General features: G+C 69.4%; 59 protein-coding genes (2 of these 59 only partly in view). 24 read left to right on the forward strand and 35 right to left on the reverse strand.

Annotated elements, in window-relative coordinates; all coding sequences use genetic code 11:
• Positions 1–135: the 3' portion of an L-threonylcarbamoyladenylate synthase gene (locus tag IEY88_RS23515; RefSeq protein ID WP_189156965.1), read on the forward strand. 486 nt of this gene lie to the left of the window's left edge; 135 of the gene's 621 nt are visible here — the last part of the coding sequence; its start codon lies beyond the left edge, outside the window; the stop codon is at positions 133–135.
• A gap of 3 nt (positions 136–138) precedes the next feature.
• Here IEY88_RS23515 and IEY88_RS23520 read toward each other — a convergent pair whose 3' ends face one another.
• Complete coding sequence (locus tag IEY88_RS23520) at positions 139–606, reverse strand: RICIN domain-containing protein (protein ID WP_189156966.1); 468 nt, start codon at positions 604–606, stop codon at positions 139–141.
• Between the two features lie 145 nt (positions 607–751).
• The gene (locus IEY88_RS23525; protein WP_229693667.1) at positions 752–2,575 is read right to left on the reverse strand and encodes a S8 family serine peptidase; all 1,824 of its coding nucleotides are present in this window, start codon (positions 2,573–2,575) and stop codon (positions 752–754) included.
• Positions 2,576–2,816: 241 nt separating this feature from the next.
• Here IEY88_RS23525 and IEY88_RS23530 point away from each other — a divergent pair, with 241 nt between their 5' ends.
• Complete coding sequence (locus tag IEY88_RS23530) at positions 2,817–3,770, forward strand: hypothetical protein (RefSeq protein ID WP_189156967.1); 954 nt, start codon at positions 2,817–2,819, stop codon at positions 3,768–3,770.
• A 331-nt stretch (positions 3,771–4,101) separates the two neighbouring features.
• On the opposite strand, the gene IEY88_RS23535 is transcribed toward IEY88_RS23530, so the two are convergent.
• Positions 4,102–4,680, reverse strand: a complete 579-nt coding sequence (locus tag IEY88_RS23535; RefSeq protein WP_229693668.1) for an NUDIX domain-containing protein — start codon at positions 4,678–4,680, stop codon at positions 4,102–4,104.
• A 127-nt stretch (positions 4,681–4,807) separates the two neighbouring features.
• Here IEY88_RS23535 and IEY88_RS23540 point away from each other — a divergent pair, with 127 nt between their 5' ends.
• The gene (locus tag IEY88_RS23540) at positions 4,808–5,902 is read left to right on the forward strand and encodes a helix-turn-helix domain-containing protein (RefSeq protein ID WP_189156968.1); all 1,095 of its coding nucleotides are present in this window, start codon (positions 4,808–4,810) and stop codon (positions 5,900–5,902) included.
• Positions 5,903–5,905: 3 nt separating this feature from the next.
• Here the strand turns inward: IEY88_RS23540 and IEY88_RS23545 are convergent, their stop codons facing one another.
• Positions 5,906–6,802 (reverse strand): ParB/RepB/Spo0J family partition protein, encoded by an 897-nt coding sequence (locus tag IEY88_RS23545; RefSeq protein ID WP_189156969.1) that lies wholly within the window; start codon positions 6,800–6,802, stop codon positions 5,906–5,908.
• Positions 6,803–6,881: 79 nt separating this feature from the next.
• The gene (locus IEY88_RS23550; RefSeq protein ID WP_189156970.1) at positions 6,882–7,274 is read right to left on the reverse strand and encodes a CoA-binding protein; all 393 of its coding nucleotides are present in this window, start codon (positions 7,272–7,274) and stop codon (positions 6,882–6,884) included.
• Positions 7,275–7,389: 115 nt separating this feature from the next.
• Between IEY88_RS23550 and IEY88_RS23555 the strand changes: the two genes are divergently transcribed.
• The gene (locus IEY88_RS23555; RefSeq protein ID WP_189156971.1) at positions 7,390–7,812 is read left to right on the forward strand and encodes a YciI family protein; all 423 of its coding nucleotides are present in this window, start codon (positions 7,390–7,392) and stop codon (positions 7,810–7,812) included.
• 17 nt (positions 7,813–7,829) lie between these two features.
• On the opposite strand, the gene IEY88_RS23560 is transcribed toward IEY88_RS23555, so the two are convergent.
• Positions 7,830–8,540: a LysR substrate-binding domain-containing protein gene (locus IEY88_RS23560; protein WP_189156972.1), complete on the reverse strand. Its 711-nt coding sequence runs from the start codon at positions 8,538–8,540 to the stop codon at positions 7,830–7,832.
• A gap of 57 nt (positions 8,541–8,597) precedes the next feature.
• Between IEY88_RS23560 and IEY88_RS23565 the strand changes: the two genes are divergently transcribed.
• Positions 8,598–8,963, forward strand: coding sequence for a DUF5997 family protein (locus IEY88_RS23565; protein WP_229693723.1), 366 nt, complete (start codon positions 8,598–8,600; stop codon positions 8,961–8,963).
• A 19-nt stretch (positions 8,964–8,982) separates the two neighbouring features.
• Here IEY88_RS23565 and IEY88_RS23570 read toward each other — a convergent pair whose 3' ends face one another.
• The gene (locus IEY88_RS23570) at positions 8,983–9,624 is read right to left on the reverse strand and encodes a maleylpyruvate isomerase N-terminal domain-containing protein (RefSeq protein ID WP_189156974.1); all 642 of its coding nucleotides are present in this window, start codon (positions 9,622–9,624) and stop codon (positions 8,983–8,985) included.
• Positions 9,625–9,674: 50 nt separating this feature from the next.
• Here IEY88_RS23570 and ligD point away from each other — a divergent pair, with 50 nt between their 5' ends.
• Positions 9,675–10,619 carry a non-homologous end-joining DNA ligase gene (gene ligD / locus IEY88_RS23575; protein ID WP_189156975.1) on the forward strand — a complete coding sequence of 315 codons (945 nt, stop codon included), beginning with the start codon at positions 9,675–9,677 and terminating at the stop codon, positions 10,617–10,619.
• On the forward strand, positions 10,609–11,541 hold the full coding sequence (locus tag IEY88_RS23580) for a DNA polymerase domain-containing protein (protein ID WP_189156976.1): 933 nt from the start codon (positions 10,609–10,611) through the stop codon (positions 11,539–11,541). Before ligD ends, IEY88_RS23580 begins: the two co-directional genes overlap by 11 nt.
• On the opposite strand, the gene IEY88_RS45140 is transcribed toward IEY88_RS23580, so the two are convergent.
• From IEY88_RS45140 to IEY88_RS23615, 7 genes are all read right to left on the reverse strand, one after another.
• Positions 11,520–13,775: an effector-associated constant component EACC1 gene (locus IEY88_RS45140; protein WP_189156977.1), complete on the reverse strand. Its 2,256-nt coding sequence runs from the start codon at positions 13,773–13,775 to the stop codon at positions 11,520–11,522. The genes IEY88_RS23580 and IEY88_RS45140 overlap by 22 nt on opposite strands.
• Positions 13,776–13,819: 44 nt before the next feature.
• Positions 13,820–14,698, reverse strand: coding sequence for a hypothetical protein (locus IEY88_RS23590; protein ID WP_189156978.1), 879 nt, complete (start codon positions 14,696–14,698; stop codon positions 13,820–13,822).
• Between the two features lie 71 nt (positions 14,699–14,769).
• Positions 14,770–16,437: an ABC transporter family substrate-binding protein gene (locus IEY88_RS23595; protein WP_229693669.1), complete on the reverse strand. Its 1,668-nt coding sequence runs from the start codon at positions 16,435–16,437 to the stop codon at positions 14,770–14,772.
• Positions 16,438–16,550: 113 nt separating this feature from the next.
• Positions 16,551–18,680: a dipeptide ABC transporter ATP-binding protein gene (locus IEY88_RS23600; protein WP_189156980.1), complete on the reverse strand. Its 2,130-nt coding sequence runs from the start codon at positions 18,678–18,680 to the stop codon at positions 16,551–16,553.
• The gene (locus IEY88_RS23605) at positions 18,680–19,657 is read right to left on the reverse strand and encodes an ABC transporter permease (protein WP_229693670.1); all 978 of its coding nucleotides are present in this window, start codon (positions 19,655–19,657) and stop codon (positions 18,680–18,682) included. Before IEY88_RS23605 ends, IEY88_RS23600 begins: the two co-directional genes overlap by 1 nt.
• A 16-nt stretch (positions 19,658–19,673) precedes the next feature.
• Positions 19,674–20,651 carry an ABC transporter permease gene (locus IEY88_RS23610; protein ID WP_189156981.1) on the reverse strand — a complete coding sequence of 326 codons (978 nt, stop codon included), beginning with the start codon at positions 20,649–20,651 and terminating at the stop codon, positions 19,674–19,676.
• A gap of 486 nt (positions 20,652–21,137) precedes the next feature.
• On the reverse strand, positions 21,138–22,166 hold the full coding sequence (locus IEY88_RS23615) for a hypothetical protein (RefSeq protein ID WP_189156982.1): 1,029 nt from the start codon (positions 22,164–22,166) through the stop codon (positions 21,138–21,140).
• 18 nt (positions 22,167–22,184) lie between these two features.
• Between IEY88_RS23615 and IEY88_RS23620 the strand changes: the two genes are divergently transcribed.
• The 3 genes from IEY88_RS23620 to IEY88_RS23630 are packed head-to-tail and all read left to right on the forward strand — an operon-like array spanning position 22,185 to position 24,616.
• Positions 22,185–22,688: a DUF6886 family protein gene (locus IEY88_RS23620; protein ID WP_189156983.1), complete on the forward strand. Its 504-nt coding sequence runs from the start codon at positions 22,185–22,187 to the stop codon at positions 22,686–22,688.
• Positions 22,689–22,697: 9 nt separating this feature from the next.
• A complete protein-coding gene (locus IEY88_RS23625) occupies positions 22,698–23,351 on the forward strand; it encodes a response regulator transcription factor (protein ID WP_189156984.1) in 654 nt (217 codons plus the stop codon).
• Complete coding sequence (locus tag IEY88_RS23630; protein WP_189156985.1) at positions 23,348–24,616, forward strand: sensor histidine kinase; 1,269 nt, start codon at positions 23,348–23,350, stop codon at positions 24,614–24,616. Before IEY88_RS23625 ends, IEY88_RS23630 begins: the two co-directional genes overlap by 4 nt.
• Here IEY88_RS23630 and IEY88_RS23635 read toward each other — a convergent pair.
• The gene (locus IEY88_RS23635; RefSeq protein ID WP_229693671.1) at positions 24,573–25,100 is read right to left on the reverse strand and encodes an SgcJ/EcaC family oxidoreductase; all 528 of its coding nucleotides are present in this window, start codon (positions 25,098–25,100) and stop codon (positions 24,573–24,575) included. The two genes, IEY88_RS23630 and IEY88_RS23635, sit on opposite strands and share 44 nt — an antisense overlap.
• Before the next feature lie 83 nt (positions 25,101–25,183).
• Here IEY88_RS23635 and IEY88_RS23640 point away from each other — a divergent pair, with 83 nt between their 5' ends.
• On the forward strand, positions 25,184–25,558 hold the full coding sequence (locus IEY88_RS23640) for a PH domain-containing protein (RefSeq protein ID WP_189156986.1): 375 nt from the start codon (positions 25,184–25,186) through the stop codon (positions 25,556–25,558).
• An 11-nt stretch (positions 25,559–25,569) separates the two neighbouring features.
• Here IEY88_RS23640 and IEY88_RS23645 read toward each other — a convergent pair whose 3' ends face one another.
• Together IEY88_RS23645 and IEY88_RS23650 are read right to left on the reverse strand one after the other, a co-directional pair.
• Positions 25,570–26,004: a DoxX family membrane protein gene (locus IEY88_RS23645; protein ID WP_229693672.1), complete on the reverse strand. Its 435-nt coding sequence runs from the start codon at positions 26,002–26,004 to the stop codon at positions 25,570–25,572.
• 104 nt (positions 26,005–26,108) lie between these two features.
• Positions 26,109–26,768 (reverse strand): winged helix-turn-helix transcriptional regulator, encoded by a 660-nt coding sequence (locus tag IEY88_RS23650; RefSeq protein WP_189156987.1) that lies wholly within the window; start codon positions 26,766–26,768, stop codon positions 26,109–26,111.
• 139 nt (positions 26,769–26,907) lie between these two features.
• Between IEY88_RS23650 and IEY88_RS23655 the strand changes: the two genes are divergently transcribed.
• The 3 genes from IEY88_RS23655 to IEY88_RS23665 all read left to right on the forward strand — a co-directional run bounded on the left by IEY88_RS23655 (position 26,908) and on the right by IEY88_RS23665 (position 28,926).
• Positions 26,908–28,008, forward strand: a complete 1,101-nt coding sequence (locus tag IEY88_RS23655; RefSeq protein WP_189156988.1) for an acyl-CoA dehydrogenase family protein — start codon at positions 26,908–26,910, stop codon at positions 28,006–28,008.
• Between the two features lie 68 nt (positions 28,009–28,076).
• Positions 28,077–28,484 carry a VOC family protein gene (locus tag IEY88_RS23660; protein WP_189156989.1) on the forward strand — a complete coding sequence of 136 codons (408 nt, stop codon included), beginning with the start codon at positions 28,077–28,079 and terminating at the stop codon, positions 28,482–28,484.
• Positions 28,485–28,545: 61 nt separating this feature from the next.
• Positions 28,546–28,926 (forward strand): class I SAM-dependent methyltransferase, encoded by a 381-nt coding sequence (locus IEY88_RS23665; protein WP_189156990.1) that lies wholly within the window; start codon positions 28,546–28,548, stop codon positions 28,924–28,926.
• Positions 28,927–28,932: 6 nt separating this feature from the next.
• Here the strand turns inward: IEY88_RS23665 and IEY88_RS23670 are convergent, their stop codons facing one another.
• Genes IEY88_RS23670 through IEY88_RS23680 form a run of 3 tightly spaced genes read right to left on the reverse strand, consistent with a single transcriptional unit; the run spans position 28,933 to position 32,472 of the window.
• Entirely contained in the window at positions 28,933–29,415 is a 483-nt protein-coding gene (locus tag IEY88_RS23670) for a hypothetical protein (RefSeq protein ID WP_189156991.1), read from the reverse strand.
• 40 nt (positions 29,416–29,455) lie between these two features.
• Positions 29,456–30,385 (reverse strand): glycoside hydrolase family 6 protein, encoded by a 930-nt coding sequence (locus IEY88_RS23675; protein ID WP_229693673.1) that lies wholly within the window; start codon positions 30,383–30,385, stop codon positions 29,456–29,458.
• Positions 30,386–30,402: 17 nt separating this feature from the next.
• The gene (locus IEY88_RS23680; RefSeq protein WP_189156993.1) at positions 30,403–32,472 is read right to left on the reverse strand and encodes a glycoside hydrolase family 9 protein; all 2,070 of its coding nucleotides are present in this window, start codon (positions 32,470–32,472) and stop codon (positions 30,403–30,405) included.
• 140 nt (positions 32,473–32,612) lie between these two features.
• Here IEY88_RS23680 and IEY88_RS23685 point away from each other — a divergent pair, with 140 nt between their 5' ends.
• From IEY88_RS23685 to IEY88_RS23700, 4 genes are read left to right on the forward strand one after another with little or no spacing between them, the layout of a single operon-like run.
• Entirely contained in the window at positions 32,613–33,848 is a 1,236-nt protein-coding gene (locus IEY88_RS23685; RefSeq protein WP_229693674.1) for an ABC transporter substrate-binding protein, read from the forward strand.
• Positions 33,845–34,726 carry a carbohydrate ABC transporter permease gene (locus IEY88_RS23690; RefSeq protein ID WP_229693675.1) on the forward strand — a complete coding sequence of 294 codons (882 nt, stop codon included), beginning with the start codon at positions 33,845–33,847 and terminating at the stop codon, positions 34,724–34,726. Before IEY88_RS23685 ends, IEY88_RS23690 begins: the two co-directional genes overlap by 4 nt.
• Positions 34,723–35,529 (forward strand): carbohydrate ABC transporter permease, encoded by an 807-nt coding sequence (locus tag IEY88_RS23695; protein WP_189156995.1) that lies wholly within the window; start codon positions 34,723–34,725, stop codon positions 35,527–35,529. The genes IEY88_RS23690 and IEY88_RS23695 overlap by 4 nt, the downstream gene beginning before the upstream one ends.
• 14 nt (positions 35,530–35,543) lie before the next feature.
• Positions 35,544–36,545: a LacI family DNA-binding transcriptional regulator gene (locus IEY88_RS23700; RefSeq protein ID WP_189156996.1), complete on the forward strand. Its 1,002-nt coding sequence runs from the start codon at positions 35,544–35,546 to the stop codon at positions 36,543–36,545.
• Here the strand turns inward: IEY88_RS23700 and IEY88_RS23705 are convergent.
• The 6 genes from IEY88_RS23705 to IEY88_RS23730 all read right to left on the reverse strand — a co-directional run bounded on the left by IEY88_RS23705 (position 36,537) and on the right by IEY88_RS23730 (position 43,510).
• The gene (locus IEY88_RS23705; RefSeq protein ID WP_189156997.1) at positions 36,537–38,264 is read right to left on the reverse strand and encodes a DUF2264 domain-containing protein; all 1,728 of its coding nucleotides are present in this window, start codon (positions 38,262–38,264) and stop codon (positions 36,537–36,539) included. The two genes, IEY88_RS23700 and IEY88_RS23705, sit on opposite strands and share 9 nt — an antisense overlap.
• A 239-nt stretch (positions 38,265–38,503) precedes the next feature.
• Positions 38,504–39,454 (reverse strand): hydroxyacid dehydrogenase, encoded by a 951-nt coding sequence (locus IEY88_RS23710; RefSeq protein WP_229693676.1) that lies wholly within the window; start codon positions 39,452–39,454, stop codon positions 38,504–38,506.
• Positions 39,451–40,278, reverse strand: coding sequence for a carbohydrate ABC transporter permease (locus IEY88_RS23715; protein ID WP_189156998.1), 828 nt, complete (start codon positions 40,276–40,278; stop codon positions 39,451–39,453). The genes IEY88_RS23710 and IEY88_RS23715 overlap by 4 nt, the downstream gene beginning before the upstream one ends.
• Positions 40,278–41,153, reverse strand: a complete 876-nt coding sequence (locus IEY88_RS23720) for a carbohydrate ABC transporter permease (protein WP_229693677.1) — start codon at positions 41,151–41,153, stop codon at positions 40,278–40,280. The genes IEY88_RS23715 and IEY88_RS23720 overlap by 1 nt, the downstream gene beginning before the upstream one ends.
• Positions 41,150–42,448, reverse strand: a complete 1,299-nt coding sequence (locus IEY88_RS23725) for an ABC transporter substrate-binding protein (protein ID WP_189156999.1) — start codon at positions 42,446–42,448, stop codon at positions 41,150–41,152. The genes IEY88_RS23720 and IEY88_RS23725 overlap by 4 nt, the downstream gene beginning before the upstream one ends.
• Positions 42,449–42,481: 33 nt before the next feature.
• A complete protein-coding gene (locus IEY88_RS23730; RefSeq protein ID WP_189157000.1) occupies positions 42,482–43,510 on the reverse strand; it encodes a substrate-binding domain-containing protein in 1,029 nt (342 codons plus the stop codon).
• Between the two features lie 97 nt (positions 43,511–43,607).
• Here IEY88_RS23730 and IEY88_RS23735 point away from each other — a divergent pair, with 97 nt between their 5' ends.
• Genes IEY88_RS23735 through IEY88_RS23745 form a run of 4 tightly spaced genes read left to right on the forward strand, consistent with a single transcriptional unit; the run spans position 43,608 to position 45,623 of the window.
• Entirely contained in the window at positions 43,608–44,528 is a 921-nt protein-coding gene (locus IEY88_RS23735) for a TIGR01777 family oxidoreductase (protein ID WP_189157001.1), read from the forward strand.
• A 1-nt stretch (position 44,529) separates the two neighbouring features.
• Positions 44,530–44,781 carry an SH3-like domain-containing protein gene (locus IEY88_RS45540; RefSeq protein WP_268241260.1) on the forward strand — a complete coding sequence of 84 codons (252 nt, stop codon included), beginning with the start codon at positions 44,530–44,532 and terminating at the stop codon, positions 44,779–44,781.
• Entirely contained in the window at positions 44,774–45,040 is a 267-nt protein-coding gene (locus IEY88_RS45545; RefSeq protein WP_268241261.1) for an SH3-like domain-containing protein, read from the forward strand. The genes IEY88_RS45540 and IEY88_RS45545 overlap by 8 nt, the downstream gene beginning before the upstream one ends.
• Positions 45,033–45,623 (forward strand): nitrile hydratase subunit alpha, encoded by a 591-nt coding sequence (locus IEY88_RS23745; protein ID WP_189157002.1) that lies wholly within the window; start codon positions 45,033–45,035, stop codon positions 45,621–45,623. Before IEY88_RS45545 ends, IEY88_RS23745 begins: the two co-directional genes overlap by 8 nt.
• Before the next feature lie 4 nt (positions 45,624–45,627).
• Here IEY88_RS23745 and IEY88_RS23750 read toward each other — a convergent pair whose 3' ends face one another.
• The 5 genes from IEY88_RS23750 to IEY88_RS23770 all read right to left on the reverse strand — a co-directional run bounded on the left by IEY88_RS23750 (position 45,628) and on the right by IEY88_RS23770 (position 50,801).
• Complete coding sequence (locus IEY88_RS23750) at positions 45,628–46,137, reverse strand: hypothetical protein (RefSeq protein ID WP_189157003.1); 510 nt, start codon at positions 46,135–46,137, stop codon at positions 45,628–45,630.
• A gap of 14 nt (positions 46,138–46,151) precedes the next feature.
• Positions 46,152–47,378: an MFS transporter gene (locus tag IEY88_RS23755; protein WP_189157004.1), complete on the reverse strand. Its 1,227-nt coding sequence runs from the start codon at positions 47,376–47,378 to the stop codon at positions 46,152–46,154.
• A 59-nt stretch (positions 47,379–47,437) separates the two neighbouring features.
• On the reverse strand, positions 47,438–47,899 hold the full coding sequence (locus tag IEY88_RS23760; RefSeq protein WP_189157005.1) for a DoxX family protein: 462 nt from the start codon (positions 47,897–47,899) through the stop codon (positions 47,438–47,440).
• Between the two features lie 58 nt (positions 47,900–47,957).
• A complete protein-coding gene (locus IEY88_RS23765; RefSeq protein ID WP_229693678.1) occupies positions 47,958–49,616 on the reverse strand; it encodes a peroxidase family protein in 1,659 nt (552 codons plus the stop codon).
• Between the two features lie 132 nt (positions 49,617–49,748).
• Positions 49,749–50,801, reverse strand: coding sequence for a glycosyltransferase (locus IEY88_RS23770; RefSeq protein WP_189157007.1), 1,053 nt, complete (start codon positions 50,799–50,801; stop codon positions 49,749–49,751).
• 43 nt (positions 50,802–50,844) lie between these two features.
• On the opposite strand from IEY88_RS23770, the gene IEY88_RS23775 reads away from it, so the two are divergent.
• Together IEY88_RS23775 and IEY88_RS23780 are read left to right on the forward strand one after the other, a co-directional pair.
• Entirely contained in the window at positions 50,845–51,168 is a 324-nt protein-coding gene (locus IEY88_RS23775) for an STAS domain-containing protein (RefSeq protein WP_189157008.1), read from the forward strand.
• Positions 51,169–51,209: 41 nt separating this feature from the next.
• Positions 51,210–51,566: an RNA-binding S4 domain-containing protein gene (locus tag IEY88_RS23780; protein ID WP_189157009.1), complete on the forward strand. Its 357-nt coding sequence runs from the start codon at positions 51,210–51,212 to the stop codon at positions 51,564–51,566.
• On the opposite strand, the gene IEY88_RS23785 is transcribed toward IEY88_RS23780, so the two are convergent.
• From IEY88_RS23785 to IEY88_RS23800, 4 genes are all read right to left on the reverse strand, one after another.
• Positions 51,555–52,421 carry an NAD-dependent protein deacetylase gene (locus IEY88_RS23785; RefSeq protein ID WP_189157010.1) on the reverse strand — a complete coding sequence of 289 codons (867 nt, stop codon included), beginning with the start codon at positions 52,419–52,421 and terminating at the stop codon, positions 51,555–51,557. The genes IEY88_RS23780 and IEY88_RS23785 overlap by 12 nt on opposite strands.
• Before the next feature lies 1 nt (position 52,422).
• Complete coding sequence (locus IEY88_RS23790) at positions 52,423–54,117, reverse strand: cellulase family glycosylhydrolase (protein WP_189157011.1); 1,695 nt, start codon at positions 54,115–54,117, stop codon at positions 52,423–52,425.
• A gap of 149 nt (positions 54,118–54,266) precedes the next feature.
• Positions 54,267–55,148: a class A beta-lactamase gene (bla, locus tag IEY88_RS23795; protein ID WP_189157012.1), complete on the reverse strand. Its 882-nt coding sequence runs from the start codon at positions 55,146–55,148 to the stop codon at positions 54,267–54,269.
• A gap of 63 nt (positions 55,149–55,211) precedes the next feature.
• Positions 55,212–55,776, reverse strand: the 3' portion of a protein-coding gene (locus tag IEY88_RS23800) for a phosphatase PAP2 family protein (protein ID WP_229693679.1). 266 nt of this gene lie beyond the right edge of the window; 565 of the gene's 831 nt are visible here — the last part of the coding sequence; its start codon lies off the right edge, out of view — the gene reads right to left on this strand; it ends in the stop codon at positions 55,212–55,214.

Here is a 55,776-nt window from a genome sequence, read left to right on the forward strand (position 1 = left end):
CGCCTCGACCACGTGGTGGACGCGGTGATCGACTCCGGGGAGTGCGGCACCACGCCCACCACGGTGGTGGACTTCTCGAGCGGCGAGGCCGAGATCATCCGCTACGGCGCGGGCGACCCGGAACGCTTCGAGTGACCGCTAGCGCCGGAACCAGGCCTGGTAGTTGGTGCCGTCGCAGGGTTCCAGCCGGACGTTGGTCTCGCCGAGCCGTTGGAGGCACCGGCCGGAGCTGAGGTGGCGGACGGTGAGGCGCGAGGCCGAGCCGCTCACCACCCAGACCTGCGACGAGGAACCGTTGCAGGTCGCGAGGCTCACGGTGTAACCGGCCTGCGCGGCGCACTTGTTGCTCTGGTTGCTCACGAGCTGGGTCTGGCGGCCGAACGAGCCCACCCACCTGAAGTTCTGGAACGCGCCGTCGTTGCACCTCGTGTGGTAGACGTCGCCGTACGGGTGCCCCGCGTAGCCGTCCAGGCAGGACGAGGTGCCGGTGCCCTGGAACTTCCAGGTCACGGCGGCCGAAGCCGGCTGGGCGGCGGCCACGGACAGGCCTGCCGCCGCCACGGCGGCGAGTGCTGCGGGTACGACCCGGCTGATCAGCCTCTTCATGTGCGTTCCCCTCTTCTCGCGCCGAGTTGTCCGGCGCGGTCGGGGGAACGATGGACGGGCGGCCATGCGAACTTCTTGCACGAGTTCTGCAATCCGCAGGTCAGGACGGGTGACGGCGCGGGCCGCCACCCGTCCCGCCCAGGACCTAGGACACGACCAGCGCGTAGTCCGCGTCGGTCGCGGCGGTCTCGACGTGACCGTCCACGTTGACCGAGGTCGCGATCACCTCGACCGTCCAGTTGCCCGCGGCGGGCGTCTGGACGAGGACGTTCTCCACGGTGTCGACGGTGTTCGCGACCCCGCCGGACGTGGACCAGTTGCCGGCCAGCAGGCCGTTGTTGCCCCAGTAGACGGTGCCGTTCGGGGCGGTGACCTTGAGCGTCAGGTCGTTGACGGTCGCCTTGGCCGCGGTCGGCGAACCGGCCGGGTCGGTGTAGGCGAGGGTTGCGCGCAGCGGCGTCTGGCCGTTGGACACCACGGTGTACTTGCGCGACTGGCCGGTGACCAGCAGGTCGGTCTCGTTGACGAGCACCGGCAGCTTCCAGCCGCCCGCCTTCGCGCGGTCGTAGAGGTTGCGCACGGACGCGGTGCCCCAGCCCTGGTGCGTGCGGGTCTGGTCGTGCGTGGTGCCGGAGAACGCGTGCTGGTCGGCCGTGTTGATCAGCAGCGCCTTCGCGGTCGCCGCGTGCGGGCGGGAGGCGAACACGTCGCGCTTCTTGCCGGGCGCTCCGTCGAACACGCCGTCGGACCACATCTGGAACAGCAGACCGGCGTTGCCGCAGGTGATCGGCGTGGCGCCGGACGTGCCGCCGAACGACGCCGTGTACGCGGTGTCGCTGGTGGACGTCGTGGTGTCGATGCGGTCGTAGAAGTTCGAGATCTCGGGCTTGATGCGGCCGTCGGCGGCGGGGCCGATCGACGCTCCGCCGTTCCACTTGTCGTCGGTGCGCGAGGCGGTGTTGTAGTGGTAGTGCCCGCCGACCGACAGCACGTTCTTGGCCCATGCCTGCGGGCGTGAGCTCCTGGTGCCCGCGTTGCTCTGCGACTGGCAGATCAGCAGGTCGTGGTCGAACACGATCCGGTCCATCTGCTGCGAGATCGAGTTGTACGCCGTGGTGAGCGAGTCACCCCAGCTGTTCGACTGGAACACCGCGCGGTACTGGCCCGCCGGGTCGACGAGCCGCTTGGTGTGCGCGTAGCGGTCGCCGGTGTTGTAGACGGCCGTGATGCCCTGGCCCTCCGGCAGCAGGCCGCGGTGCGCGGACGAGACGCCGGACGCGAAGATCTGCCCGTACGTCGCGGTGCCGTGCGAGGTGTTCGTCGAGTTCGCGGTGTGCTGCAGCGGCGGCCGGGCGCGGAACTCCTGGTGCGTGACGCGGAACCCGCCGTCCATCACCTCGCCGCGCACGCCCTGGCCCTTGTAGCCGCCGGCCGACTCGATGTGGTTCGCGCCGGAGGACTCCCGCGAGATCGCCATGTCGGTCTCCGGCGCGGACACCGGGTCGATCGCGATCACGGCGGGCAGCTTCGCGAGCTGGGCGGCTTGCTCGGCGTCCAGGGTGGCCATGATGTGCTCACGGCTCTCGGAGATGACGTTCACCTTGCCGCCCAAGGACTTCACCTTGGCCGCGACGGTCTTCTGGTCGCGCGCGTCCTGCTCGACCAGCGTGATCAGGTAGTCGGACGAGCCGCCCAGCGCCATGATCCGCGGCTGGGCCGCGAACGGCTTCACCTCGCGCACGTAGCTCAGCCGTGCGACGGGCGCGGTGTTCGTCATGCGGGCGAGGTAGGTGCCGTCCTGGACGAACGTGCCGAGACGCACGCCGAGACCCTCGAGCTGGTGGCGCTGGTCATCGGACAGGGTGGTGCGGAACTGCAGCAGGTAGGCGCCCTCGGCCGGGGCAGCGACGGCAGGAACGCCGCTGATCAGCGAGAACGCCGCGGCGATGCTCAACATTGTGCGCAGCACGAATACAACCTCCATCGGCAGGGTTGGCGGCAACCGGAGGAAGTAACCGCCCGTGACCAGGACGTTACCGGGGAAGGCCGGGTCAGGACATCAGTCGTTCGGCGGTGATCATCTCGCGGGACGGTGTAGCAGAATCCGGTCGCCCGCGATGTTCACGTTCACCCGGATGGTGCATCCGGAGTAACGTCCGATCAGGTAAGCCCGACATGCCCGGCACAGCATTTCCGCGCGCGGAGGACGGATGTCTGTCTCACCTGAGCAGCTGATGGAAGAACTGCGCACGTTGTGCCGAGGGCGCGGTGTGCAGACTCCCGGTATCGACTTGCACGTCGGACCGGCGCTGCGCCAGGTCTGCGGCATCGTCGAGACGGACGGCGCGGAAGCCGTGCGAACGAAACTGCGCGACTGGGTCGCGAACGCGGCGCGCGCTTTCCCGGTCGAGGTCCGCAACGCCGTTCTGGCGCCGCTCGGACTGCACGACGACGCGCAGTTCCGGTTCCTCAACGAACGCATCGAGTGGCTCGCGAAGCAACAGGACCGCGGGGCGCGCACGGTGCGCAGGAGGATGGACGCCGGACTGCAGCGCCTGGTGGAGGTGGCGCTGCAGCCGGCCCCTTCGACGACGCACGCGGCGCCGTCGGAACTGTGGCACGTCAAGGAGTTCGACGCGCTGCTGAAGCTGGACGGTCCGACGCCCGCGTGCACGGAGCGCCGGACCGTGGTGGCCGACACCGACGGTGTCAACGAGATCGCGTGGTCGATCACGATCCCCGCCCCCACGCCCGACGGCGCTCCTGGCGACCTGGACGTGGAGGTGTTGCACGGGGTCGAGCTCATCGGCCACGAACGTCCGTCCCCGCGCCGCATCTTGATGAAGCTGCGGTTGCCCCGACCCCTCAACGCAGGGCAAACGCACCAGTTCGCGCTGGAAGTTCGCGTGCCGCGCGGACAGTCGATGCGTCCGACCTACGTGTTCTGGCCGGAGCGGATGTGCGAGTCGTTCCGGTTGCGGGTGCGGTTCGACCGGGACGACCTACCGGAATCGGTGTGGCGCGTCGAGGAAGCCCTGGCGCGCGACACCGATGACCTGACGCCTTGGCCGCAGACGCTGCCCCTGGACGAGATCGGGGAGATCGACGTGCAGTTCCCCCACCCCCGTCAGGGCCGCGGCTACGGCGTGCAGTGGACGCCGTAGCGAGTAGCCGGAGACGTTCAGATCATCTCGATGCAGAAGTGCGGTTCCACGGCTGACACCTCCCTCTGATGGTCAGGGAGAACCGCAGTCCGAATTCGAGTCAGATCACCGTTGCGATGAAGACGCTGCCGGCCATGAATCCCACAAAAAGGCAGATCGCGGCAACCTTCATCACGGTGGCGAGTGAGCAGATCATTCTCATCGAGAAATTCACCTTCTCATCTGACTGGCTTTCGGGCTGTTGTTCTCGCCGATGCACCAAGAGTGGCTTTTCGCCAGTCGGATGAGAACGGGTTTCCTGTTTCCTACGAAATCAGGAAACCCGGAATCGTCATTTCTGCGTGCGGCGCAGCGCCATCACGAGCAATGCGTGGGAACTGCCGGCGTGCGGGAGCATGCCCTGTCTCACGAGGTCCAGCGCGCGGCAGAACGGCATCGTCCGCACGCACAGGTCGGCTTCCGCGGGTTCGAGGGACGGCTCGCCCTGGGTGAGGCCGGTGGCGAGGAAGATGTGGTCGACGTGGTTGCTCAGGCTGTCCGCGCCGTGGATCTGTCCCAGCCGCTCCCAGCGCTGGGCCCGCAGCCCGGTCTCCTCCTCTAGCTCACGGCGTGCCGCGGCGACGGGATCGGCGTCGCCGTCGTCGATCGCGCCGCCGGGTAGTCGCCACTCCGTGCCGCCGTGGGTGTAGATCCACTGCCGGGTCAGGACGACGTGGTCGTCGTCCTGGATGGCCAGCACCGTGACCGAGGCGGGCGCCACGACGTGCGTGTAGGTGCCGTGTCCGCCGTCCGGCCGGACCACGGAGTCGGCGCGCACCTCGAACCACTGGGAACGGTGCACCACGTTGGTAGCCAGGCGCTGCCAGACCATCACGACACCGGCAGCATCGTCGAAGCGCGTCATCACCATGACTCACATGGAACCATCGACGGCTGCTTCAGTTGGCCCCAGTAGATCGTCAATCTCCGGACAATTAGTGGACATTCCGTGTCCGTCTGTTTCAACCCGTCCACACTACCGGGGAGGGGGTGAAACAGTGTCGCCCACGTTCGCACAGCAGGTGCGCCGACTGCGCAGGGAGCGCGGGCTCTCCCTGACGAAAATGGCCGAGCGGGTCCGCTACAGCAAGGGATACCTCAGCAAAATCGAGAACGGCCAGGTCCGCCCGACTCCCGAGATGGCGAAGATCTTCGAGGACGCCCTGAGCGCCGGGGGCCTGCTGCTGACGCTCGCCGACACCCCCGCCCGTCCGATCCCCAGCGACAACCGGGTCCTGCGCACCTACGACTCGATGTTCGACCACCACCGGGTGCTCGGCCACCGGTCCGACCCGGAGTCCGTGCTCCTCGCGCTGCGGCCCCAGGTCGACGTCCTGAGCAGGATGGCTCGTTCCGCCGACGACCCGGGGCTGAGCCACGGTCTCTGGCTGCTCGCCGCGAAGTACGCCGAGTACGCGGGCTGGATGGAACAGGAACGCGGTGACGACGTGGCCGCGGCCGAGATGACCCGGCGAGCGGTCTCGTACGCGGTCAAGGGCGGCGACCAGGAACTGGAGGCCTACGCACAGGTCCGGGCCGCCGAGTTCGCGCTGTACCGGGGTGATGCCCGCTCGACCGTCCTGTGGGCGCGCCGGGCGAGCAAGTCCCGTTCCAGAGCGGTGCAAGCCGTTGCGGCGCAACGGGAAGCGCAAGGTTACGCACTCGCGGGCGCCACCACGTTGTGCGAGGCCGCCCTCGAGCAGGCCAGCGCCCTGCAGGCGGACGTCGGCGACTTCCGCTACGGCAGCACCAGTCTGATCGACCAGGTGGCGATCGCGACCGCCTGGTCGTACCACGAACTGGGGCGCCACACCGAGGCCGCCGCGATCCTCGACACCGAGGTCCCGCTGATCGAGTCGACGGCCCTGCGCGCACGCGCCAGGTTCGGTCTGCGCCGGGCACTCGCCCACGCGGAGGCGGGCAACGTGGACCACGCCTGCGCGCTGATCATCGATCTGCTGGACGACGTCCGCCAGGTGCAGTCGGCGACCGTGAACATCGACCTCAGCGCGTTCGGCAAGCTGCTGTCCCGGATCCGGCCGGTGGCGGGTCGCGAGGTGATCGGCGAGATCAGCAAGATCCTCTTCGCCTAGAGCTCACACCGCGGTCCGCCGGCCTTCCCTCTCCAGCGCCTCCGCCATCTCCACCCAGGCCTCCGCGCAGCCGCGGGCCATGTCCGCCACCAGTTCCCGGCAGTGCGAGGGCACCCCGGACACGACGGTGGCCCACTCGCCGGACGACACCGCGTGCATCTCCAGCCAGCGCAGCACCAGCCGCCCGTGCTCGTTGAACCGCAGCGAGGGGTCCCGCCGCAGGATCGGCAGGGTGACGTCGGGGTCGCGCACCTCGTTGCGGCCTGCGGGAAGCGTCGCGTCGGCCCGTTCGGCGGCCCGCATCCGTTCCGGCACGGGGTCCATCCCGGCGTTGAGCCGGCGGCGGACGTCCCGGACGGTTCCCGGCGACACCCCGGCCGCCCGCGCGATGTCGCGCAGCGAGGCGTCGGGGCGTTCCTCCACCATCCGTCCCGCGAGCCGGCGCCCGGCCGCGGAGTTGACCGGCCGGACCTTGCCGTCCCTCCCTACCCGGATCGGCGCCTGCCCTCCCACGGCGCGCCGCAGCACGCCGACGGACTTGGCGGCGAGGCCGGTGGAGGCGGCGATGGCGCGGTCCGACCACTGCGCGTGCGAGCGCAGCAAACGCCGGGCCGCGGCCTCGCGGTCGGCGGTCGAGAGCGTCGCGAGGTTCAGGGTGACCGACAACCCGAACAGGTCCTCGGCGGGTCCGTCGACGTACTCGACCTCGACGGAACGGCAGCCGCGCAGGACGGCGGCCCTGAGGCGGTGGGTGCCGTCGACGACCTTCATCGTCGGGCGGTGCACCACGATCGGTGACAGGTGGGCGCCGGACGACGCCAGTGAACGGATGAATTCGTCGCTGCAGCCACGGAGTCGTGGCGAGTCCGCGGATCGCAGCGCGGTGATGTCGACGAGCATGCTGAATCGAGCCCCCCAGGCTGAGTCTCCCCGGAACCCCCAGGTGCCCGGAGACGACCAGAGCAGGTTAGCCAGTTGTTCAACGGGAGCGCCACTCAATCGCGGGGCAAACGTCCATCACCATGCGCAGCCCCGCGTTCCGGGCGCGCGCGTACGCGGCGTCGTCGACCACGCCGAGCTGGAACCACACCGCCTTCGCACCGATCGCGACGGCCTCGTCGGCGAACTGGCCCGCGTCCTCCGAGCGGCGGAACACGTCCACGACGTCGACGGGGAACGGGATGTCCGCGAGCGTCGCGTAGCCCTGCTCGCCGTGCACGGTCTCGGCGGACGGGTGCACCGGCACGATCTTCTTGCCGCGTTGCTGCAGGAAGCGGGCCACGCCGTGGGCCGCGCGGGACAGGTTGTCCGAGAGCCCGACGATGGCCCAGACCTGGCAGTTCTCGAGGATCCAGTCGACGTCTTCACGCATGCCGTCCACACTAACCTTGTGACGCCGGTCACAATTGCTGGAAGCCGGTCGAAACCGCGGGGCCCCGATCGACGGCTCGGTAGAAACGACCGGACACCAGCCAGAGGAGATCGAGATGCGGTTCATGGTCATCGTCAAGGCGAACGAGGACACCGAGAACTCCGTCATGCCCACCACCGAGGAACTGGCCGCGATGGGCAACTACAACGAGGAGCTCGTCAAGGCCGGCGTGATGCTCGCGGGCGACGGTCTCTACCCGAGCGCGAAGGGCGCGCGCGTCGCGTTCGACGGCAAGGGCGCGACGACGGTGATCGATGGTCCGTTCACCGAGGCCAAGGAACTGATCGCGGGCTTCTGGATCTGGGAGCTGCCGTCGCTGCAGGACGCCGTGGAGTGGCTGAAGAAGGCGCCGTTCCAGGAGGGCGAGGTCGAGATCCGCCAGGTCCACGGCCCCGAGGCGTTCGGTGACGCGCTGACGCCCGAGATCCAGGCTCAGGAAGACCGGATGCGCGAGCAGATCACGGCGCGGAACCAGTGACTCCGTCCTGACAGGACTCAGCGACCGCGACGGGGTTTCACGCGCTTGGCGGGCTGCTTCTTCTGCTGGGGCGCCGGACCCCGTCGCTGCTGCTGTTGTTTGGGGGCCTGCTTCTTCGCCGGTTCCGGCGCGGGGCCGCGGGTGCTGTTGACCGTGCGGCCGCGGACGATGCCGATGAGGTGCTCGACCAGCTCGGGGTTCTCGTCGCGGATCGGGAACGACAGCGCGACGCGGGACTGCGGCGCGTCGGCGAGCGGCACGTACTTCAGGTCCTTGCGGTGGTGCAGCCGCGCGAGGGACTGCGGCACCACGAGCACCCCGACGCCCGCCGCCACGATCTGGACGGCGTCCGCCGTGGTCTCCGGGCGTTCGACCGGCGCCTGACCGGGCTGCTCGTCCCACTCCAGCGCGTCGTCGAGCGGCTGCCACAGGACGTGCCCGGCCAGGTCCGCGAGGGACAGTTCGTCGGCCGCGGCGAACTCGTGGTCCTTCGGGAACACGACGACGCTCGTCTCGGTGTAGAGCGGGATCGCGTGCAGGTCCTCCCGGTCGCCGGGCAGCCGGAGCAGCGCGGCGTCGGCCTCGCCGGAGCGCACCTTCTCGGCGGCGACGGCCGCGGGCACCTGCACGAGGGTCAGCTCGGCGTCCGGCAGGCGGTCCTGCCAGACCCGCGCCCACTTGCCCGGCGTCACGCCTGGGACGTACGCGAGCGTGAACGATCCGGTCACGTGCTGAGGCTACCGGACGAGCCCGTTACTCTTTTCCGCATGAAGTCGCAGCAGACCATGAAGCCCGCCACCGCCGCCAAGAAGCTCGGCGTGTACCTCGAGGCGACGCCCGAGGAGTTCCAGGCTGGCGTCGTGTCGCGCGACGAGCTGAACGAACTGCAGGCCAACCCGCCGCAGTGGCTGGCGGACCTGCGCAGCAACGGCCCGCACCCGAAGCAGCTCATCGCGCAGAAGCTCGGCATCTCGACGTCGGCCCTGGTGCGCGCCGGCATCACCGAGGCGCTGACCACCGAGCAGATCAACGCGCTCAAGACCGAGAACCCGGACTGGCTGGTGCGCGAGCGCGCCACCTACAAGGAGTTCAAGGCCGAAGAGGCGCGGCTGGCGGAGAAGGCGCGCCTCGAGGGCGAGGAGCAGGACTAGACCCCGGTCCCGGCAGGGATCAGCCCAGCACGTACGGGATCTCCAGAGCTCCCAGTCCGGCGCGCTCCGACTCGGTCGGGGCGCGCCGTCCCGTTCCCACCAGCAGCACGTCCACGTCGGACCACGAGGCTGGGAACGGCCCGGCGATCCGTTCGAGCACCTCGCGGCACCGCGCCACCGCCTGCCCGGGCGGTCCCGCCACGTGCGGCAGGTGCCGGACCAGGTCGAGGTGGTGCAGCGTCCACTCCCAGACGTACGCGCTCAGGTAGCCCGACGTGCTCAGCACCATGTCCTGAGTGGTCACCGCGAGCGTCCGGTCGGCCAGCCCCGCCGCGCGCGCCGCCGCCCGGCCCACGTCGTCCACGTGGTGCTTCAGCATCCAGGGCTCCCCGTACGCGGCGGCGAGCCTCCGCGTCAGCGCGGCCAGCGGGTCGTCAGCGGGCTCGTGCGAGACCTTCCAGTACGTCACCTCGTCGTGGGTGACGGGGTCCGTCGCAGGCGTCACCAGCGTGATCAGCACGTCCTGCGCGTCGATCACGAGGTGGCACACCAGGTCGCGCACCAGCCAGCCGTCGCACCCGGACGGCCGGTCGAAGTCGTCGTCGGTGAGCTCGCCGACCGCCTCCAGCAGCGCCCCCAGCGCGAGCGAAAACAGATCCACCACCGCAAACTACAACGATCGAGGGCGGTCGAACGGTTAGGTTGGTGGGCATGGGCAAGTCCCCGGCTGTGGAGCTCGAGGTGGAGGACCGCGTCGTGCGGATCTCCAACCCCGACCGCGTCTACTTCCCCGCACGCGGCGAGACGAAGCTGGATCTCGCGAACTACTACCTGTCCGTCGGCGACGGGATCGTCCGCGCTCTGCGGGAACGGCCGTGCATGCTGCACCGCTTCCCCGAGGGCGTCACGGGCGAGAAGGTGCACCAGAAGAGGCTTCCGAACGGCGCGCCCCCGTGGGTGAGGACCGTGCGGGTGCATTTTCCCCGATACAACCGCCACGCGGACGAGCTGTGCGTCACGCACATCGCGGACGTGGTCTGGGCGGTGCAGATGTCCACTGTGGAGTTCCACCCGTGGAACTCGCGCGCCGCGGACACGGAGAAGCCCGACGAGTGGCGCATCGACCTCGACCCCGGCCCCACGTGCTCGTTCGACCGGGTGCGGCGGGTGGCGCTGGTGGTGCAGGAGGTGCTGGCCGAACTGGGCGCGACGGGGTTCCCGAAGACGTCCGGGTCGAAGGGCCTGCACATCTACGTGCGGATCAAGCCGGACCACGGGTTCCAGGACGTGCGGAAGGCGGCTCTGGCGTTCGCGCACGAGGTCGAACGCCGCGCGCCCGACGACGTCGAGACGACGTGGTGGCGCAAGGACCGAGACCCGTCGCTGGTTTTCGTGGACTACAACCAGAACACGCGCGACCGCACGATCGCCAGCGCGTACTCGGTGCGCGGCTACCCCGAGGCGACGGTGTCCACGCCGATCCGGTGGGACGAGGTCCCGGACGTCGACCCGCACGAGTTCACCATCGCCACCGTGCCGAAGCGCTATGCCGAACTGGGCGACCTGCACGCCGGGATCGACGACGCGGTCTGGTCGATCGAACCGCTGCTGGAGTGGGCCGCCCGCGACGAACTCGAGGTCCCCGATGAGCAGTAGCCCGCTGAAGTTCTCGTCGCTCGACCAGCCGCTCTTCGGCGGTGCCCTGAAGGGCGACCTGGTGGAGTACCTGGACTTCGTGGCGGACAGGTTCGTGCCGGTGCTCGCCGGGCGGCAGCTGTCGGTGTGGCGGATCCTGCGCGGCCAGGACCCGTTCATGCAGAAGAACGTCCCGAAGTACACGCCCTCGTACGTGCGCACGGTCGAGGTCTGGGCGGAGGCGTCGCACCGCAAGATCAAGTACGCGATCTGCGACGACGAGCAGACGCTCATGTGGTTCGCGAACCAGCGCGCGGTCGAGTACCACGTGCCGCTCTACCTCGGTGACCACTTCGGCGAGGACCACCACCAGACCCACATGGTGCTCGACGTCGACCCGCCGGAGGGCGCTGGTTTCGACGTCGTGGTCGGGTCGGCGCTGCTGATCCGCGCTGCCCTGTCCGACGCCGGCCTGGAGAGCGTCGTGAAGACGAGCGGCGCCAAGGGCGTGCACATCTTCGTGCCGCTGGAGGAGCACTCCCCCGACGACGTGGCCGCGGCGACACGTGCGGTGGCCGTGCGCGCGGAGAAGCTCGACCCGTCGCTGGCGACCACGGCGTACATCAAGACCGAGCGGGGCGGGAAGGTGTTCCTGGACTCGACGCGCGCCTGGGGAGCCACGGTCGTCGCGGCCTACAGCCCCCGGCTGCGCGAGGGCCTGCCGATCTCGTTCCCGGTGCCGTGGGAGTCGCTGAAGGACGTCACACCGGCCGACTTCACGATCAGGACCCGGTTCGACGGCGACCCGTGGACGTCGCTGATGCCCGCGCCGCAACGGTTGCCGGACGACCTGGTGGCGCAGGGCCACACCATCCCGGTCGCCCGCGTCGCCGCGATGCACGAGGGCAAGCGCCGGAAGGCTCAGCGCGAACGCGAGAAGTAGGCGACGACCGCCGCCGCCAGGGGCAGGCCGACGTGGGCGACGCTGACGACCGTCGGCTCGCTGGCGGACACGTAGTCGTTGGCGCGCACCAGGATTCCGGCGGCCACCGCGGTGGTCGCCGCGAACCTGGCGGTGCCGGTGGTCAGCGTGACGATCAGCGGGACGACGACCAGCCCGGCCAGACTCGCGTGGGTGACGTACAGCGGGACCTCGGCGGTCAGGGTCATGACCGAGCCCAGCAGCAGGAGCGCGGGCCCGATCGTGCTGAGCCACTGCTTGTCGCGCCAGGTGCGGTAGGCGGCGAGGCCGATGAGCGCGACCGCGGCGGCGATCACCGTGACGTCCTCGCCGTCGCCGTTGATCGACGTCAGCTCCTGGCCCGCGTAGGCGACCACGTAGACGCCCAGCGCTCCCAGTGCGCCGCCGGCGGCCGCGAGCCACGACGGGGTTGCCGTGACCGCGAGGGCCAGGGCGGTCGCGGCCAGTGCGTACGGGACCCACGCGTAGGTCTCGCCGCCGCTGAGCAGGCCGGTGGTGCCGGCCAGCAGACCCAGTGCGGCTCCCTGCGCCCACGGGTGGTCGCGGCAGGTGATCGTGAACAGGGCCGCTGTCAGGGCCCACGGCCAGACCGCGGCGAACACGAAGCCGTTGGGAGCCGCCACGAACGTGCCCGATTCGGTGAACGCGTGGAGGATGCCGCCGGGGATCGTCATCAGGCTGAGGACGAGGAGGGTGAGGGCGAGGCCCGCGGCGAGGCGGGGCAGTGCGGCGACCAGTTCCGGTGACCGATCGGGAGCGGCTGGTTCCGACGCGACCGCGGGCTTCGCCACCAGCGGTTTCGCTTCGGGAGGCTTCGGCTGGGCGGTCTTCGGTTCCGGACGTTTCGGCTCTGGCTGCTTCGGCTTGACCGACGACGCCGGCGCGGGCTTCTCCCCCAGCGCCTCCCGGGCAGCCGTTGCCACCATCCGGCTGTCGTCCTCCGCCAACCGCCGCAACGCCAGCCGAGCCGCCAGCGCCCGCCCCTCGTGCGCGACCGACAACATCCGCCGCAACTCGGGAACCGCCCCGGCGCGCACCCCCGGCAGCGAGTGGTCGATCGCCTCCTGCAGTTCCGGAGGCAGCGCGGAAGGCACCGACACCGGGCGCGCGCGGCGGGCGATGCGCAGGTCGCCGCGGACGTCGAGCATCCACTTGCCGGGTGTCTGGTGCGGGGTCACGCGGCGGACGCGGTCGTAGACGTACTCGTACAGCTCGTCGAGGCCCACGTGGCCGTCCTGGTCGCGGTCGGCGTCGCCGGACTCCAGGCCCTCGACCAGGGCCGAGGTGAAGACCGACGGTTCGGCCTCGGACGTGTCGGCCACGGCGGCGCCCTCGAAGGCGTACTCCATGGCCGACGAGGCGGTGATGACGGCTCGGCCGCTGCCGCCGAACTGTTCCTCGATGCCCACGGAGCCGCCTGCGCGCGCGACCATGCCCCGGCCGAACGCGCCGGAGTAGCAGCAGTCCAGGAGCAGCACGACTCTGCGGGAGCGGGAGCGGTTCATGCGGCGGGCCACGAAGTCCGCGGACACGGCGGTGCCGGCCAGGCGGGTGAGCTTGGTGCTGGACGTGGCGAAGTGGAGCTCACCGGCCTCGTCCTTCACGCCGTGGCCGGAGAAGTGCAGGACCAGCAGATCGTCGGGGGTGCGGTCGGCGAAGAAGTCCTCGACGGCCTCGTTCACCTCGGCGGCCGGCGAGTTGATCAGGGTGCGCACATGGAAGCCGCCGATGCGCGGGTCCGCCAGCACCTCGCCGAGGCGGGCGGCGTCGTGGGCCGGGGCGCGCAGTGCGGAGAGGCCGGGATCGGTGAACTCGTGGCTCGCGATGATCAGCGCGTAGCGGTGCAGGTGGCGGCCGAGCCACGCGGAACGCTGCGCCAGCTCGGCTTCCGTCGGGGCGCCGGTGAGCTCCAGGGGCTCGCCGTCCGCCTCCACCGTCACGGAACGCTCGCGGCGCTGGCCAAGCCACGCCGACACGGCGTTGATCAGCGCCGCGAGGACCGTGGACGACGAGATCGTGGCCAGCAGGGTGCCGAGCTCGGCCGGGTCGACGGCCTTGGCGCCCGCAGGAGCGGAACCGGAAGCGGAAGAGACGGCGACGAACTCTTCCAGCTCGGTCCCGAGGAACCCGGTGAGCTGCTCGATGCGCTCGTCGTCGGCGCCGTCCTCGTGCACGCGAAGTGTGACGTCGGTCATAGCGGCCTCCTACTCCCAGGAGGTCGCTCACCGGCCGCAAAGCATTACGACGGGTCGGAACCCCGCAAAGCCGCCCACCACAGACCCAGCACCGCCGCGACCAGGGTGGCGATGATCCAGCCGACGAACCCGCTGCCGTCCAGGTAGGCCCAGAACAGGCCGACGATCGGCGCGGGCACCATGAACACCGCGTCCACCCGCAGCTGAGCGACCAGGCCACGCGGCGCGCGCGTGTCCGGATCGGGCTGCACGGGGTTGTCGAGGCGGCGGCCGCGCGGGTGCCTGGTCACCGGGCGCCCGGACGGGTAGACGGTCACGCCGTCGATCACGGCGATCCGTCCGCCGCGCAGCCGCACGGTCGACGGCGACGGCAGCGTCACGAGCACAGGGTCGTAGTAGACGGGCAGCCAGCGCTCGACCGGGCCGTCGATCTCCAGCCACGACCGCACCATCAGCCCGGACTGCAGCCGGATCCGCCGCACGGTCACCTCGGACGCGGCGGAACGCGCGGTCCGCACCGCCAGCAGCATCCGCACGAGACCGGCGAAGAGCACCAGCAGCACCACGGCGGCGGAGAACGTCACGCCGCCCAGCGCCCGGTCGGCCTGCACGAACAGGTCGGAACCGGGGATCACGGCACGCGACGGATCGGCCGGGTCGAACGCCACCTGCGTCTGCTTCCCGACGATCCGCTCACCGTTCTCGTACGCGACGCGCGCGGTCCCGGCCGGCCACCGCACCTCGACCATACCGTCCGAAAAGGACACGACCTCGCCCATGCCACGCGACGTCAGCGACGCCAGCACCGCTCGATCGTCCGAATAGGACAGCCACGAGAACAACGCGACCACGAAGCACACGACCAGCACGGCCGCCGTGGTGAAAAGGCCATAACGCAGCGCACGAACCCGGGAACGCAGCAAGACGAGCTCCAAACAGAAAGAAACGGCCCGGCGGAGAGACCCGCCGGGCCGTCGGAACAGCTAACCGCACATCACTCGGTGAAGCCCATGTTGATGTAGTCGTACGGACGGTTCGCGTACGCGACGGCGCCCATGTTGGCGACGTTGCTCTTGATCGCGACCGCACCGGGCAGCTGGTAGAGCGGCAGCTGGTGGCCCAGCTCCCAGATCTTCTTGTCGGCCTCGTTGGCGATCTCGAGGCGCTTGGTGTCGTCGAGCTCGCCGTTGGCCTGCTCGAGCAGCTTGTTGACCTCTTCGGAGCCGATCCGGCCGTAGTTCTGGTTGGTGCTGGCCGGGTCGAGCGTGTAGATGCCCTTGCTGTCCGAGATCGGCAGGGCCGAGGCCAGCCAGCGGAAGCCGGTCATGTCGAAGTTGCCGACGTTCACGAACTGCTTGAAGAAGTCCGTCGAGGGGACGGCCTGGATGTCGACCTTGGCGCCGATCTCCTTCAGCTGCGACTGCACGAGCTTCGCGATCTGGTCGGAGGTGGGGTTCGGCGTCGGGATGACGTAACGGACGACGAGCTCCTTGCCGTCCTTCTTGCGCGTCTCGCCCTCGAGCTTCCAGCCCAGCTCGTCGAGCTGCTTCTTCGCGGCTTCCTTGTCGAACGACGCCACGGACGAGTTGTCCTTGTAGCCGGCCGAGCCCAGCAGGAAGAAGTGGTTACCGGTGACCTGCGCGTCGCCCTTGATCATCTGGCCGAGCAGCGCCTTGGTGATGGTCTTGGTGTCGATGCCGCGCTGCAGCGCGACGCGGAGCTTCGCGTCCTTGAGGATCGACGTGTCCGCACCGTTGAACGTGATGTGCGAGTAGTCCGGCGTGATCGCCTGGCGGATCGTCACACCCTGCATCGACTTGGCACGCGTGAAGTTGTCGATGCTGGAGCCGATGTCGAAGAAGTCGATCTGGCCGTTGGCGAGCGCGTCCGCGAGCGCGGGGCGGTCGACCTGGCGGAACGTGATCTTCTCGAGCTTGGGCTTCTGGCCCCACCAAGCCGGGTCCTGCACGACCGTCACGAGCTTCGCGGTGCGGTCGATCGTGCCGACCTTGAACGGACCGCCGGTGATCTTCGGGGTGTCGGCCCAGCCCTTGTTGAACTCCTCGGCCGAGGAGGACATGGCCTTCGGGTAGAGGGGCGAGAACAGGCCCTTCCACTCGGCGAACTTCTTCTTGAACGTGACCTTGACGTCCTGGTCGGTCGCGCCCTTCTCGACCTTCTCGATGTCCTCGTAGCCGGTGGTGCCGGCGACCTCGAAGGCCTTGTCGGTCCCGTTCAGGGACTTCCACATGGCCTCGAAGTCCTGCCAGGACACCGCGGTGCCGTCCGACCACTTGGCCTTCGAGTTGATCTTGAACTCGAGGACCTGCGGGTCGGTGGACGCGAGCTTCGCGTCGTCGAGGTAGTCCTTGTTGACCTCGATCGTCGCGTCGGGCTTCTGCTTGTACAGGCTCGGCATCATCGTGTCGATCATGCGGCGGCCGTCGGCGTTGGTGCCGTCGAGCTGGTTGTAGTTCCAGTTGTCCGGCAGCTGGTCGACGGGCCAGCGGAACTCGCCGCCGTCCTTGACCTTGGCCGCGTCCTGCGGGTTGATGTCCGCCTGGCCGATCGTGTTCTCCGCGCCCTTGAGCCCGGAGTTCCCGCTGTTGCTGGGCCCACCACACGCGGTAAGCGTGAGCGCGACCGCAGCAACGGCGATCACTCCCACCTTGGTACGTCGACTCACTGTCGTGAACCTCCCTCGTGCCCGGACACCAGTTGCCGGGGACACTGTTCCTTCGTGCTCGCAGGTCTTGTTCTGAGGCGACGGATGCATCAGAGAACCTGACGGACTTGGGCGAAGTGGCAGGCGGCCTCGTGGTCCGCGGCCTGCGCCTCGCGCAGTGGTTCCACCTCGATGCACTGGCGCTGCTTCTCGGGCGGCAGCGACGCGTGCAGGAAGCAGCGGGTCCGGAAGCGGCAGCCGGACGGCGGGTTCGCCGGGCTCGGCAGGTCGCCGGTGAGGATGATCCTCTCCCGCTGACGCTCCTTGACGGGGTCGGGGATCGGGATCGCCGACAGCAGTGCCTGCGTGTACGGGTGGCGCGGCGCGTCGAACACCGAGTCCACCCCGCCGATCTCGATGATCTTCCCGAGGTACATGACGGCCACCCGGTCCGCGATGTGGCGCACCACCGACAGGTCGTGTGCCACGAACAGGTAGGCCAGGCCCAGCTTGGACTTCAGCTCCTCCAGCAGGTTGATGACACCCGCCTGGATGGAGACGTCCAGCGCCGACACCGGCTCGTCGAGCACGACGAGCTTCGGTTCGAGCGCGAGCGCCCGCGCGATGCCGATGCGCTGGCGCTGACCGCCGGAGAACTCACCGGGGTAGCGCGACAGCTGGTCGGGACGCAGGCCGACGAGACGCATCAGCTCCGGCACGCGCCGGTTGATCTCGTCCTTGGCGTAGCCGTGGACCTGCATCGGCTCGGCGATGCAGTCGTGGATCGTCAGGCGCGGGTCGAGCGACGCCATCGGGTCCTGGAAGACCACCGACATGTCGCGGCGGATCGCGAAGCGGCGCTTGGCGTCCACTTCGGACGACTTCGTGCCGAGCACGGAGATCTCGCCGCCCATGGGCTTCTGGAGGTTGAGGATCTCCATCAGCGTCGTGGTCTTGCCGCAGCCCGACTCGCCGACGAGACCCAGGGTCTCGCCTTCGCGGACGTCGAACGAGATGCCCGCCACCGCGTGCACGGTGCCGACGCGGCGCTTGAACACCACGCCCTTGTTGACCGGGTACTCCTTGACGAGGTTGTCGAGGCCCAGCACGATGTCGCGCTGCTCGCGCGGGATCTTCGCGACCTCGGGCTCGTCGGCCACCTCGGCACCGAAGATCTCGACGGCGGCCTCGGCGCCCTCGGCGTCGGCCGCGGCGATCTCGTTGGTGCGGATGCACGCGGCGGCGTGCTCGATCGAGCCGTCGACGTCCATCAGCGGCGGTTCGGCGGTGTGGCAGGCGTCGACGACCATCGGGCAGCGCGGCGCGAACGGGCACCCCGGGGGGAGGTCCGTGAGCGACGGCGGCTGGCCCTTGATCGGCACCAGCGCCTGCTTCTCGCTGAAGTCGAGGCGCGGGATCGAGCCGAGCAGGCCGAGCGTGTACGGCATGCGCGGCTGCTGGTAGATCTCGTCGACCTTGCCCTTTTCGACAGCGCGGCCCGCGTACATGACCATCAGCCGGTCCGCGAACCCGGCGACGACGCCGAGGTCGTGGGTGATGATCACGATGCCCGCGCCGGTGACCTCCTGCGCGGTCTCGAGCAGCTGCAGCACCTGCGCCTGCACCGTCACGTCGAGCGCGGTGGTCGGCTCGTCGGCGATGATCAGGTCGGGGTCGTTGGCGATCGCCATCGCGATCACCGCGCGCTGCCGCATGCCGCCGGAGAACTCGTGCGGGAACGCCTTGACGCGCTCCGCGGCGTTCGGGATGCCGACGAGGTCGAGCAGTTCGACCGAGCGCTTGGCCGCGGCGGCCTTCGACACCGCGCCCTTCTTGTGGACCAGGATCGCCTCGGCGATCTGGTCGCCGACGGTGTAGACCGGCGTCAGCGCGGACAGCGGGTCCTGGAACACCATCGAGACGCGGCGGCCGCGGATCTTCGACAGCTCGGTGTCGCTGCGGCCGATGAGCTCACGGCCCTGGAACTTGATGGAACCGCTGACGCGCGCCGAGGACGGCAGCAGGCCCATGACCGCGAGCGACGACACGGACTTGCCCGAACCGGACTCGCCGACGATGCCGAGGACCTCGCCGGGCGAGACCTGGTAGCTCAGCCCGCGCACCGCGTGCACGCGGCCGGACTCGCTGGGGAAGGACACTTGAAGGTCCTCGACCTGCAGCACCGGGCCGTCGGCGACCGGGTCCGCCGGTGCGTCGAACTGGATCTCCGAGGTGGTCATCAGGCGGCCTTCTCCTTGGTGTCCTTCTTCTCCTTGCGGCGCACGCGCGTGGAGGTGGGGTCGAGCGCGTCACGAAGCCCGTCGCCGACCCAGTTCACCGCCAGCACGAACACGACGAGGAAGCCCGCCGGGAACAGGAACAGCCACGGGAAGGTCGTCGCGGACTCCGCGTTGAGACCGATGAGGGTGCCGAGCGAGACGTCGGGCGACTGCACGCCGAACCCGAAGAAGCTCAGGCCCGTCTCGGCGAGCACGGCGGAACCGACGTTGATCGTCGCGTCGATGATGAGCAGCGACGCCATGTTCGGCACGATGTGCTTGGCGATGATCTTGCGCGCCGGCTGGCCCATGAACTTGGCCGCCTTCACGAACTCGCGTTCCTTCAGCGTCAGCGTCATGCCGCGCACGATGCGGGCGGTGATCATCCATTGGAACGCCGCGAGCATCACCACCAGCAGGAACCACGACTTGCCGCGGAACCACGGGCTCAGGATCGCGATGATCAGGAACGACGGCAGCACCAGCAGCAGGTCGACGACCCACATGAGCGTCTTGTCGGCGACACCGAGGAAGTAGCCGGCGGCCGCGCCGACGACCGCGGCGATGCTGGTCGAGATCAGCGCCACGAGCAGGCCGATGATCAGCGACTTCTGCAGCCCGCGCATGGTGAGCGCGAACATGTCGGTACCGATCTTGTCGGTGCCGAAGATGTGCTCGGAGTAGGGCGGCTCTAGGAACGCCGAGTAGTCCTGGGTGTCGTAGCTCCACTTCGACAGGAGCGGCCCCACGAACGCCATCAGGTACATCCCGATGATGACCACCAGGCCGACCAGCGCCAGCTTGTTGCGCATGAAGCGGATGAACACGAGCCTGCCGCGCGTCATCGCCTTCTCCGGGTCGGGAGCGGCGTCGACTGGGCTGCCCGAGGCGGCACCGGTGGTTCCGGCGGCGTCGCCCTCGTTGAGGATCACGGTCACGTCGTCGTCACCTTGCCTAGTTCACGCGGATTCGGGGGTCGAGCGCGGCGTACAGCACGTCGGCGAGCCAGCCGGAGAACAGCACGCACACCGCGACGAACAGCGTCACCGTGGCAGTGATGTTCGCGTCCTGCGAGCCGATGCCGACGACCAGCCAGTCGCCCATGCCGTACCAGGTGAAGATCTTCTCCGTGAACGTGCCACCGACGACGAGCAGGCCGAAGCCGAACGCGAACAGCGTCGCCATCGGGATCAGCGCCGTGCGCAGGCCGTGCTTGAACAGCGCCTTGCGGCGGGTGAGGCCCTTGGCCTGCGCGGTGCGCAGGAAGTCGCTGCCGAGCACGTCGAGCATCGACGAGCGCTGGTAGCGGCTGTAGAAGGCGATCTGGCCGAGCGCGATCGCGAGCGTCGGCAGGATCAGGTGCTGGATCCGGTCGCCGAGCTGTTCGAACCAGTTGCCCTGGAAGCCCGGTGTCGTCTCACCGACGAAGATCAGCACGTTGCTGCCGATCGCGTCGTTGATCCCCTGGGCGCCCATCTTCAGCAACGGTCCGAGCACCAGGACCGGCATGGACAGCAATATGAAGCTGAACAGGGTCGCGAAGTAGTCGCTGAACTTGTACTGCCTGATCGCGCTCACCACGCCGAGCAGCACTCCGAACAGGATGCCGAACGTGATCCCGAGCAGGAACAGCCTCAGACTCACGCCGATGCGCCTGCCGAGTTCGTCGGTGATCGGGCGGTCGGCGACGGTACGACCGAAGTCGCCCTGCACCACCCCGCTCATCCACGTGACGAACCGCTGCGGGATCGGCTGGTCGAGGTGCAGGTCTCGTTTCTTCGCCTCGATCGATGCCGCCGGCGGCGGTGGGTTGCGTTGTTGCAACACCCCGATCGGGTCAAAGGTGGCGGAGGCCAACGTGAACGCGAGGAACGTCGCCACGAGGGCGAGCACCACGTAGTTGACCAACCGCCGCAACAGAAATCCGGCCACCCGTGTTCAGTCCTCTCCCCGGTGGTTGCGACGTCGGCTCACTGGATTGCAGTGGACGAGTTGCAAGAGATTAACCGCCGTTCTGGCGGACCGCTGCCCACCCCCACCAATGCGTGGAGGCCCACTGACCGGGCCATAGTCACCCATGCGTGAAGGATTGGCCGGTGGAACAGCCACATCAACAGTTGACTCTCGTCAATTGTGTGTCCAAGCGTGACCATTGTGCGGCCGGATCGCCGTATTCAGCGTGAAGTTCTGTCTCGGCACGGATGGTTGTGACGCATCTGGGTGAATGCATTGACCAGAAGACGTGGGACAAGCAGCGCAATGTGATCGGAAACCGGACATCACGCTGTGAAGCGCTTCAGGCGTGCACGGTTACTGCATCGATGCGGAGCAGGCAGAACGTCCGAGCAGCTCAGGCACGGCTAGCCCGAACGGCGTGAACCGCGTCACAGCGGGCACGGCCAGATGGATTAGGACAGCCTAAGAAAGCCGCCACAAACGGCCGCCGGCGATCACGAAAACCTGATCACCCGCCTTCTCCGCGGCGACGACCTTCCCGGACGGGCCGTCCGCGGGCTTTTCGTCCTTTTCGGACACCAGTTTCACGCCGCCGTGATCCACGAGCAATGTCGGCGTGCCGTTGACGTCGACCGGCGCGGCCAGGGTGTCGTCGTCGCCCACGGGGATCTCGGGGGTGGTGACCTTCTTCCAGTCCGCGCCCTTGCCCGACCACCAGGCGAGCCTGCCCTGAGCGCGGCCCACCACGTGACAGGTGCCGTCCCAGCAGCGGGCGGCCAGCGCCGCGTCACCGTCCGGGAGGGTGGCGGTCGTCCAGGCGGTGCCGTCGAACCGCCAGACCGCGGCGCTCACCACGCCCTTCGCGATCTGCCAGCCGGCCACCAGCGCGCCGTCTCCGTCCGGCGTCACGGCGAGCGGGAAGCGGAGGAGCTCCTGCGAGCTCTCGAGGACGGTGCCGGCGGAAGGCTGCCGGGTCCACGTGTCGGCGGTGTAGGTCCAGGCGGCGATGTCGAGCCCCGCCTTGGCGCTCTGCCAGGTGCCGATGATCAACGGACCCTTCGAGGTGCGCACCGGCCCGATCAGCTCGCCCGCGCCGTACCCGCCGAACGTGCTGAAGGCCTGCGGTTTCTCGTTGATGGCACGGGTGTCGCCGGTCCAGGCGCTCCAGCGGACGTTGCCGTGCGCACCACCGCGTTCGCCGCCGACCCCGGTGATCGTGGTGCCGTCGGAGGTGATGCCGTACCAGTGCGCTTCCTTGCCGTACGGGGTCGCCGGGGTCAGCCGGGAGTTCGCGAGCGTGCCGTCCTTGGTGCGGGTGACGAGTTCGGGGTGGTCGGACGGGCGGGTGCCGATGACCAGCGTCTCGCCGTGCGTGGCCAACGCCTCCGGTGTGGCCGTGAGATCGACGGCGGTGAAACCGACCGTGTTGTCGTCACCGCCCGAGGAGCAGGCGGCGAGGACGAGCAAAACCGCGAGCGTCAGCCTCCGCATGCGCGCCAGTATGACCACATGCGGCCCGAACACGATCAGGTGTTGCACTTCTCCGAGGACCCTTCGATCACCCGGTTCGTCCCGCACGTGGCGGCGACCGCGCGGCAGGCCGAGGAGTACGTGTGGGCGGTGGACGCGCACCGCTCGCCCGACTACTGGTTCCCCCGCCAGTGCCCGAGGGTGCTCACCATTTCCGGGTCGGCCAGGGTGCACGCGGTCGAGTACGGGTGGCTGGAGCGGATGCGGACCGCGGAGCTGTACGCGTACCGCTTCGACGCGGCGCCGTTCCGGCCGTTCGGCGAGAAGGGCGCGGGAGGTGGGCACGCGATGGTGGCGACCGAACCCGTGGTGCCGCTCGGGCCCGCCGAACGCGTCGGCGACCTGTTCGCGCTGCACGAGGAGGCGGGCATCGAACTGCGCGTGCTCGCCAACCTCTGGCCGTTCGTGGACGAGGTCGTGGCCGGCCCGCTCGCGTACAGCGGCATCCGGCTGCGGAACGCCCTCCCCCGTTCAGTGCGATGATCTGCGCCCATGCGGGTGCTGCTGGTGGAGGACGACGAGCCGATCGCGGAATCGCTCACGCGTGGGCTGTCCCGCTACGGGTTCGAGGTGACGTGGGTGCGCACGGGCGCGGAAGCGCTGGTGGCCGGGGACTTCTCGATGGTCCTCGTGGATCTCGGGCTGCCCGACGTGGACGGACTCGACGTCTGCCGCGAGCTGCGGGCGCGCGGGGACGTGCCGATCATCGTGATCAGCGCGCGGTCCGACGAGGTCGACCGGGTGGTGGGGCTGGAGATCGGTGCGGACGACTACGTCACGAAGCCGTTCGGGGTGCGCGAGGTCGTCGCACGGATGCGGGCGGTCCTCAGGCGCGTGCAGCCCGCACGGAAGGAACCGGAGGCAGCGCACGGGCGGGTGCGCATCGATCGGCGTGGGCGGCGGGTGCACCTCGACGGCGGTGAGGTCGAGCTGACGCCGAAGGAGTTCGACCTGCTGGCGTTCCTGGCCGAGGACCCCGGCGCGGTGTTCACCCGCGAGCAGATCATGGAGGCGGTGTGGGACGCGCACTGGTTCGGTCCCACCAAGACGCTCGACGTGCACGTCGGGGTGTTGCGCCGCAAGCTCGGTGACGCGGCCTCGCTGGAGACCGTGCGGGGCGTGGGTTTCCGGCTGGTGCTCACGTGATCCGGCAGCTCGTCTGGAGCTACGTGCTGCTGGTCGCGGTGGCGATCGCCGCGTTCACGGTGCCGGTGGCGTTCACGCTGAACAACCAGATCTACGGCGACGCGGAGAACACCGCGCGCCGCGAGGCCGAGACCGCCGCGCTGCTGCTCGCCTCCGGCGACAGGCGGTCGCTGAGCGCGCTCATCGACGCCTACGAACGGCAGACGCTCGGCCAGATCGACGTCCTCGAACCGCAGGGCGAGTCGATGAACTGGGACGGCGAGGGCCTGAAGCTCACGGTGCCCGCGAAGACGCCCGACGGCACGGTCGTCGGCGCGATCCGGCTGTCCTATCCGGACGGTCCGATCACGCAACGGCTCTGGCAGATCTGGGGTTTCCGCGCCGCGCTCGCCGTGGGAGTGCTGATCGTGGCGGCGTTCCTGGGCCTGTGGCTCGCCCGCCGGGTCACCCGGCCGTTGCGGGAGCTGAACGCGATGGCGGGCAGGCTGCGCGACGGCGACCTGACCGCGCGGGCCGAGGAGACCGGGCCGCCGGAGACCCGCACGCTCGCCCGCACCCTGAACACCGCCACCGAGACCATCGGCACGCTGGTCGGCTCGCAGCGCGCGTTCATCGGCGACGCCTCGCACCAGCTCCGCACGCCGCTGACGGCGTTGCGGCTCAGCCTCGACAACGTGGCCGACGGCGTGGACGATCCGACGGTCCGCGAGGACGTCGAGATGGCGACGGCCGAGGTCGTGCGGATGTCCAGGCTGGTCAACGGTTTGCTGGCGCTGGCCCGCGCCGAGGCCGACGTCGCCCACCCCGAACCGGTGCAGGTGCTCGACGTCGTCGCGGAACGGTTCACCGCCTGGCGCGCCGCCGCCGACGAGCGCTCGATCTCCCTGGTCAGCGAGGGCTTCGACATCCGCGTCCTGGCGACGCCGGGACACCTCGAGCAGGTGCTCGACAACGTGCTGTCCAACGCGCTGGAGGTGTCCCCGGACGGCGCCACGATCCTCGTCCGCACGACGCGGCCCGGTTCGGTGGAAGTCATCGACGCCGGCCCCGGCCTGCCCGAGGCCGACCGGGCGCGGGCGTTCGACAGGTTCTGGCGCGGCCAGGGCCTCACCGGCCGGGGCGGGTCGGGCCTCGGGCTCGCCATCGTGAAGCAGCTCGTCACCGACGACGGCGGCGCGGTGTCGCTGGAGGAGGCGTCGAGCGGCGGGCTGTGCGTGCGGATCAGACTCGCTCCGGCATCGCCGACGAGTGGTGGTTCACGATGAGCCACTTCCCGTCGACCTTCTCGTAGACGAACGTGTAGCGGGCGTCGACGGTCGTCGGCTTGCCCTCCCGGGTGAGCGCGAACCGGTAGGTGCCCGCGTCGATCGCGTCGTCGGTGTCCAGCACGGCGACGTGCGAGTCGAGGATCGTCCCGCTCGGCTTGTTCTTCAGGAAGTGCTCGAAGTAGTCCACGATCTCCGCCCGCGTGGACCGCACCTGGTTCGACACCGTGGGCAGCAGGACCGCGTTCGGAGCGTAGCGATCGGCCACCTTCTGGGCGTCCCCCGTCGCGAGGGACGCGTTCCAGTCGGCGAACAACGCCTTGATCTGCTCGGTCGTCGGCCCCACCTCGGACCCGCTGGAGGATTGCGCTGGGGCACTGGAACATCCGACGAGCAGGGCGGTCGCCCCGACCAGTCCGGCGGCTCCGATGAGGTGCTGGTGCATCGTGTCGTTCTCCCCGATCGAGTGGCTGTTGAGATCCACTTTGGGGTGACGACCGGAAAGGCCGGGACAGGAGCGGGCCAGCACCGGGACAAGGTTTCGGAAAGCCTGGTAAACGTGGACGCATGGGACTTCTCAGCGGAATGATGGGGAACGCGTCGAAGCTCGACCCGCGGGACGCCGCGAAGGAGTTCGGGCGGCTGCTGGCGCACGGTGAGCAGATCCACGCGGCGTACCAGCTGGTGCGCGACTCGTTCCTGTTCACCGACCGGCGGCTGATCCTGGTCGACAAGCAGGGCATGACGGGCAAGAAGGTCGAGTACCACTCGGTGCCGTACAAGGCGATCACGCAGTTCTCGGTCGAGACGGCCGGGCACTTCGACCTCGACGCCGAACTGAAGATCTGGGTCTCCGGCGCGGATGCCCCGATCTCCAAGCAGTTCGGCAAGGGCGTCGACGTCTACGAGGTGCAGGGGATGCTGGCCGCGTTCGTGCGGTAGCGGTAGCGCGCTCAGCGGGCCTGCAGCATCGGGCGGAACTTGTCGCGGTACGCCCACGCCAGACCGATCTCGGCGGCGACGACGAAGAGCGCCATGCCCATGCCCGAGGGCTCCAGGAACAGGTGGATCAGGAAGATGTTCACGACCATCGGGGCCAGGAGTGCGAGGGCCAGCGGCACGAACCGGCCGGCCACCAGCAGGACGCCCGCGACGACCTGCACTCCCGAGGCCAGCTGCAGCATGTAGCCCGTCGCGTACAGCGCCGCGGTGAACGCGACCCCGGCCGGCGCCATCGTGCTCGGGTCCGGTGCGGGCATGAAGTTCAGGAAGCCGTTCAGGCCGGTCACGGTGAACAGCAGACCGGTCAGCACGCGCGTCACGAGCGTGGCGTGGCGGGCGGCGGCCGACCTGCGGGCGGTGGCGGGGGCGGTGGCGAGCGCGGTCATGGTGTCCTCCTGGGCTGTCGTGTCCTTCCACTGATGCGTCGAACGGCACCAGGCTGGATCGACACGACCGCCCAGAAAATCTTCGAGAACTTTGAAAGCGCTGATCAGACGCGCGCGGCGCGCACGACCTCGGCGATCGGGCTGAGCTTCAGCCAGCCCGGCAGGCCGCGCACCACCCAGCGCGGGCCGGTCAGCTCGATCGTGCCCGCGCGCACCGCGTCGAGCAGTTCGAACTCCCCCTCCCACATCCGGTAGAGCGTGGCGATGTCGGACGCCAGCACGGCGTCGACCTCGAGGCCGGGGTCGGTGTAGCAGACCGAGGCGTCGCCGGGTTCGAGGACGAGCCAGAACGTGCGGCGGCGGTCGCTGATGCGGACCTCGATGTTCGCGCGCTTGCTCAGCGACCCGGTGTCGATGCGGCCGTGCATCCACCACATCAGCACCTCGGGGTCGAGCTCGTCGGCGCGCGGGTCGCCGAACGCGTAGCGGGCGCCCCAGTCCGCGAGGCCGAACACCAAGGGGCGCAACGCTTCCCCGGACGGTGTCAGCGTGTAGCCGTCGCCGGTGCGCCGCACCAGACCGGCGGTCGCGAGCTGCCGCAGCCGCCGCGACAGCAGCGCGCGGGAGAGCCCCGGCAGGCCGCGCGAGAGCTCGTTGAAGCGCGAGGCACCGACGAGCATGTCCCGCACGATCAGCAATGTCCACCGGTCGCCCAGCACCTCGACGGCGCGGACGATCGGGCAGTACTGCGCATAGGTCCTCACAGGGGAAGTCTCCGCCGCGGAGGGGGTTTCGTTACCGCCGTCCGGTTCACTTTCAGAACTACCCGCGGGGCTTGCGCGTTCCTACCTTCGTCCTATGACAACTCTTGACGCACCACGGGTGACCAGCACGTTCCCCACCGTGACCAGAGACGACGACGCGAAGTTCGTCGACATGGCCGCACGCATCGGCGCGATCGCGGCGGCCCACGCGGCCGAGCACGACCGGGACGCCACGTTCGTGAGCGAGGCCTACGCGGCGATGCGCGAGGAGGGCTACCTGGCGTTGGCCGTACCCGAGGAACTGGGCGGGCTCGGCGCCACCATGCGCCAGGTCTGCTACGCGCAGGCGGAGCTCGCGCGGCACGACGGCGCCACCGCGCTGGCCGTCACCATGCACCTGTACCTGACGCTGATGCAGTGCTACCGGCGCCGCAAGGGCGCACCGGACGCGGAGGGCGTGCTGCGGCGCGTGGCCGCGGAAGGCCTCGTCATCGCGACCAGCGGCGGGTCGGACTGGCTGTGGCCGACGACGACGGCGACACCTGTCGAGGGCGGCTTCTTGGTGAGCGGGCGCAAGGCGTTCTGCAGCCAGTCGCCGCGTGCGAACGTCGTCGCCACGTGCGCCGTCCTCGATGACGAGGTGCTGCACTTCAGCGCCCCGTTGAACGCCGACGGCGTGCGCATCGAGCAAACCTGGGACACGCTCGGCATGCGCGGCACGGCCAGCCACGACGTCGTGCTGGAGGACGTGTTCGTCCCGGCCGAGAAGATCGCGGCCCGCCGGCCGTACGGCGAGTTCGGCGCTCCCCTGTTCGCGGCGGTCGTCCACTTCGCACCGGTGGTCGGGTCGACGTACTTCGGCATCGCGTCGGGCGCTCGGGACGTGGCCGTCCGGTCGACGTCGAAGAACGCCGTGCGCCAGATCGGGCTGATGGACTACAAGCTGCGCACCGCGTGGTGGTCGCTGATGGGCTCGATCGAGGAGCTCGGCGACGACTACACCGCGGGCGCCGAGACCGTCACCACCGTGATGCTGGCCAAGCGCCAGGCCGTCGTGGAGGCGATCGAGGTCGTCAGCATCGCGATGGAGGTCCTGGGTGGACGGTCGTTCTTCAAGCGCTCACCGCTCGAACGCGCCTACCGCGACGTGCGCGCCGGAACGTTCCACCCGCTCACGCCGGAAGCCACACTCGTGTACGCGGGCAAGGTCGCGCAGGGTGACCCGGGAGTCACGGAATAAGTTCAAGTTGTAAGCCTGCCAAGGGTTTGCGAGTATGCGGGTCCGTCTCTGCAGAAGGAGCGATTCCGGTGGCCACTCGCCTCAACCCGTACATCAGCTTCGACGGCCAGGCCCGCCAGGCGATGGAGTTCTACCACTCGGTCTTCGGCGGCGAGCTGAAGATGAACACCTTCGGTGAGTTCGGCATGCAGGACACACCGCAGGCCGACCAGATCATGCACGCACAGCTGGAAACAGACCTCGGCTACACGATCATGGCCGCCGACACGCCACCCGGCATGGAGTACCGGTCCGGCTCCAGCATCACGGTGTCGTTGTCCGGCGACGAAGAGGTGCTGCGCGACTACTTCAACGCCCTCGCGGAGGGCGGCAAGGTCGGTACGCCGCTGGAGAAGCAGATGTGGGGCGACGAGTACGGCGACCTGGTCGACAAGTTCGGCGTCAGCTGGATGGTCAACCTGGGCGGTCTGGGCTGATCGTCGTGCGGCGGGGTCGCGGGAGTGGCCCCGCCCGCCGTGCTGGCGCATGATGTGGACCATGAGCGAGCGTCTGCGGGGTGTGGTCGGCCAACTCGCCGTCCGGCCCTCCGACCGGGTGCTGGAGATCGGCTGCGGTCAGGGCGTCGCCGCCACGATGGTGTGCCAGCTGCTGTCCACCGGCACGCTCACCGCCGTCGACCGCTCGGTGAAGATGGTCGAGGCCGCGACCCGCCGCAACGCCGTGCACGTGGCGTCGGGCAAGGCGGAGTTCCTCATCGCGTCGCTCGAGGACATGAACCTCGGCGACCGGCGGTTCGACCTGGTGTTCGCGGTGCGGGTCGGGCTGTTCCACCGGGATCCGGAACGGGCGCGGGCGCTGGTGGAGCCGTGGCTCGCGCCAGGAGCCCGCGTGCTGTCGTTCTTCGACGTCCCCGTGTAGGACCTGCTAGATGCGGCCGAACAGGTCCGTGATCAGCTTCTTCGACGGCTCGACGCCCGCGGGCGACACCACCTCGATCTGCGTCTTGCCCTTGCGCGCGGCCACCGTGTGCTGGGCGGTCTCCGCGCCGCCGGCCGAGCTCTCGTAGGCCTCGTCGAACAGGCCGTCGATGGCCTTGGCCTTCTCCGGCTTGCCCTTGGCGAACGTCGCCGCGGTCGCGTTCGTCGTGAACCGCACCTCGACCGGCATGCCCGCGCCCACGTAGTTGCAGGTCGTGACGGTCTTGTCGACGGTCTCCCGCTGGCCCTGCAACCTCAGGTTGAGCGCCTTGCCCACGACGGACGAGTTGGCGTTCGCGCAGTTCGGACCGTTGCCGGCGGGCTGCTCGACGGTCGTCTGGGTCGCCGGGGCCTGCGTCGGGGCGGCTTCCGGCTCGGAGGTGCAGGCGGCGAGCAGGAACGCGGCGGCGGCGAGGAGGGTGATGCGCACATCCCTTCATCGGGCCTGCCGCCACCGCGTTACCCACGGCTCAGGTGCCGTCGATGAGCCTGACCGCGATCGCCGGACTGAACTGACCTGCCGGAACGGTCGGCGCGATGCCGCACTGGCCGTCGGAGTTGCCCGGCGTCTTCACCCACAGCAGCATTTCCGCGCCGCCGCCCGCCTGCGCGGGGACGCCGAGCCTGCGGCCGGCCGGGTTGCACCACTCGCCGTTGCTGCCGTTGGCGTTGCGGCTCGTGTCGATGACGAACCTCGGCCCGCCGCCCAGCGCCGACACGACCGCGTTGCCGTAGCTCGCCGACGCGCTGGTCGTGTAGTAGTTCGACACGTTCACCGAGAAGCCGCGCACGTTGCGCACGCCCGCGGCGTTCAGGCGCGACGCCATCGTGGCCGCCGCTACCCAGCCCGCGTTGCCGCCGTCGAGGTACGCGTAGGTGTTGGGTGCTTTCTGCTGGAACATCTGCGTGGCGTAGACGAGCATCGCGTTGCGTTCGTTGATCTGCGTCTGGGTCATGCACTCGAAGTCGCCCAGCGCGTCGGGCTCGATCACGACCACCGCCGGTTTCGTGCCGATGCCCGCCGCGAAGCCGGAGATCCACGTCCGGTAGGCCGCCGGGGAGCCCGCCCCGCCACCGGAATGCCCGCCGCACGCGTCCCGGCCGGGCAGGTTGTAGGCGACGAGCACCGGCAGCTTGTCGTTGCCGTCCGCGGCGCCGGTGTAGCTCGCGACGACGCTGCCGATGTTCGGGTCGTTGCCGAACCAGCGCGCGATCGGCCTGGAGCCGATCGACGCCTGGATTCGCGACGCTCGCGCGTCACCGGGGTTGTTGCGCGCCCACACCGCGGGCGACGAGTTCGGGTTGACGTAGAAACCGCTCGTCAGGTCGAGCGGACTCGCCGCATGTGCGGGCGCGGGTAAGAGGAACAGCAGTGTCACCACAGCCAGGACCCACCTCATTGTGGATCTCCTTCCTGCTAACGGGAATCTGCGTACGCGGCCACCCATGCCAGTGCGGAGTTCCAGTTGATCGCGACCTCGTTCGTCGACCACGAGCCGATGTCGTCGATGTAGCACTTGGCCGGCGAGCAGCCGCGCAGGTTCTGCTGCGCCACCGGGTCCTGCAACCCGGTGTTCGGGCCACCGGCGAGCGCACCGGCGGGCGGATTGGGCAGTTTCGGGTCGAGCTGGTTCGCCCAGTGGCGGTGGTGCTGGTTGCGGGCGGCCTGCTCGCCGTAGCCGCTGACGAACGACCGGTTCACCGCGTTGCGGCCCAGCAGGTAGTCGAATGACTCCAGCACGGCGTCGCGGTACTTGGGGTGCCGGGTCAGGTCGTGTGCCCGCGCCATGATCATCGCGGCGTTGGCGGTGGAGCTGGTCGAGCCCCACAGGTAGCCGGGTGCCGGGTCGGGATAACCCTGTTCCCGCAACGACTTCACGTAACCGTTCGCGACGGTGAGCAGCCTGAGCTTCGCGAGGATCACCTTGTCGAGCGGGAAGCGCCAGGGCGTGCGCAGGATAGTGAGGTCCGCGAGCGCGCCGGTGTCCTTCCACGAGAAGCCGTCCTCGGTCAGCTTCGTGGTGATCCGCTTCAGGTACCTGTGGTCCCCGGTCAGCGCGTACAACTCCGTTGCCGCCCAGGAGAACTCGTCGCTGACGTTCGTGTCGTCGTAGGCGCCGCCGCCGACGTTGTCCTCACGCGGCGCGTAGACCGCCGGGTTCTCGTTCGCGGCCTTCCACGCGCGTTCGGCGGCGGTCCGGCACTGCGCCGCGAGGCCGGGGATCACGCGTGCGCACCGGGCACCGGCCGCGGCGAGGTTCAGCGTGGCCGCGGTGGAGACGGCGTGCAGGTAGCGGGGCTGCGGGTCGAGGTGCGGCAGGGTCGGCAGCGCGGTCCACGCCAGGTCGTGGATCTTGTGGTGCACCATGCCGTCGGGCGCCTGCATGCGCATCAGGAACTCGACCTCCCAGCGCGCCTCGTCGAGGACGTCCGGGCGCGGGGACTGTTCGTAGGAGTCCATGAGCTGCCACGCGGCGAGCGCGCCGTTCACCACGTACTTGCCGTGGTCGCCGGCGTCGTACCAGCCGCCGCGCACGTCCAGTGAGTAGTCGCACACGCCGGGCAGGCACGGAACCGAGGCGTCACCGAGGTGTCCGGCCGGGCGCGCGTACTTCTCCCCCACCCGTGCCGCTTCGATCGGGGTACCGCTCCGGTTGTGGTAGAAGTACGCCAGCGCGTCCTTGCTGAGCTGCGCGTACGGGTTCTTCGCGAGGTCGAACGGCTGTGAGACGTCCTGCCCGACCGCCAGGGTGAAACCGCTGCCCGCCTTGCGGTACGCGGAGAAGTCCGCGATGTGCACGCTGTCGCCGGACGACGCGTCCGCGCCGCGCACCTCCGTCCGTCCACTCCGGACCACCTTGCCGGCCGCGTCCTTCAGCTGCCACGACAGGGGTGTGGCCGACGTGCTGACGACGGTCGACCGCTTGGGCCCGTCGACGTCGTAGGCGTGCTGGTTGACGCGCACCGGTGAGCCGTAGGTCCAGCCACCGCCGGGCGGGATCGCCCCGCCGGTCAACGACACGTCGTCCAGGCAGAGCGTGTACGGCTCGGTCGCGCCGCCCATCTGCAGCGACACCTGCTGGTGGATGTCCGAGACCGTCGAGCTCCCGGTGAACTCGAACGTCTGCGGTGCCGGGGTGAGCGCCGCCGCCTTGTTCAGCGTGGACTGGACGACGGCGCGGACCGTGACTGCCTTCGTGGCGGACGCGGTGAACCGCAGCGTGTAGGGCTGACCGGCTTCCAGCGGGATGTCGTTCTGGCCGATCATCGAGCTCCACGGGTTGACCGTCCCAGCCGGAACGTCGGCGCACAGCCGTCCGTCCACGACCTTCGACGGCGTGTTCCCGCTGCTCCACCACGGGGTCTTGCCCGCGTCGAAGGTGCCGTTCAGCACGCGTTCGTGCCCGGCGGCGAGCGCCGGGGTCGCGAGTGCCAGCGCCAGCACGACCGGCAGGGCGGCGGCGGTGGATCTGAGTCCAACAGACATTGGTGGCCTCTTCACAGATGCGTCATCTCGTGGTTACAGTTTTGGAAGCGCTTCCAATTTTGGCGAACTGTACGCCACATCACAGCACTTCAAAAGACCGTAATCGCTTCCGGACCAACCGCCGGACCTGGAGGTCCCCCTTGTCCAGACTCATCGCACTGGCCGCTGTCTGCGTGCTCGCGGGCTGCGGCGCCCAAGCCACCGACGGCGACACGACCCTGGTCGTGAAGACCTTCAGCCAGTTCGGCTACGAGGACCTCTACCGCGAGTACGAGGCGTCGCACCCCGGCGTGAAGATCAAGGAGGAGAACATCGGCAAGCTCGGCGACTACTCGCCGAAGCTGCAGCAGTGGATGCAGACCGGCAAGGGCGCGGGCGACGTGGTGGCGCTGGAGGAGGGCATCCTCGTCCAGTTCATGGCGAAGCCGGACCAGTTCGCCGACCTGCGCGAGCACGGCGCGGCCGAGCTGGAGCCGAACTTCCTGCCGTGGAAGTGGAAGCAGGCCGTCACGGGCGACGGCAAGATCGTCGGTCTCGGCACGGACGTCGGCGCGCAGGGCATGTGCTACCGCAAGGACCTGTTCGCCGCGGCGGGCCTGCCGAGCGACCGCGAGCAGGTCGGCGCGCTGTGGCCCACCTGGGAGAAGTACGTCGAGGTCGGGAAGTCGTTCAAGGGCGCCAAGTTCTTCGACTCGGCCGGTGGCGTGTACCAGAACGTGCTGATGCAGCAGGGTGACCACACGTACTACGACAGGTCGAACAAGCTGGTGATCGACAGCAACCCGGGCGTGCGCGCGGCGTGGGACACGACGATCAAGATGATCGAGGCGGGCCTGTCCGCGAACGTCGACCAGTGGAGTCCGCAGTGGAACGCGGGCTTCAAGAACGGCGCGTTCGCCACGATCCCGTGCCCGTCCTGGATGCTCGGCACGATCGAGAAGCAGTCCGGGCCGGAGCTCAAGGGCAAGTGGGACGTCACGAGGGTGCCCGGTGACGGCGCGGTGCGCGGCGGCTCGTTCCTCGCGGTGCCCAAGCAGAGCAAGCACCAGAAGGAGGCCGCCGAGCTGGCGAAGTTCCTGACCGGCGCCAAGGGCCAGACCACGGCGTTCAAGTCGAAGAACAACTTCCCGTCGTCACCGCAGGCCATCGACGACCCGGCGGTGCGCGACTTCACCAACCCGTACTTCAGCGACGCACCGGTCGGGAAGATCTTCGGTGAGAGCGTGAAGGCGTTGAAGCCCGTCTACCTCGGGCCGGACAACATCGCGATCAACGACCGGGTGGCCAACGCGCTGACCGCCGTCGAGCAGGGCAAGCTCACACCCGCCGACGCGTGGACCAAGGCCGTGGACGACGCCAAGCGGCTGGTCAAGTGAAGTCTCTCGACTCGAAGTGGGCCCCGTACCTGTACGTCGCGCCGTTCTTCGTGATCTTCGCGGCGTTCGGCCTGTTCCCGCTCGTGTACACGGCCTGGGTGTCGTTGCACGAGTGGGACATCGCCGGGCAGGGCGGGTTCGTCGGCCTCGACAACTACACGACGCTGTTCGGCGACCCGGACTTCTGGAACGCCACGGTCAACACGATCGGCATGCTCGTGCTGGCCACGGTGCCACAGCTGTTCGGCGCACTGGTGCTGGCGTCGTTGCTCAACCAGAAGCTGCGGGGGCTCACCTTCCTGCGGATGGGCGTGCTGCTGCCGATCGTCACGTCGGTGGCGGCCGTCGGCATCGTGTTCAGCCAGATCTTCGACCGCGACGCGGGCATGGCGAACGGGTTGCTGGGACTGCTGGGCGTGTCACCGGTCGACTGGCACGCCGACAAGTGGTCGTCGTGGACGGCGATCGCGACGATGGTGAACTGGCGCTGGACCGGGTACAACGCGCTGATCTACCTGGCCGCGATGCAGGCCGTGCCGAAGGACCTCTACGAGGCGGCCACTGTGGACGGTGCCTCGAAGGTCCGGCAGTTCTTCAGCATCACCGTGCCGAACATCCGGCCGGCGATCCTGTTCACCGTGATCATGTCGACGATCGCGGGCATGCAGCTGTTCACCGAGCCGCTGATCTTCGCGCAGGGCGGGTTCGCGATCTCCGGCGGCAGCCTGCGGCAGTTCCAGACCGTGTCGATGTTCATGTTCGAGAAGGCCTTCCGCGACTTCGACTACGGCTACGGCTCCGCCGTGGCGTGGGTGATCTTCCTGCTGATCACGCTGCTGGCCGTGGTGAACTTCCTGATCACGAGGAGGAGCCGATGATGCTCCGGCTCACGCTGGCCGCGGCGATCGCGCTGTCGGCGTTCCCGCTCTACTGGCTGTTCGTGGTGGCGACGCGCGCGAACGACGTCGTCGGCGACTGGCCGCCACCGTTGCTGCCCGGCCCGAACCTCTGGGAGAACGTCGGCAGGCTCTTCGACGCCGACCAGGCGAACTTCCTGCTGGGCATGGGGAACTCCGCCCTGTCGTCCGCCGTGGTGACCGTGTCGGTGGTCTTCTTCAGCACCCTGGCGGGTTTCGCGTTCGCCAAGCTGCGCTTCCGCGGCCGCAACGCGCTGCTGCTGGTCATCCTCGGCACCATGATGATCCCGGTGCAGATGGGCATCATCCCGCTGTACCTGATCATGGTGGAGCTGGGCTGGCAGAACCGCCTCGAGGCGATCATCGTGCCGTCGCTGGTGTCCGCGTTCGGCGTGTTCCTGATGCGCCAGTACGCGGAGAAGGCCGTGCCGGACGAGCTGATCGAGGCGGCGCGGGTGGACGGCTGCTCGACGTTCCGGATCTACTGGACGGTCGTGCTGCCCGCGTTGCGGCCGGGCGCGGCGGTGCTCGGCCTGTTCACGTTCATGGGGACGTGGAACGAGTTCCTGTGGCCGCTGGCCGTGCTGGAGGCCGACAACCCGACCGTGCAGTTCTCGCTGTCGCAGCTGTCGACGACCTACTACACCGACTACACGCTGATGTTCGCCGGCGCGCTCGTGTCGACGGTGCCGCTGCTGGTGGTGTTCGTGCTGTTCGGCAAGCAGATCATCGGCGGGATCATGGACGGCGTGATCAAGGCGTGAGGCAGACTGTGGGCATGAGCAACCGGCCGGTGACCGTGGACGACGTGGCGAAACACGCCGGAGTGTCCACCGGCACCGTCTCGCGGGTGATCAACAACGCGCCGCACGTGAGCGGCAAGGCCCGTGCCGCCGTCGAGCGCGCGATCGACCAGCTCGGGTACGTCCCGAACAAGACCGCGCAGTCACTGGCCGGGCAACGCCGCGGGTCCGTCGTGCTGGCCATCTCGAGCGACGACCCCGGCCTGTTCGCGAACCTGTTCTTCGCCCAGGTCGTCACCGGCGTCAACGCGGTGGTCGAGGAGACGGACCTGGAGCTGCAGCTGGTGCTCGCCGCGTCCGACCGCGGCCGGGCCCGGCTCTCCCGGATCTTCCGGGCGCGCGCGGCGGACGGCGTGATGCTGCTGGCGTTGAAGGAGAACGACCCCCTGTCCGCGCTGGCCGAGTCGAGCGGTGTGCCCGTGGTGCACGGCGGCCGCTCGCTCGACTCCGAGCCCCGGTACTACGTCGACGCGGACAACCGGGGTGGCGCGCGCGAGGCCGTCGAGTACCTGATCTCGTCGGGGCGGCGGCGGATCGCGACGATCACCGGCGGGCAGGACCAGCACGTCGGTGTCGCGCGGTACCTCGGGTACCGCGAGGCCGTCGTGCTGGCCGGGCTCGACGACTCGCGGGTCGCGCACGCCGACTTCAGCGAGGCCGGCGGGGCGGCGGCGATGACCTCGCTGCTGGACCGCTCCCCCGACCTCGACGCGGTGTTCGTGGCCTCGGACGCGATGGCGGCCGGGGCGTTGTCGGTGCTGGCCGCCCGCGGGATCGCGGTGCCGTCGGACGTCGCGGTGGTGGGGTTCAACGACATCGTGACGGCCCAGCACACCACCCCGGCGCTGACGACCGTGCGGCAGCCGATCGACGCGCTGGGGCGGGAGATGACGCGGATGCTGCTGCGGCTGATCGACGGGGACACCCCGACGTCGCTCATCCTGCCGACGTCGCTCGTGGTCCGCGAGTCAGCCTGACCGATCCGGGGCGTCCAGCGTCGCCTTCAGGACCTCGTCCACGCGGGCGTCCCAGTCCACGTCCGCGATCGTGCCGCCCAGGGCCGCCACCGCCGCGAGCGTGACCGTTCCCCCGACGTCCGCCGTCAGCGTCGGAACGGTCGCGGTCGTGGTGAACGCGGTGCCCTGCGGCGCGGTCTGCCACTCCACGCCGGTCCACCCCCGCACGTTCTCCAGCGGCGAGGGCAGGTCCGTGGCCCAGCCGGTCAGCTCGGCCCTCGTCCCGGGCGGCGCGCCGATCACGCGGTGGATCCGCAGCTCCTGGTCCTCCCACACGGCCGTGACGCTCTCGACCCGCAGCCCCGGCACGGTCGGCTGGTGCGCGTCGAACACCGGCCGGTGCCACGACGCGGCCCAGTTGTCCCGCGCGCCCAGCGGGTGGATCCGCCTGCGCACGCTGCGGTCACCCCGGAAGACCAGGCTGAGGTGGTTGTCGGCGATGTTGTGCCGCGACGTCGGACCGGTGGCGGTCGAGTAGGCGAACCGGCTGTAGAGCGGGTCGTCCTCGGTGGCGTACTCGCCCTCGAACGGCCGGACGTGGTCGCTGCCGTGATTGTGCAGCCTCGTGACGCCGTTGTGCCGCTGGATGAGGAAGCCGGGGCCCGGCAGCGCGAGCGTGCGGTCCTCGTCCGGCGCCTCCTCCGTCTCGGTCCACAGTGGATGGTCCGGGCGGGCGAGCAGGCAGACGAAGGCCTTGGAGGCCCAGTAGGGCGAGGCCGGGCCCGAGTACGGCTGTAGGCTGGCCTCGTGCGGGCCGTGCCAGCCGAGGCTGAGCAGGCCGTCGGTGAGCGAGCCGCGGTCGAGGAAGTACTTCAGCGAGTTGCTGATGAGATGACGGGAGTGGCCGAAGCTCAGCGGCGTGTCCCGGGTGACCGCGCCGAGCGCGACGGCGGCCGCGGCGGCGAAGCGGTAGGTGAGCGACCGTCCGAAGTAGAGCGGGGCGCCGTCCGCGCCGAAGAGCAGGTGGAAGCTCTCCAGGTGCTCGCGCAGGTGCGTGCTGACCGGCCAGCCGTCCAGGTACGCGTCCAGCGCCGGGTAGAGGTGCAGCGCCCAGCCGTTGTAGTGGTCGAACGCGCGCCCGTCACCGTCGGAGTACCAGCCGTCGCCGACGTACCAGCCCCGCAGCAGATCCATCGCGCGCTGCTTGGCCAGGCGGGTCTCGTCGTCGCCACGGCCGGCCGACTCCAGGAAGGACGCCACGGTGTACGGGAAGAAGTACCAGTTGTTGGCCGCCGGAACGTGCCGCAGCGCCCCACGCAGCCACTCCTCGGCACGGTCCTGGACCGGCTCGGGGAGCTTGTCCCACAGCCACGGCCTGGTGAGGCGCAGGCCCAGTGCCACGGACGCCGACTCGACCATGGGCTGCCCGACGTCGAAGATCGCGGGCCACCGCCCCGCCGTGCCCGCGGTCAGACCAGCGGCGTAGCGCTCCAGCAGGTTGTGCGGGTCCTCGCCGTGCGCGGTGCGGAAAGCGGCCGCCAGGAACGTGCGGGCGTAGCCCTCCAGACCGTCCGACCGGACACCGCTGCGGGAGGGACGGCCGGGCAGGTCCAGGAAGGCCTGGTCGGGGGAGGCGTGCCGCCACGCGGCGTCGAGCAGGCCGTCGGCGGCGGCCACCCAGTGCTCGCGGGTGAAACCGGTGTGCGGGCTGAGGACGTGGTCGGGGGGTGGGAGTTTCACGCGCTGCGGTCCCTTCGGTTATGTGGCGGTGTCACGCGAGCCGCCCCTTTCGTTCCACCGGCTGCCTGCTCTCGGCCAGCGACCTCACGCGGCCCGCCTTTCCGCTCCACCGGCCGCTCGCGCCAGACCGGTGCCTGGGACGACCCGCCCTTCCACTCCACCGGCCGCCCGCGCCAGACCGGCACCCCGACACGACCCGCCCTTCCGCTCCACCCGCAGCCCGCTCTCGTCCAGCGACCTCACGCGATTCTCTCCCGTCGATCCGCCGGAACGGGAGTGGCGAACCCCTCCCCCGCGGCCCACCGCCGGACCTCGTCCACGGCGTGCCGTCCGAGCCGGCCCCACTCGTTGCCCTGCGACCCGGCCAGGTGCGGGGTGATCAGCACGGCGTCCGACCGCCACAACGGGTGGTCCACGGGCAGCACCTCCGGGTCGGTCACGTCGAGCACGGCACGGATCCGCCCCACCTCGGCCACCAACGCGTCCTGGTCCACCACCGCACCCCGCGCGGTGTTGATCAGCACGGCGTCGTCGCGCAACAGGCCCAGCAACTCACCGCTGACCAGTCCCCTGGTCTCGGGCAGCAGCGGCGTGTGCACGCTGACGACGTCGCTGCGTTCGAACAGCTCGGTGAGGCCCACGGACTCGGCACCGTCCACTTCGGTCACGAACGGGTCGTGCACCAGCACGTGGAAATCGTAGGGCGCCAGCAGCTCGATCACCCGGCGGCCGATCATCGACGCCGACAGGATGCCGACCGTGGCGCCGAAGTTGCCCACCGACACGGGGACGCCGTACACCGACATCTGTTTGGTGGAACGGTATTCGCGGGCTCGTTCGAGCACCCGCTTGCCGCTGAGCAGGATCATCGCGACGGTGTACTCGGCGACCGGCAGCGCGTTGGCCTGCGCGGCCGACGAGACCGCGAGGCCGCGCTCCCAGCAGGCGTCGGTGACGAAGCCCTTGACCGAGCCGGCGGTGTGCACGATCGCGCGCAGGCTCGGCAACCCGGCGAGCACCTCGGCGGTGATCGGCGGGCAGCCCCAGCCCGTGACGAGCAGGTCGATGTCCGGCACGGCATCGAAACCGGGCGTCACACCGCGGAAGTCGCAGACCGCCCGCAGGTCGTGGAGCACGGGCGCGAGGACGACGGAGGCGGCCTCCTCCGACATCACGCCCGCGGCCCTCACTTGACGGCTCCCGAGGTCATGCCGGCCTTCCAGAACCGTTGCAGGAACATGAACGCGAGGATCAGCGGCAGCACCGCGAAGAGAGATCCCATGATCACCACCGGGTAGTACTCGGGCGACACCGTGGCCGAGCTGTTCCACTGGTAGAGGCCGAGGCTGACGGGATAGAGCTTCTGGTCGGACAGCATCACCATGGGCAGGAAGAAGTTGTTCCAGATCGTGGTGAGCTGGAACAGGAACAGCGTGACCATGCCCGGTCCGAGCATCCTGAACGCGACCTTGAAGTACGTGGCGAGGTCGCCCGCGCCGTCGATGCGCGCGGCCTCCAGCACCTCGTCCGGCACGTAGCCCTGGGCGAAGATCCGGCCGAGGTAGACGCCGAACGGGTTGAACAGCGCCGGGATGAACACCGCCCAGAACGTGTTCACCAGGCCCGCCTCGGACGCCATCAGGTACAGCGGCAGCGCGAGCACGGTCTGCGGCACCATGACCGCCGCGAGGACGAGCCCGAAGAGCTTCTCCTTGTGGCGGAAGGAGTACTTGTCGAACGCGTAGCCGGCGGCGATCGAGATGAACGCGCTGACGCCCGCGCCGATCACCGCGTACAGCAGGCTGTTGAGGTACCAGCGCCCGTAGAGCCCCTTGTCCATCTCGAAGAGGTTGCGAACGTTCTCCACCAGCGAGAACCCGCCGAACAGGTCGCTGTTGAACAGGGCGTCGACGTTCTTCGTGGCGGCGAGCAGCAGCCACATCACCGGCAGCAGGGTGTAGAGCACCGAGACGCCGATGACCACGTTCACCGTGGTGCGACCGAGGAGGGTCATCAGCCGGCCTTCCTGTTCGTCCAGCGGGTGACGCCGTAGGACAGCGCGACCGTGAAGGCCAGCAGGATCACGGACGCGGCCGCGGCGAGGCCGTAGTTGTTGCGGGTGAAGGCGGCGTCGAAGATGTACATGCTCGGCGAGAACCGGGCGCTGATCATCGGCGTGGACTGGCTGAGCAGCATCGGTTCGGTGAACAGCTGCAGCGCCCAGATCAGCGTGAAGATGCCGACCGTGACGATGGCGCCGCGCACGAGCGGTGCCTTGATGCGCAGGGCCTGCTTGACCGGTCCCGCACCGTCCACGACGGACGCTTCCAAAACCTCGCGCGGCACCGCCTGCAACGCGGCGTAGAAGATCACCATGTTGTAGCCGAGGTTGCTCCACAGGGCGATGTTCACGATCGACGGCAGCACGGTGTCGATGCCGAGGAAGCTGATCCGCACGTCCGCCTTGGCGAACAGGTCGATGATCGGGCTCAGGCCGGGCGTGTAAAGGTAGAGCCAGATCAGCGCCGCGATGATGCCCGGCACGGCGTGCGGCAGGTAGAGGCCCATCTGCATCCAGCCGCGCAGCTTCGCCACGCCGGAGTCGAGCAGCAACGCGAGGGTGAGCGCGCCGGCGACCATCAGGGGGATGTAGAGCAGGCAGTACAGCACGACGGTGAACATGCTGTTGAGGAACGTCGGGTCGCTGAGCACGGCGCCGTAGCTGCGCAGGCCGACGAACACCGTGCTTTCCGGCCCGAACCCGAGGCCCGGCTGGTCGGCGGCGAAGAAGCTGAGCCACATCGCCGTGCCGGTCGGGATGAGGAAGACCGTGACGAGCAACAGGAAGAACGGCGCCATGAGGACCGCGCAGGCGAGCTTGCCCTTCACCTCGCTCCCTCCTCAGTGGACAGACCGAGCGCTTTGAGGTCCGGCATCGTGCCGCTCTGAGCCTCCCGCACCGCGTCGATCACCGTGCCGGCACCGGCGCCCGCCTTCGCGAACCCGTCCTGCATGACCTTCAGGGTGGCGGTCATCCGCGGGCCCCACACCCAGCCGTCGCGGATCTTGTCCGCCTCCTGCTGGAAGAGCCGGTAGATGTCCTGGCCGCCGTAGTACTCGCCGGGGAACGCCTTGGCGCCCGCCTCGACCAGGCCGGGCGCCACCGGGTACTGGCTGCTGGTGCCGCTCTTCAGCCGGGCCGTCAGCGCGTCCGGGTGGGTGCACTGCCATTCGATGAACTCCATCGCGGCCTCGGGCTGCCGCGAGTCCTTGGTGACTGCGAACGTCGAACCGCCGTGGGTGCCGACCACCTGCTCGTCCCAGACCGGCACGGGGGCGATGCGCCACTTGCCCTTCTGCGCGGGCCTCGCCCTCATCTGCGCCCCCGCGTCCCACGCGCCGCTGAGCCTGGTGATCACCCGGTCCTGGCCGATCTGCGCGTCGTGCTGCTTGCTGTCGCCCGCGTTGCGGAACACCAGGTCCTCGTCGATCAGCCCCTGCCAGTAGGCCGCGACCTTCCTGGTCGGCTCGTCGGCCAGGGACACGCGCCACTTGCCGCCGCTGGTGTCGAACCACCGCGCGCCGGCCTGCCAGGCGTGGCAGGCGAACTGCGTGCCGCCGTCAGTGGGGAACAGCGTGAGCCTCTTGTCGGGGAACCTGGACCTCACCGTCCGGGCGAGGGCGGCGAACTCGTCCCAGGTCGCCGGGATCTCGAACCCGTTGGCCTGGAAGAGGTCCGCGCGGTAGTGCAGGACCATCGGCTCGACGTCGAGCGGGACGCTGAACACCCGGTCGTCGAAGGTCGTGAGCTTGAGGGCCTGCGGCAGCAGCTTCTGCTTCAGGCGGTCGGTCACGAGGTCGGTGATGTCCCGGGCCACGCCGTCGATCGCGTATCCAGGCACTTGCGGGTACTCGATCGTGGCGACGTCCGGTGCGTTGCCCGCACGAGCCGCGTTGCTGAGCTTGGCGTACCCGCCCTGCCCACCGGAGGGGATCTGCTGGAAGACCACCCTGATGCGGTTCTGCGAGGAGTTGAACGCGTCGACGACCTGCTGGCTACCTCGCAGGGCCGACCAGAACGTGATCTCCACCGGACCTCCGGCACCGCGGCGTTGCGGAGTGGAGCAGGCCGCCAGCGATGCCGTGAGACCCGCCGCGAGAAGTGTGCGACGACTCAGGCGCATGGATCGCATCCTGATCGCCTGATCGGTTTGTCGTCAAGAAACAGTCAAACGCTCAGTCGATGAGCGGATCTTCAACGTGGGCAGCAGTTCGACCCGCGCGGTGGCCGTGACCTCGCCCTTCAGCTTCCGGAGCAGCAGTTCGGCAGCGACTTTGCCAACCTCGGTCTTCGGCGGCGCGACGGCCGTGAGCGGGATGCTGCCGAGCGACGCGACCACGTCGTCGTACGACACCACCGAGCACATCCCGGGCACGTCGATCCCGGCGCTCATCATCTGCTGGACCAGCATCAACGCGTCCTCGTCGCCGTGCAGCACCGCCGCCGTGGCCCCGCGCCTCCGCAGCACGTTCACCAGTCCGGCGTCCGGCGAGCTGCGCATGACGTGCGCGTCCTCCAGACCTGCCGAGATCTCCAGGAACGCCCTGCGCAGCACGCGCGCCGTCGGGCTGTCGTCGCGTGCGGCGAGCACGATCCGACGGTGCCCGAGGTCGGTCAGGTGCTTCACGGCTAGATGCATGCCGTACCAGTGGTCCGAGCACACGGAGTTCATCGCCCGCAGGCCACCGCTCGGGCGGCGTTCCATCAGAACGGTCGGCACACCGGTGTCCGCGAGCCAGTCGTCCTCGGCCTCCTCCTCGAACGTCCGCCAGCGCGGCGCCATCAGCATCCCCTGCACGGGTTCGGTCAAAGCCTTCTCGACGATCGGCCGTTCGGCACCTCTGACCTGTGGCGCGATGTGCAGGACCACGCGCATGCCGGCCTCTTCGAGGGTTCTGCGGGCGCCGTTCATCGTCTCGTAGAGGTACGTGTGGCGCTCCGGCACGACCAGCGCGATCGCACCGTTCGTGGCCTGCTTCAGCTCCGGCTGCTCCACGGGCGTGAGGGACCGCACGACACCGTGCCCGCGCCGCAGCCTGCCGAGCCGGGCGAGTTCCTCGACGTCCCGTCTGATCGTGACGATCGAAACGTCGAGTTCCTCGGCCAGATCGCTCACCTTGACCGTGCCCCGCGACGCCGTGACGGCCAGGATCCGCTGCCGTCGTGCCTCGCTGGACTCCCGCATGACCGACCGCCTGTTCGTTTGAGCGTTTCGCGCGAGCATAACTGAAACACCTCTCAGCAACCGGGCGATAGCGTCGGGCGCGAGGGGGATGGTCGACATGAAGATCGTGATTCCAGGTGGAACAGGGCAGGTCGGCGGCGTGCTGACCCGCGCGTTGAAGGCGGCTGGCCACGAGGTGGTGATCATCGGCCGCAGCTCCGGCGTGCGCTGGGACGGGCACACGCTCGGCAGGTGGGCCGAGGAGATCGACGGCGCGGATGTCGTGATCAACCTGGCCGGGCGGAGCGTGAGCTGCCGCTACACCGCCGAGAACCTGCGGCAGATGATGCGGTCGCGGGTGGACTCGGCCCGGGTCGTCGGCGAGGCCATCGCGAAGGCGGAGAACCCGCCCGCGGTGTGGCTGCAGATGAGCACGGCGACGATCTACGCGCACCGGTTCGACGCGGCCAACGACGAGGAGACCGGGACCCTCGGCGGCCGCGAGCGGGACGTGCCGGGCTACTGGACGTACAGCGTCGAGATCGCGAAGCGCTGGGAGGCCGAGCTGGACGAGGCCGACACGCCGGGCACCCGCAAGGTCGCGCTGCGGTCCGCGATGGTGATGAGCCCTGACCGGGGCGGTGCCTTCGACTACCTGTCGTGGATGGCCCGCCTCGGGCTGGGCGGGCCGGTCGCGGGCGGGCGCCAGTACGTCTCGTGGATCCACGACGACGACTTCGTGCGGGCGGCCGCGCTGCTGATCAGGGAACCGATCGCGGGCGCTGTCAACCTGGCGGCACCGAACCCGTTGCCGCAACGGGAGTTCATGCGCGAGCTCCGCGGCGCGTGGAAGGTGCCCGTGGGACTGCCCGCGACGAGCTGGATGGCCGAGCTCGGGGCGTTCGCCCTGCGCACCGACACCGAGCTGCTGCTCAAGAGCCGCCGGGTCGTGCCGGGCAGGCTCCAGCGGGCCGGGTTCGAGTTCCACTTCCCGAACTGGCGGGAGGCGGCGCAGAATCTGACTGAGCGCAGGAGGTGAGATGCCGAGACTCAACGACGTAGGCGGCCAGGACGGCTTCGGCCCGGTTCTCGAGGAACTGGACGAACCGCCCTTCCACGCCGACTGGGAAGCACACGTCATGGCCATGAACCGGGCCCTGATCGGCCGCGGGATCTACAACCTCGACGAGTTCCGGGACGCCGTCGAACGCACGATGTCGCACCAGTCGTCGTACTACGAGAACTGGTTCCGCGCGATCCAGACGCTGCTGAAGGAGCGCGGCGTTGTCTGAGGGCTACCGGACGGGCGACCGGGTCCGGACGTCCACAGTGGACCCCGACCACCACATGAGGCTGCCGCACTACGCGCGCGGCCGCGTCGGCACGGTGATCGGCGGCGACGGCGTCCACCCGCTCGCGGACCTGAGCGCGCAGGGGATCCAGCAGCCACAACAGGTGTACCTGGTGCGGTTCTCCGCACGCGAACTGTTCGGGCACGGCGACCACGACGTGACGCTGTCCCTCTGGGAGGACTACCTCAGCGATGAGTGACGACCACGACGACTCCCCGATCGCCGCGCGCGTCCGGGAGCTGGAAGCGATCCTCGAGGAGAAGGGCCTGCTCGACCCGCGGGAACTGGACCAGGTGCTGGAGGCGTTCGCGGCGAAGGCCTCCCCCGCCAACGGTTTCCGGGTCGTGGCACGGGCCTGGACCGACGACGGCTTCCGGGCACGCCTGCTGGACGACGCCAACGACGCGCTGCCCGAACTGGGCCTGTCGATGGGCGGCGGCCTGCAGGTGCAACAGCTGCACGTCGTCGAGAACACCGAGGACGTGCACAACGTCATCGTGTGCACGCTGTGCAGCTGCTACCCGCTCTCGCTGCTCGGCCCGTCCCCCACCTGGTACAAGAGCCCGGCGTACCGCGCGAGGGTGGTCAGCCACCCGCGCGAGGTGCTGGAGCAGTTCGGGCTCACCCTGCCCGAGAGCACCAAGATCGAGGTGTGGGACGCGAACGCCGAGTCGCGGTACATGGTCCTGCCGCGCCGGCCCGGCGGCACGGAGGACCTGACGGAGGCCGGGCTCGCGGCGCTGGTGACGCGCAACGGTTTGATCGGCACGGCCGCCGTGTAGGCCCCTAGTGCGTCTTGGGGGTGTAGCAGGAACCCTCGCCGTTCGTGCCGTCGAGGAAGATCCTCACCAGGCCGGGCTTGAGGTCCCCGAGCACGCACGTCCCGCCGTCGAGGGTGATCGTGAACCCGAGGAAGCGCTGGTCCGGGTAAGGCTGCTCCACCTGCGGCCGCAGCTCGGCCAGCGCTTTCCTCGTGGTGTCGACGGAGAAGTCGCCCGTCTCGCACACCCGCTTCAGGATCGGGCTGACACGAGCGATCGTGTCCCGGCCCTTCGCGGTGGCTTCGGCGTTCAGCGGTTTGCGCTGCTTCCAGCCGTTGTTCTCGACGTGGTGCGGTGCGATGTCCGGGCCGCCGCCGTTGGTCGGCTGGGCGGCGAACCGCTGCACCGGCTGCGGCACGTTCTCCTCGACCTGGCACGGCGCCGCCTGGTTCGTGGTCGGCGGCACCGGCTTCTCATCAGCGGAACAGGCCGCGCACAGCAATGCGACGGCAAGAACCCCCAGAAGTCTCCCCATGCGGGGCACTGTAGTCACACGGGCTGCGCCACGGGCTCGTTCACGACGGTTCGCACCGACCGGGACGCGAGCATGCCGGCGGTCGCCAGCACGTAGATCGCCGCGCACCCGAGCAGCGCCGCCGACGTGCCCACCGCGTGCGACACCGGCCCGATCGCGAGCTGTGCCAGCGGGATCGCGACGAACGACCCGAGCATGTCGTAGGAGTACACGCGCGCGAGCTTGTCCTCGGGAACGTGGTGCTGCAACGAGGTCTCCCACGCCACGCCGAACTGTTCCAGGCCGAGGCCGCACACGAACGCGGCCAGCACGAGCGCCCAGGGTTCCGGGTGCAGGACCATCGCGAGCGGCAGCGACGCGAACGCGCCCACGCAGGCCACCCCGACGAGCAGCAGGCGGCGGGCCTTCAGCCGCATCGCGACGAACGCGCCCGCGACCATGCCCGCGGTCTGCGAGGCCAGCACCAGGCCCCACACCTCGCGGCCGAACGTGCTGTCGGCCAGCACCGGGCCGAGGATGAACACGCCACCCGCGTACGCCGCGTTGACGAACGTGAAGGCCACGACCACGACCCAGACCCACTGCCGTGCCACGAACTCCGTCCAGCCCACCTTCAGCTCGGAGAACACCGAGGGCTTGTGCTCGGCCGCGGCACGGGCGGCGGGCACGCGCACGAACGCGAAGAACACGCCGGCGAGGGCGAACGACAGCGCGTCCACCGCGAGACCCCAGCCGGGGCTGGTGAACGCGATCAGCAGCCCGCCGAGCGACGCGCCGCCGATGTTGCCGGTGTTCAGCCCGAGGCGCAGCAACGCGTTGGCGCGCTGGCGCAGGTCGCCCGGCACCGTCTGCGGCACCAGCGCCGCGGACGCCGGGAAGGCGAACGCGCTCGACATGCCGTTGACGGCCGACAGCACGACGAACCACGGCAGCGACACGGTTCCGGTGAGCACGAGCGCCGCGATCAGGGCCTGGCTGACGAAGCTGACCGCGCACGACCCGGCGAGCACGAGCTGGCGCGGCAGCCGGTCCGCGACCACCCCGCCCCACAGCAGGAACACGACGTTCGTCACGGACCGCGCGGCGACGACGAGGCCGAGCGAGGTGACCGACGAGGTCAGGTCGAGCACGGCGAAGGCCAGTGCGATCGGTGCCATCGAGTTGCCGATGACGGTCGTGAGACGGCCTGCGAAGAGCCAGCGAAAAGCCGGATGCGCCAAAGGCGCGAACATCTCCCCCATTCCCGGCACCGTACAACGGCGGGAGCCGCCCGATCCCCCGAGGATCGAGCGGCTCCCGGTCATCGCACCCTCGGGTGTGATGAGGCGATGACCACCGCGGCGGCGACGGTCACCAGGTTCTTCAGGATGTACTGGGCCTCGAACGACGCCTGCAGCGGACCGGACCACATCTCACCGGGGAACAACACCAGCGGTGTCGACACCAGCACGACGTGACCGACCAGCAGGACCGCGGTCAGCCGCGGTGCGCGGAAGCTCAGCAGGACCAGTGCGATCCCGATCTCCGGGATCGCGGCGCTGAGCCTCGCCAGATCCCCGTGGACGATCCCGAACGTCAGCGCGGAGACCGTGCGTTCGACGAGATCCTGGGCAGGGCTGCCACCGGGAAAGAGCTTCAGGACGCCGAACCAGAGGTACACGACCCCCAGTCCGATGCGCAGCAGGGGAATTCCGGACTCACGCGCAAAACGAGTCAGGCGTTCCCCGGTGCTTTCGCGGCGTGTGGTTCCTGGACGCGACATGATCTCCCTCTCCTGTCTGACTGCCACCACCCAGCCAGACAGGAGGAACGAGGAGAGATCAGTTCGCCGGGTCGCCCAGCGGGTTCAGCAGGTCGGCCTTGCCCTCGAAGGCGAACAGCAGCAGGTCGACCATGCGGAACGTGCTGGAGTCCGGTCCGAGCGTCGGCCGCCAGTACGGCGAGCGCACGATCGAGATCCGGCTGCCCTCCATCGCGCGGTGGAAGACCTCCGCGGTGATCCGGCCGCCGACCGGGCCCATCAGCCCGTTGCCGATCTCGGCCTCGCGCAGGATGTAGAACCACAACGGCGTGGCGGCGACGAGCTGGGCCTTCTGCTCCTCCGAGAGCCCCTCGACGACCGCGCCGCCGTTGCCGGCGAGGATCTGCTCGGCGGTGAGCGGCTCGGCGCCGAACAGCTCGGCGATCTGCTGGCCGGTGGCGAGTTCCATCATCGAGGCCCTGGTCAGGTTCCGGAACGCGAGGTTGCGCTCGATCTCCCGGAACTGCGTGCCGCGCCCGCCGAACGTGCCGGCCGGCAGCTCTTTCAACGGGTCGACGAGCAGCGTGTCGATCCGCTTGGTGACGTTGCCGCCACCGAACTCCGCGGGCGGCACCAGGTCGTCCCGCTCGGCCTCGGTGAAGTCGTAGAGCCGCCGGAAGTCCGCGATCCAGTTGCTGGGCAACGTGAAGATCGGGCCCCGGTTCACGTCGTCGAGGTCGGCGGGCGTGCCCGAGCTCGGATCGAAGTTGCCGCTGACACCGGTGAAGGTGAACAGCTGGAACAACGTCGCGAGGCCGCCGGGTCCGGTCGAGCTGAACACCCGGTTCCACTGGTACCGCGCCCGGACCTGGCTGTGCCCGAAGCGGTACGAGGCGACCGAGAACTCGATCGGCATCGTCGGCGAGTGGTCCCGGCAGTGACCGGGCACCTCGAAGAACTTCCGGCCGTTGGTGAAGACGTCGTCCACGATCGCCGGGTCGATGATCCGCGGCAGGTGGTCGGTCCGCAGCATCCACTGGTAGTGCCGCACCACGAGTTCCTTGGCGGCGCGGAACAGCCGCTCGCCCGTGAGGCCGGTGAGCGCGAGCTCGTCGACCACGCGGTTGTGGAAGCGGATGAACGCGAGGTGCGTCTGCGCCACCACGAGGTTCTCGTCGTTGCGGGCGTCCGGGATCAGCGGCAGCCGCCGATCCGCCGCCGTGCCGGCCGTTCCGCCACGGCGTGGCAGGTCGAAACCCTCGAACGGGACGTTGGTGCCCTCGTCCGGGAACGGCACCGGCGTCGTGGTGCCCACCTTGAACTTCACGCCGTCCTGGGCGTAGAAGGCCTGGTCGTCCTTGTCGCGCGGGCCGCGGCCGTAGACCGAGTCGAGGTCCAGCGCGGGCGAACGGCCCTGCGTCAGCTCGTCGAGGTTGACGTCCTGCCCGAGCTGCGACTCGGTGCGGTCCATGGTCAGGTCGTGGTCGACGAACTGGCCGAGGTAGGTGAACCCCGCCGGGACGGCCGGATCCGCCGAGTCGGGCTGCGGGACGTTCGCGGTGATCGCGGCCGCGAGGGCAGCCCGCGTCTCCTCGTCCGTCCGCGGCCCCTTCGGCCCCAGTCGCGAGAACCGGAACCGGCGCAGCTCCTCCGCGGTGGAGGGCTGACGCGTGGTGGCCTCACCCCGGCCGTCGAATTCCAGCACACCTTCGCCCACGACGAAGAAACTGTCGCGCACGTGCCTCTTCATATATCCCCCTGTTTTCCCCTCTTACAGGCGACCTGTTCTCCCCAACAAGCACCTGCCCCACCGCCAGTCTCCAGACGGACCAAATTACCGTCGAAGCTTTTGGTCAAAACCAAAAAGTCGTCACACAGCGGATACGAGGTGGTCAGGAATATTCGTGAAGACTTCCAAATCGATCATCTGCGCAGCATGGTTCTCAGCAGCGTCATGATAAGTCTTCGTGTTCAGCACGTGCCGAATCCGTTCGGCGAGAACGGTGGCGGAAAGCCCTTTCACGTCCACCCGCACGCCCAAGCCGAGATCTTCAATTCGATCGGCGTTGCGCGGCTGGTCGGCGAACAAGGGCACCGCGACCATCGGCACGCCCGCCGTCAACGCCTCCCGAACGCCGCTGTAGCCCGCGTGCGTCACGAACACCTTCGCGGTGCCGAGGAGGCGCTGCTGCGGAATCTCCGGTTCGAGGCGGACGTTCGACGGGCGCGGACCGGTCCACTCGCCGTGGCCGATGGCGACGACGGACGGCGCGCCGACCCGGCCGAGCGCCTCCACGACGATGTGCGGCAGCTTCGAGTCCGGCATCAGCCACCGGGTGTGGGTGCCGAAGGACGCGACGATCTCCGGCCCGTGCTCGATCGGCTCTCGCTCGATCGGCACGCGGAAGTGGTGCTGGGCCGGGTGCCACGACGCCGGGGTCAGGCCCGCGGTGAGGACCGGGTCGGCCGCGCTGACGCCGAACCGGGCGCGGACCTTGTCCATCAGCTCGTCGAGCAGCGGGATCTCCAGCGGCGCGAACGGGGCGATGTCGACCAGGACGTGCGGGATGCCGAGCACCTCGGCGGCGATCTGGCCGCCATACTCGCTGGTCTCGCGCACGAGGACGTCGGGACGCCAGGTGCGGGCGAAGTCGAGGACGTTGGCGGCGGACGCGACCACGAGCGGGCTGGACCAGAGCGGCGCCTTCAGCACGCCGTCGCGTTCCGGGAGCCAGGGTGGCGGTGGCCCGAGGTCGGACGGCGCCGGCACGTCGGGCATCACGACGGTGTGCTCGAGGTGCGCCATCGCGGGCCCTGTCGCGATCACGGCCTCGTGCCCGCGCCGCCGGAACGCCCGTGCGAGCGGCACCATCGCCGGCAGCAGGTGGGAGCCGATGGGCAAGGAAGTCAGGAGTACACGCACGTGAATCAGTTTCGCGACAGCCACCAGTGGGTACAGCTGCGAAATGCTCGAAGTCACGGTGACCGAGTCGTCGCCTGCCTCCACCCTCGTCACGGTGTCCGGCGAGCTCGCCGGTACCGGTTCGGAACGGCTGCTCACACGGCTCGACCGCCTGCTCGACAACGGCCACCGCTATGTCGTGCTGGACCTGGCGGGGGTCACGTTCTGCGATTCCAGCGGGGTGAGCGCACTGGTGCGAGGGCACGCCCGCGCGTCGGCAGCGGCAGGCGGGCTGAAGCTCGCGGCCGCGTCCGAGCAGGTGACAAGGGTGCTGGAACTGTCGGGCCTCGCGCGGATGCTCGGTCTGCAGTCCACAGTGGAGGCTTAGCGGCAGACCGGGCGCGTTCTCCCGCGTGCCATGATGGCGGGGTGGAGTCCACGCGCATCGACCGCTGGCTGTGGGCGGTCCGGTTGACCAAGACCCGCCCCGACGCCTCCCAGGCGTGCAAGGGCGGTCACGTGCGCATCAACGACAAGCCCGCGAAGGCGTCGGCGACGGTCGTGCCGGGCGACCGGGTCCGCGTTCGCGTGAACGACAAGACCTGGACCGTCGAGGTGGTGCGGGTGATCCAGAAGCGCGTCGGCGCGGCGATCGCCGTGAGCTGCTTCATCGACCGCACTCCCCCGCCTCCCGTGGAGCTCCCGATCGCCCGGCGTGACCGGGGCGCGGGGCGTCCGACGAAACGGGAACGGCGCGTGCTGGACCAGTTCCGGTCACAGAACTGAGTCGGCGAGCTCCGTCAGCGATGTGCCCAGCGGCAGGTCGACCCTCAACGACGCGTGCGCGTCACCGCGCGTCTCACCCCGGTTGATGATCACCACCGGGATTCCGGCGGTGGCGGCCCTCCGCACGAACCTGAGCCCCGACATGACCGTCAGCGAGGAACCGAGGACCAGCAGGGACCGCGCGGTGTCGACGAGCTCGTAGCACTGGTCGACGCGGGGCCGCGGCACGTTCTCGCCGAAGAACACGACGTCCGGCTTGAGCACGCCACCGCACTCCGCGCACGGGACGACCTCGAAGCCCCGCACGGTCTCCTCGGGCAGGAAGACGTCGCCGTCCGGGTTAACCTCGTCCGTCGTCACGTGGAAGTCCGGGTTCGCCTCGCGCAGGCGGCGGTCGAGGTCGATGCGCGGCGAGAGCAGCCCGCAGTCCAGGCAGATCACGCGGTCGAGGCCGCCGTGCAGTTCCACGACGTCTTGCGAGCCCGCGGCCTGGTGCAGGCCGTCGACGTTCTGGGTGATGACGCCGGAGAGCTTGCCCGACAGCCTGGTGACGGCGTGGTGGCCCGCGTTCGGGTGCGCGCGGGCGATGGTGCGCCAGCCGACGTGGCTGCGCGCCCAGTAGCGCTGCCGGCCGGCCTCGCTGGAGGTGAACTCGTCGTAGGTCATGGGGGTGTGCTTGCGCAGGGACCCGCCCTCGCCGCGGTAGTCGGGGATGCCGGACTCGGTGGAGAGGCCCGCGCCGCTGAGCACCAGCACCCCACCCTCCGCGACGATCGGCACGACGTCGGTGAGGGTGGTGGCGCGCGGCAGCGACGGACCCTGGTTCGTCCAGCTCAGAGTGGGTCTGGTTCGCACTTCACCAGCTTACGTACCACTGTCGAATCTCGGCCTCCGCCGCCGCGACGTTGCCGTTCGACGGGGCTGTGACCAGCGCGAACTGCCGTCCCGCACCCGATCGCAGGAGCAGCTTGTCGTCCACGACCGCCGAGGCGGCCGAGCTGACCACGAGCGGCGAGCGCAGCGACTCGGGCAGGTGGAGTTCGGTCGGCGCGGTGCCCCCGTTCGAGTCCCAGACGATGACGGCGAACGGCGCCGAGCCGACCAGCGTGCGGACGTTCGCCAGTGGGATCTGCTGCCAGGTCTGATAGGCGCGGTCCTCGTAGGTGAACGCGAGCGTGGTGCCCGCGACTGCCTGCGGGTAGATCCGGTCGACGATGGCGCGGTCGACGGTCAGCACCGGGTTGCCGGCCGCGTCGAGCTTGACCGCCGAGAAGTGCTCGTCGTTCATGGCGTCGCCGTCGGTCTTGACCTTGTTCGGGTTGTCGTTCATCAGCTCGCGGTGGCGGCCGTAGTTGGTGTCCCAGTGCCACTGGCTGCCCGAGATCACGCTGCCGCGCGGTGCCGACCACCAGCGCGCGCCCGGTGCCGTCGAGTCGAGGCCCTGGTAGATCGCCTTCAGCACCGACGGCGTCTTGTCGGAGGTGAAACCCGAGACCGGATGGCCGAACTCGGAGACGATCGAGGTGGTGCCGAGTGCCCTGGCGCGGTCCCGGATCGTGCCGAACGCCTGCGTGTACTGGCCGTCCCCCGCCTTACCTGGCATGAGGAGGCCGGACTGCGCCTTGCCGTCGTAGAAGTGCGCGTTGAACACGAACCGCTCGCCGAGCGCCGGCACCAGTGCGAGGCCGCCGGGTTCGGCGAAGAAGTCGACGTTCTGGTTCCAGAACACCAGCGGCTCCACGAAAGCGGGCTTGGTCGTCCAGCCCGCCTCGTCCATCTCCGCGCGGAAACGGTGGTAGAACGGCATCAGGAGATCGCGCTCCCACATTTGCGACGTCTGACCGGCGTCGTACTTGCCCGCGTAGGGCTCGTTGAGCGGGTCGACACCGACGACGAGTTTGAACTCGTTGGCGGGCAACGCGTGCTTGACGTGCTTGAGAGCCTCGCCGGCCGCGTTGACGAACGAGTCCTGCACACCGTTGCGGTTGTGCCAGAAATCGTAGGTGGCGGCCGTGACGGCGTTGTTGTTCTTCATGTTCTGGCCCCAGTGGGCGCAGAGGCCGCACGATTCCTTGGGATAACCGCTCGCCGCCCACGCCGGCGCGCCGTCGCCGGTGTACCAGCTGTCCTTGTTGAACAGGTGGCGCGAGTAGAGGTCCTGGTGGAAGTCGAGGTAGACGCGGACGCCCTCGTCGGTGAAGGTCCGCAGCTGCGCCGTCACGCCGTCGAGGTAGGCGTGGTCGATCTGGCCGCGCTGCGGTTCGATCCAGGCCCACGTCAGCAGGAACCGCACGGCGTTCGCGCCGGTCAGCTGCTTCATGGCCCGCGCGGACCTGCGCGCGTCCGCCGTGCTCGCGAACGGGAGTCCGCGGTACTCGGCGAGTTTCGCCGTGCCGGAGACGTTGAAGCCGCGCAACACCACCTCACGGCCGTGTTCGTCGCGGAAGACCCCGCCGGACACCCGCAGCTCGGAGCCGTCGAACTCCGCGCGTGCCGGTGTGACCGTGAGGGAGAGGAGGAACAGGACCACCAGGAGAACCGCTCGCCGCATCGCCGCCGCCTTTGGGAACGTGAACGAGATTCGCATTGCACCGTAACCGGTGAAGGCGCGTTCGACCAGCGTTCGACTGCGGGAAGATGCCTGATGGGCCGGGTGGCGGAGCGGCCTGGACTCCTCCGGGCCGCCCGCCGGGATGCCGGTCAGCTGAAGGTCGCCGCCACCAGTTCCGCGGTCTTGGCGAGCAGCGGTTCGTCGGCGCCGCCAGTCGGTTCGTCCTTGCGCGTCGACAGGACCGCGATCACGATCGGCGCGCGGCCGGGCGGGAACGCGATGCCGGCGTCGTTGGTCGTGCCGTAGCTGCCGGTACCGGTCTTGTCGCCCCAGCCCCACGCGGCGGGCAGTCCGGCGCGGATCCGCTTGCCGCCGGTCGTGTTGGCCAGCAACCACTTCGTGAGCTGGTCGGCGTCGTTGCTGTTGAGGGCGTGGCCCAGCGTCAGGCGCGCGTAGCTCTGGCCGATGGCGCGCGGTGACGTCGTGTCGGTGACGCGGCCGGGTTCCGCCGAGTTCAGCTCCGGCTCCCAGCGGTCGAGGCGCGTGACCGGGTCGCCGATCGACCGGCTGAAGCGGCTGATCGCCGTCGGGCCGCCGAGTTCCCTGAGCAGCAGGTTGGCCGCACAGTTGTCGCTGTAGGTGATGGTCGCCTCGCACAGGGCCGAGACGGTCATGCCGTTCGCGAGGTTCTCGGGCTTGCCGGTGATCGGCCCGTATCCCGACTTGTCCACATCGGACTTCGTGTACGTGATCACCTTGCCCAGCAACGTCCCGTCGCGGTCCTTGCGCAGGACCGCGGCGGCCGCGATGGTCTTGAAGGTCGAGCACATCGGGAAGAGCTCGTCCGCGCGGTGCAGCACCGTGCGACCGGTACCGGTGTCGGCGGCGAACACGCCGAGGCGCGCGTTGTGCTGCTTCTCGAGCTCGCGCAGCCTGCCGGTGATCGTCGAGGCCTGCGCCTGGGCGGGAACCGCCACCGCCAGCGCCGCTCCGGCACCCAAAGTCAGCACCGCACGTCGGTTGAAGCTCAACGTCCTGTCCCCTCTTCCGGAAACCTCTCCACCGAACAGGACGCGCGGGAGATCAACTGGTTGTCACCCGATCCGGCGCCAGCACGCGAGGTACGTGAGCGCGGCGATCGACGACCCGGCCGAGGCGAACGTGCCGGCACCGAGGTAGATCACCCACTCGTCGGCGTTCAGACCCTCCTCGGCCAGCGAGAAACCCCACAGGATCGCGCCCAGGGCGAGGGTGACCATCGCGGCGACGGACCAGAAGACGACCAGCACGACACGTCCCACTCTGCGCGGTCCGGTGTAAGGCCGCAGGGATCCCTTGCGCTGCAACCACCACGCGGCCAGCGCGGCGATGCCGAGCGCGATGCCGTCCGCGGCGAGGGTGTCGCTGAGGCGGTGCCACTTCGCCGTCAGCGTGTACTGGCCGATCGCCGTCGCCCACGGCAGCACGAAGAACAGCATCACGCCGCGCCACTTCCACGGCACCACGATGACCGCCGCGAACAGCACGGTCATCGCGATCGTCGTGTGTCCACTCGGGAGACTGTTGTGCGCGTAGTCGCCGGTGACCTCGACCAGTGCCGGGCGCGGCAGGACGAACCGCTTGAGCACCTGCACCACGAGCTGACCGGCGACGATCACG

Origin of the sequence: Lentzea pudingi (genome assembly GCF_014646255.1) — a bacterium.
Lineage (GTDB): Bacteria > Actinomycetota > Actinomycetes > Mycobacteriales > Pseudonocardiaceae > Lentzea > Lentzea pudingi.

Coding starts and splice junctions, on each gene's coding strand:
- IEY88_RS23520 (WP_189156966.1), bottom strand. CDS start 606: ATGAAGAGGCTGATCAGCCGGGTCGTACCCGCAGCACTCGCCGCCGTG.
- IEY88_RS23530 (WP_189156967.1), top strand. CDS start 2,817: ATGTCTGTCTCACCTGAGCAGCTGATGGAAGAACTGCGCACGTTGTGC.
- IEY88_RS23535 (WP_229693668.1), bottom strand. CDS start 4,680: ATGGTGATGACGCGCTTCGACGATGCTGCCGGTGTCGTGATGGTCTGG.
- IEY88_RS23545 (WP_189156969.1), bottom strand. CDS start 6,802: ATGCTCGTCGACATCACCGCGCTGCGATCCGCGGACTCGCCACGACTC.
- IEY88_RS23550 (WP_189156970.1), bottom strand. CDS start 7,274: ATGCGTGAAGACGTCGACTGGATCCTCGAGAACTGCCAGGTCTGGGCC.
- IEY88_RS23555 (WP_189156971.1), top strand. CDS start 7,390: ATGCGGTTCATGGTCATCGTCAAGGCGAACGAGGACACCGAGAACTCC.
- IEY88_RS23565 (WP_229693723.1), top strand. CDS start 8,598: ATGAAGCCCGCCACCGCCGCCAAGAAGCTCGGCGTGTACCTCGAGGCG.
- ligD (WP_189156975.1), top strand. CDS start 9,675: ATGGGCAAGTCCCCGGCTGTGGAGCTCGAGGTGGAGGACCGCGTCGTG.
- IEY88_RS23580 (WP_189156976.1), top strand. CDS start 10,609: ATGAGCAGTAGCCCGCTGAAGTTCTCGTCGCTCGACCAGCCGCTCTTC.
- IEY88_RS45140 (WP_189156977.1), bottom strand. CDS start 13,775: ATGACCGACGTCACACTTCGCGTGCACGAGGACGGCGCCGACGACGAG.
- IEY88_RS23600 (WP_189156980.1), bottom strand. CDS start 18,680: ATGACCACCTCGGAGATCCAGTTCGACGCACCGGCGGACCCGGTCGCC.
- IEY88_RS23615 (WP_189156982.1), bottom strand. CDS start 22,166: ATGCGGAGGCTGACGCTCGCGGTTTTGCTCGTCCTCGCCGCCTGCTCC.
- IEY88_RS23620 (WP_189156983.1), top strand. CDS start 22,185: ATGCGGCCCGAACACGATCAGGTGTTGCACTTCTCCGAGGACCCTTCG.
- IEY88_RS23625 (WP_189156984.1), top strand. CDS start 22,698: ATGCGGGTGCTGCTGGTGGAGGACGACGAGCCGATCGCGGAATCGCTC.
- IEY88_RS23640 (WP_189156986.1), top strand. CDS start 25,184: ATGGGACTTCTCAGCGGAATGATGGGGAACGCGTCGAAGCTCGACCCG.
- IEY88_RS23645 (WP_229693672.1), bottom strand. CDS start 26,004: ATGACCGCGCTCGCCACCGCCCCCGCCACCGCCCGCAGGTCGGCCGCC.
- IEY88_RS23665 (WP_189156990.1), top strand. CDS start 28,546: ATGAGCGAGCGTCTGCGGGGTGTGGTCGGCCAACTCGCCGTCCGGCCC.
- IEY88_RS23675 (WP_229693673.1), bottom strand. CDS start 30,385: ATGAGGTGGGTCCTGGCTGTGGTGACACTGCTGTTCCTCTTACCCGCG.
- IEY88_RS23680 (WP_189156993.1), bottom strand. CDS start 32,472: ATGTCTGTTGGACTCAGATCCACCGCCGCCGCCCTGCCGGTCGTGCTG.
- IEY88_RS23695 (WP_189156995.1), top strand. CDS start 34,723: ATGATGCTCCGGCTCACGCTGGCCGCGGCGATCGCGCTGTCGGCGTTC.
- IEY88_RS23700 (WP_189156996.1), top strand. CDS start 35,544: ATGAGCAACCGGCCGGTGACCGTGGACGACGTGGCGAAACACGCCGGA.
- IEY88_RS23715 (WP_189156998.1), bottom strand. CDS start 40,278: ATGACCCTCCTCGGTCGCACCACGGTGAACGTGGTCATCGGCGTCTCG.
- IEY88_RS23725 (WP_189156999.1), bottom strand. CDS start 42,448: ATGCGCCTGAGTCGTCGCACACTTCTCGCGGCGGGTCTCACGGCATCG.
- IEY88_RS23730 (WP_189157000.1), bottom strand. CDS start 43,510: ATGCGGGAGTCCAGCGAGGCACGACGGCAGCGGATCCTGGCCGTCACG.
- IEY88_RS23735 (WP_189157001.1), top strand. CDS start 43,608: ATGAAGATCGTGATTCCAGGTGGAACAGGGCAGGTCGGCGGCGTGCTG.
- IEY88_RS45540 (WP_268241260.1), top strand. CDS start 44,530: ATGCCGAGACTCAACGACGTAGGCGGCCAGGACGGCTTCGGCCCGGTT.
- IEY88_RS23745 (WP_189157002.1), top strand. CDS start 45,033: ATGAGTGACGACCACGACGACTCCCCGATCGCCGCGCGCGTCCGGGAG.
- IEY88_RS23750 (WP_189157003.1), bottom strand. CDS start 46,137: ATGGGGAGACTTCTGGGGGTTCTTGCCGTCGCATTGCTGTGCGCGGCC.
- IEY88_RS23755 (WP_189157004.1), bottom strand. CDS start 47,378: ATGGGGGAGATGTTCGCGCCTTTGGCGCATCCGGCTTTTCGCTGGCTC.
- IEY88_RS23760 (WP_189157005.1), bottom strand. CDS start 47,899: ATGTCGCGTCCAGGAACCACACGCCGCGAAAGCACCGGGGAACGCCTG.
- IEY88_RS23775 (WP_189157008.1), top strand. CDS start 50,845: ATGCTCGAAGTCACGGTGACCGAGTCGTCGCCTGCCTCCACCCTCGTC.
- IEY88_RS23790 (WP_189157011.1), bottom strand. CDS start 54,117: ATGCGGCGAGCGGTTCTCCTGGTGGTCCTGTTCCTCCTCTCCCTCACG.